Raw genomic sequence first — 57,671 nt, forward strand, 5'->3', positions numbered from 1 at the left:
CGGCGCCGCTCTACCGGACGCTGTCGTCGGGTGCGGAGGGCGCTGACGTATCGCTGCTGGAAAAGAACCTCTCCGCCCTCGGATACGACGGGTTCACAGTGGACGACGAGTACACGTCGGCCACCGCCAGCGCGGTGTCGGAGTGGCAGGAGGACCTCGGCGTACCGGAGACCGGCACCGTGTCGGTCGGGCAGGTCGTCGTGGCGGCCGGCGAGGTGCGGGTGGCCGAGCACCAGCTGACGCCCGGCGACGCCGCCAACGGGCCCGTGCTCACGTACACCGGTACCACCCGGGTCGTCACCGTCGACCTGGAGGTCGACAAGCAGGAGCTGGTCAAGAAGGGCGTCGCGGCGACCGTCGAGCTGCCCGCCGGCACCCGCGTGGCGGGCACGGTGTCGAGCGTCGGCACCGTCGCCACCACGAGCGGCAGCAACAACGATCAGGTCACCACCATCGACGTCACCGTCACCGTCAAGGACCAGAAGGCGCTCGGCACGCTCGACGAGGCACCGGTCGACGTGATCCTCCAGTCGGAGCAGCGCAAGGACGTCCTCGCCGTACCGGTCAACGCACTCGTCGCGCTGGCGGAGGGCGGGTACGGCGTGCAGGTCGTCGAGGGAGACGCCAGCCGGTACGTGGCGGTGGAGACCGGGATGTTCGCCGGCGGCAAGGTCGAGATCTCCGGTGCCGGCATCGCCGACGGTGCGGTGGTCGGGGTACCAAAATGATCGTCGCCCTGGAAGGTGTCTCCAAGGTGTACCCGGGCGGTGTTGCCGCGCTGAGCGGCGTCTCGATGCGGATCGCCCGCGGTGAGCTGGTCGGCATCGTCGGCCCGTCCGGGTCCGGGAAGTCCACGATGCTGCACCTGATCGGCACGCTCGACCGGCCATCGTCCGGGACGGTGCACATCGACGGGTACGACGTCGCCGAGCTGTCGGACCGGGAGCTGTCGGCGCTGCGGGCCCGCACGATCGGATTCGTCTTCCAGCAGTTCCATCTGGCCGCCGGCGTACCCGCGGTCGACAACGTGGCCGACGGCCTGCTGTACGCCGGCGTACCCCTCGGCGAGCGGCGCCGGCGGGCCCTCGCGGCCCTGGAACGGGTCGGGCTCGGGCACCGGGTCGACCACGAGCCGCACGAGCTGTCGGGTGGCGAGCGCCAACGCGTGGCCATCGCGCGTGCGGTCGTCGGCGATCCACCGCTGCTGCTCGCCGACGAACCCACCGGCAACCTCGACTCGGCCTCCGGCGGCGCCGTACTGGCACTGCTGCGCGAACTGCACGCCGCCGGTACGACGATCGTGGTGATCACCCACGACCGTGACATCGCCGCGTCGCTGCCGAGGCAGGTCGAGATGCGCGACGGACAGGTGGTGGTGCGACGGTGATCGACCTATCCCGCCCGCCGCTCTCGCCGGCGCGCCTGACCCCTCGCGACGTGGTACGCGTCGGCGGTGCGGGGCTGCGCAGCCGGCCCCTGCGGGTGTTCCTGTCCGCACTCGGTATCGCGATCGGCATCGCCGCGATGGTCGCCGTGGTGGGCATCTCCACCTCGTCCAGAGCCGAGCTTGACCGCACCCTCGAACGGCTCGGCACCAACCTGCTGACCGTCGGCCCCGGCCAGAGCTTCTTCGGCGAAGACAGCCACCTGCCCACCGAAGCGGTCGGCATGATCGGGCGCATCGGGCCGGTCGAGTCGGTCAGCGCGACCGGAAACCTGGACGCCAAGGTGTACCGCAACGAGCACATCCCGACCGGCCAGTCCGGCGGTATCGGGGTACGCGCCGCGCGCACCGACCTGCCCAGCACCGTCGGTGCCACCATCGCCAGCGGCGCGTGGCTCAACGAGGCAACCGCCGGGTACCCAGCTGTGGTACTCGGTTCGACCGCCGCCGACCGGCTCGGCGTCAGCCTGGCCGGCCCATCCGTGCAAGTCTGGCTCGGCGGCCACTGGTTCACGGTGGTGGGCGTCCTGCACCCAGTGCCACTGGCCGAGGAGCTCGACACCGCCGCGCTGATCGGCTGGCCGGTCGCCGAATCTCTCCTGGGTTTCGACGGTTACGCCACCACGGTCTACACCCGAGCCACCGAGACCTCCGTCGAGGCCGTCCAATCGGTACTCGCCGCCACCGCCAACCCCGAAAATCCCAACGAGGTACAGGTGTCCCGCCCCTCCGACGCGCTGGCCGCCAAGCAGGCGACCGACGAAACTCTGGGCGGGCTGCTGCTCGGCCTGGGCGCGGTCGCGTTGCTGGTGGGCGGCGTCGGCGTCGCCAACACGATGGTCATCTCGGTACTGGAGCGCCGGCCGGAGATCGGGTTGCGCCGCTCACTGGGCGCCACGCGCGGCCAGATCCGCGTGCAATTCTTGGCGGAGTCGCTGCTGTTGTCGGCGCTGGGCGGCTTGGGCGGCGTACTGCTGGGCATAGGCGTGACGGCTGTGTACGCGTCGACCCAGCAGTGGCCCACGGTCGTCCCGGTGTGGGCCATGGCGGGTGGGGTGGCGGCAACGTTGTTGATCGGCGCGCTGGCCGGCCTGTACCCCGCTCTCCGCGCCGCCCGCCTATCCCCAACCGAAGCCCTCTCCACCCCATAACCCCTCTTCGTGATCAGGGCGTCCCCCAAGTCGTTAGAGCAACTTGAGAGACGCCCTGATCACGGCGGACCTTGTGCACAGTGCTGTGGATAACGCGTACGGGTCTGTGGATAACTGTGTGGGGTTAGGCGATCACCGTGTCGAGGGCGATCTCGACCATCTGGCCGAAGGTCTGCTCCCGCTCCTGTGCCGTCGTGCGCTCGCCGGTCTTGATGTGGTCGCTGACCGTCAGCACGGTCAGTGCCCGCGCCTTGAACCGGGCCGCGATCGTGTACAGCGCCGCCGACTCCATCTCCACCGCCAGAACGCCGTAGTCCGCCAGCGTGTCGTAGAGATCGGGCCGGTCCGTGTAGAACGCGTCCGCCGCCAGGATCGGACCGACGTGCATCGGGATACCTCGTGCCTCGGCTACGTCGACCGACTTCCGCAGCAGCCCGAAGTCCGCCACCGGCGCGTAGTCGATCAGCCCGTCGAACCGCATCCGGTTCATGTTCGAATCGGTCGACGACCCGATAGCGGCGATCACGTCTCGCAGCTTGATCGACTCGCTGAGCGCCCCGCACGACCCGACCCGGATCAGCGTGTTCACCCCGTAGTCGTTGATCAGCTCGTGGCTGTAGATCGACGCTGACGGCATGCCCATGCCGGTGCCCTGCACCGAGACCCGCACCCCACGGTAGGTCCCGGTGAAGCCGAACATGTTGCGCACCGTCGAGTAGCACTTGGCGTCCTCGAGGTAGGTCTCCGCGATCCACTTCGCCCGAAGCGGGTCACCCGGCAGCAGGACCCGGTCGGCGATCTCGCCCGGCTGGGCGCCGATGTGCGTGCTCATGAGCTCGATCCTGCCAGGCGGCATACCGCCACGACCGCGCCCCCGGCCGTCGGGTACCCTACTCGGCGGTGGTGTGTCCGAGTGGCCTAAGGAGCACGCCTCGAAAGCGTGTGAGGGTTTACGCCCTCCGCGGGTTCAAATCCCGCCGCCACCGCTCCTAACCTCGGCTGAGCGCCTGGCTGGTCCCAGAGACCACCCGGGCGCTTGACCGTCTTACTGCTTGTGCGCCTGTCGGTGATAGGTCAGGTGCGTCCAGTCGATGGCGTGTCCAAGATCCATGCGTAGCTTGCCGATCTCTTGTCCTGAGATCGTGTCGCGGACTATGCCGTCCTCGTCCACCACGATCGCGCCAGTGTCGAACAGCACGTGGTGATTCGGACATAGGCAGAGGATGTTGCTCAGACGGTCCGGTCCGTCGTGGGGACGACCGAGTGCGCGAATGTGAGCGGCTTCGGCGTACGGTCCGGTGGGCGTCTCCAGCCGTAGACCACACACCTGGCAGCGGTAGTCGTTGAGCCTCTTGGCGGCGTTAGCTACTGGTGTGCTTCGGATAAGCCGCTGGATCACGGCCCTTTCTCGGCCGGCCGGGCCGGCGGCCTCGACGTCCGGTGGTGGCCGGTCGGTACTCTCCAGCTCAACCAGGCGGAACCGCCAGATGCGAAAGCCGTGAACGCCGACCTGCGACCAATGATCTGCTACGCGGTACAGCCCGTCGTACCGGAAGCCCTCGGCGGGACTGTGGGCGCGATCGCCTTGGGCGCCCCGGATCACGCGGACTGGATAACCCTCAAGCTGACTGCGGACGAGGCCCAGGTTGCCGAACTTCAGTTGCTGGTGCGCGACCTGGCGTTTGGTGTTGGGGTCGTTGCCACCCTGCCCGGTGTAGAGGATCTCGTCGCCGAAGTCCTCGTCGTCGATGTAACCGCCAGAGACGACGATGGACTCTGCTCCGTCCTGGCCGCCGCAGATGCCGCCTTGTAACGGCCGATGGACCTGGGACTTGGCGAGCTCCGTCCGGTTTTGGAAGGTCGAGCCGACCGGATAGCCGGGGATTTCGCCGTAGGTCCGAGGCGTGGGCATGGCAGGACCCTAGTGCGTCGCTCGCTCGGTTGGGTGACTTGGCCCAAGAGCTATCCACAGGTTGTGGATAGAACATGTGTACGAGAGGATGTGACGAGGAACGGCCCGGCTCCACGGGGGAGCCGGGCCGTTGCCTGGTCGAGCGGAGGATACGAGATTCGAACTCGTGAGGGGTCTCCCCCAACACGCTTTCCAAGCGTGCGCCCTAGGCCTCTAGGCGAATCCTCCGCCGGACACGATACATGTACGCCCCGAGGGGGTGCGCGACAGGACTACCGGTACAGTAGGTGGCGCCCCTCGTGCGGCGTACACCTCGTGAACCTCCCCAGGGCCGGAAGGCAGCAAGGATAAGCGGGCTCTGACGGGTGCACGGGGGGCCTCTTTGTGTCACACCCCGGTGGCAACGTGCCAGGCAGCCGAGGAGAATGGCGCGGTCGAGAGGAGGCGGCGAGAGTGGCACTGGCGCTCTACCGCAAGTACCGGCCGCGCACCTTTGCCGAGGTCATCGGCCAGGAGCACGTTACCGAGCCGCTGTCGCAGGCGCTGCGCAGTGGGAGGCTGCACCACGCCTACCTCTTCTCCGGGCCGCGTGGCTGTGGCAAGACGAGCAGCGCCCGCATCCTGGCCCGCTCGCTCAACTGTGAGCAGGGGCCGACGCCCGAGCCGTGTGGCAAGTGTGAGTCTTGCAAGGCGTTGGCGACCGACGGTGCTGGCTCGATCGACGTCATCGAGATCGACGCGGCCAGCCACGGTGGCGTCGATGACGCTCGTGAGCTGCGTGAGCGGGCGTTCTTCGCGCCGGCCACCAGTCGATACAAGATCTATGTCATCGACGAGGCGCACATGGTCTCGTCCGCGGGCTTCAACGCGCTGCTCAAGCTGGTTGAGGAGCCGCCCGACTACGTCAAGTTCATCTTCGCGACGACCGAGCCGGAAAAGGTGCTCGGCACGATCAAGTCGCGCACGCATCATTATCCCTTCCGGCTGATTCCGCCGGGGGTCCTCCGGCCCTACCTGGAGCAGCTCTGCGCGGCGGAGGGGGCCAAGGTCGAGTCGGCGGTGTTTCCGCTGGTGGTGCGCGCCGGTGGGGGCAGTGCCCGAGACACCCTGTCGGTGCTTGACCAGCTCATCGCTGGTGCTGGGCCGGAGGGGGTCACCTACGCACGTGCGGTGTCGCTGCTGGGCGTCACCGACGTGGCGCTGATCGACGAGATGTGCGACGCGTTGGCGGCCGGCGATGGTGCGGCGGCGTACGCGACGATCGACCGGGTGGCCGAGGCTGGCCACGATCCGCGGCGGTTCGCGTCTGACCTGCTTGAGCGGTTGCGCGATCTGATCGTGCTGCAGCAGGTGCCCGACGCGGTGTCCAAGGGGCTGATCGACGGGCCGTCCGACCAGATGGAGCGGATGGTGGCCCAGTCGCAGCGGCTCGGGCAGGCGACGCTCTCGCGATGCGCCGACATTGTCCACAATGGTCTGGTTGAGATGCGCGGCACGACGGCGCCGCGGCTCCTGCTGGAGCTGATCACCGCTCGCATGTTGCTGCCGGGTGCCGACCCGGGCGACAGCGGCGTGCTCCAGCGGCTGGAGCAGATGGAGCGCCGGCTTGCGGGCGGTGCCGGTGTGCCAGTACCAGTGCCGGCGCCGCCGCGACCAGCGGCGACCGAGCCCGCAAGGCCGGCCGACCCGCCGCCGGCCCCGAGGCCCACAGAGGCCGCGCCGGCCGCGAGCAGCCCAGCCACTAGCAGCCCAAGCCCGAGCGCGCCTCCGGCGGAAGCGCCGGCCGCGCAGGAAGCTCCGCGCCGCACCCCGCCGCCGGAAGCGGTCATGCCGGACCCGGCGACACCGGAGCCGGAGCGACCCGGCAGCAGCCCTCCTGGCCAGCTCGACGCCGCCGCCCTCCGGCGGTCGTGGAGCGAGGTCATCGACATGGTCAACCATCGAAACAAGCGGATCGCGGCGCTGCTTCGCAACGCGACCGTGCGCGATCTCGATGGCAACGCGGTGGTGCTGACCTTCCAGTACCCGGTACACGCGCAAATGGCGTCCAAGGAGGCCGCGGTCCTCGCCGACGCGGCCTACGAGGTCTTCGGGACGCGGTGGGAGTTCCGGTGTGAGGTGGCCGGCGACCAGCGCGCCGCCGCACCGACCTCGGCGCCGCCCGCAAGGTCTGCGCCGCCGCCGCGAAAGGCGGCACCTGTTCAGAAGCCTCAGGCGAGTCCCGCCATGGCGAAGGACGACGACTGGCCGGAGCCGGCGCGTCCGGGTGGGTCCGCGGCCGCCCAGCAGGCCCCGCCGTCCAAGGCACCGGCGGCCGCCGCGCCGCGATCGGTTCCCTCGAAGTCAGCCGCTGTCAAGACGGCCGACAGTGACTGGGCGGGTGAGCCGCCTTGGGATCCTGACTACGACGGACCCGCGGGACGGCAGGGCGGGCCCACGGGAAGGCAGAGCGGGCCAGCGGGGCAGGGCGGGCCCCCTGGAAGGCAGAGCGGGTCCGCGGGAAAGCCGGGCGGGGTCGCCGGAAATCACGGCGGGCCTGCGGGCACGCAAGCGACAGGTGCCGCGGGTTCGAGCACGACCGTCTACGAAGGATTCGATCCCGGCGACGAGCCGACCGACGAGGTGGTCGACGAGCGCACCGCTCGCCAGAGCAGCGAGCAGCAGGCGATGCAGTTGCTGCAGGAGACGTTCGGCGCCGAAAAGATCGGCGAGGTTTAGGGCCGCTAGGCTGGGCAGCGGTAACTGATACGGAGGAGACGGCGATGCGTCCCGGTGGACAGCCCAACCTGCAACAGCTCATGAAGCAGGCGCAGAAGATGCAGCAGCAGCTCGCCGAGGCACAGGCCGAGCTGGCCGACGCCGAGCTGACCGGCACGGCCGGCGGTGGCCTGGTCACCGTGACGATCTCCGGTTCGGGTGAGATCAGGTCCGTGAAGATCGACCCCAAGGCGGTCGACCCCGACGACGTCGAGACCCTCGAAGACCTGGTGCTCGCGGCGGTGCACAACGCGAACGACGCCGTGCGCAAGCTGACCGAGGAGAAGATGGGCCCGGTCACCGGTGGCATGGGCGGCCTCGGCCTGCCTGGTTTCTGAGCGACCCCCCGATGTACGAAGGTGCGATCCAGGATCTGATCGACGAGCTGGGTCGGCTGCCGGGCGTGGGCCCGAAGAGCGCTCAGCGGATCGCGTTCCACATCCTGTCGGCCGATCCGGCCGACGTGACCCGGTTGGCGACCGCGCTGCGCAAGGTCAAGGAGCTCGTGCGGTTCTGCGCGATCTGCCACAACGTGGCCGAGTCGGAGCAGTGCCGCATCTGCCGCGACCCGCGCCGCAGCGACGAGGTGCTATGCGTGGTCGAGGAGCCCAAGGACGTGGTGGCGATCGAGCGCACCGGCGAGTTCCGTGGGCGGTACCACGTGCTCGGCGGGGCGATCAATCCGTTGGAGGGCGTGGGGCCTGACAACCTGCGCATCCGCGAGCTGATGATTCGACTCGGTGAGGGCACGGTCAAGGAGCTGATTCTCGCCACCGACCCCAACACTGAGGGCGAGGCCACGGCGACGTACATCGCGTTGATGGTCAAGCCGATGGGCATCTCGGTGACGCGGTTGGCGAGCGGTCTGCCGGTGGGTGGCGACCTTGAGTACGCCGACGAGATAACCCTCGGCAGGGCCTTCGAGGGGCGCCGGGCGGTCTGACAGACGCGCCGAGAAACGTGCTTCTCATGTAACAACTTGGCATCGACTAAATCTGGACAAACGGCTCGTTTGACCTCGTCCGGACGCACCACTGATCGTGGACGGTGGCGACTAGGACACGATCCGGTACCAACCCCTTATCGGCCCGTTTCCGGCTGGTGAGACGGGCGGCTAAGGTCTCGCCACAGGTGACCTCTGTCACCGCGGATGTCCGCACCCATAGGACGAGGTGAAGCACCATGCGTGCATCAAGGCCGAAGGTCGCGATCGCGGCCGTTGCGGTCGCCACACTTGCGGTAGCCGGTTGCGCCGAAAGCGAGCGCGACGGGGGCTCTGGCCAGAGCACCAGAGACACCTTGGTCTTCGGTGTCGCCGGTGACCCAAAGGTGCTCGACCCCAGCCTCGCCAGCGATGGCGAGTCGCTGCGCGTGGCGCGGCAAGTCTTCGAAACCTTGGTGCGCCCCGAGGAGGGCGGCACGAAGGTCTCGCCGGGCCTCGCCGAGAGCTGGACGCCGGACTCCACCGGCACCGTCTGGACGTTCAAGCTGCGTTCGGGCGTGAAGTTCCACGATGGCGCGGAGTTCAACGCCGACGCCGTCTGCGTCAACTTCAACCGGTGGTACAACTCGACAGGGCTCATGCAGAGCCCCGACGTCACGGCCTACTGGCAGGACGTCATGGGTGGCTTCGCCAAGAACGAAGACCCCGAGCTGCCGCCGAGCCTCTTCAAGTCCTGCACGGCCAAGGACGCGACCACGGTCGACCTGGCCTTCACGCGGGTCTCCAGCAAGATCCCGGCCGCGCTGATGCTGCCTTCGTTCTCGATGCACAGCCCGAAGGCGCTCGAGCAGTACCAGGCCAGCAACGTCACGGGCAGCGCCGACGACATCAAGTACCCGTCGTACGCGATGGAGCACCCGACCGGCACCGGCCCGTTCAAGTTCAAGTCGTGGAACGTCGCTGACAAGACGCTCACCATCGAGCGCAACGACGACTACTGGGGCGACAAGGCCAAGCTGAAGTCGCTCGTGTTCCGCACGATCTCCGACGAGAACGCCCGCAAGCAGGCCCTCCGCTCCGGTGACATCCAGGGATACGACCTGGTTGGCCCGGCGGACGTCGAGCCGCTCAAGGGCGAGGGCTTCAACGTCCTGACCCGTCCGGCGTTCAACATCCTCTACCTGGCGATCAACCAGAAGGGGAACCCGAAGCTGGCCGACATCAAGGTCCGGCAGGCGATCGCGTACGCGTTGAACCGCAAGGCTCTGGTCGACTCCAAGCTCCCGCCGGGCGCCGAGGTGGCCACCCAGTTCATGCCGTCCACTGTGGAGGGCTGGAACGACTCGGTCACCAAGTACGACTACAACGTCGAGAAGGCCAAGCAGCTGCTCGCCGAGGCCGGCGCGACGAACCTGACCCTCCGGTTCTTCTACCCGACCGAGGTCACCCGGCCGTACATGCCGAGCCCGAAGGACCTCTTCGAGCTGCTGGCGGCCGACCTGCAGGCAGTTGGCATCAAGCTGGAGACCAAGGGTCTCAAGTGGAGCCCGGACTACCTGAACGCCGCCACCTCCGGCAGCGCGCACGACCTGCACATGCTCGGTTGGACCGGTGACTACGGCGACGGTTACAACTTCATCGGTACCTTCTTCGACCGGCCCAAGGACGAGTGGGGCTTCAACAACCCGGCCCTGTTCGAGAAGTTCAAGAAGGCGGACACGACGGCCGACCTGGCCGCTCGGACGGCGCTCTACAAGGAGCTCAACGCCGACATCATGAACTTCCTGCCCGGTGTGCCGATCTCGCACTCTCCTCCGGCTCTTGTCCTCGGTAAGGATGTGACCGGCGTGGTGGCCAGCCCGTTGACTGACGAGCGGTACTCCAAGGCCGAGTTCAAGTCCTGAAACATATAGATAGTTAGGAACGCGCGGGCGGGCGGCCACGATCTGGCGCCCGCCCACGCGGCCCTCCATACATCCACCGAGGCGCCCGTGTTCCGATTCATCGTCCGTCGCCTGTTACTGCTGATACCCACGCTGTTCGGGCTGTCGATCCTGCTGTTCATCTGGCTGCACCGCCTGCCGGGCGGCCCTGAGACAGCCATCCTCGGCGAGCGCGGCACGCCCGAGATGCGTGCCCAGATCCGGCGCAACCTTGGCCTCGACGAGCCGCTGCTCATCCAGTACGGGCGCTTCATGAAGCGGCTTCTCCAGTTCGACCTGGGAACGTCGATCTCCACGAAGCGCGAGGTGACGACCGAGTTTCTCCAGCGCTTCCCCGGCACTGTCGAGCTGACCATCACCGCGATGGTGATCGCGATCGGCATCGGTATCCCGCTCGGCTATCTGGCGGCCCGCCGCAATGGCTCGATCCTGGACTACGCCTCAGTGGGCGGATCGCTGCTCGGCACCTGCATCCCGATCTTCTTCCTGGCCTACGTGTTGAAGGCGATCTTCGCGGAGTCGCTCGGCTGGTTCCCGGCCATCGGCCGGCAGGACTCCAGCATCAACGCCACCCACCCCACGAACTTCTTCGTGCTCGACGGGCTGATGACCCGGGAGTGGGACGCCGCCGCCGACGCCATATGGCACCTGATCCTGCCGGGTCTCGCGCTGGCCAGCATCCCGCTCGCGATCATCGTGCGGATCACCCGGGCCAGCGTCCTGGAGGTGCTCGGCGAAGACTTCGTGCGCACCGCCGAGGCGAAAGGCCTGACCGAGCGGGTGGTACGCCGGCGGCACGTGCTGCGCAACGCGATGCTGCCGGTCGCGACGTCGATTGGCCTGCTCACCGGCCTGCTGCTGTCCGGTGCCGTGCTCACCGAGACCGTGTTCGGCTTCAGCGGGATCGGGCTGTTCCTCTACGAAGCAATCAGCAACCGGGACTATCCGGTGCTGCAGGGCTTTATCCTTCTCATTGCGGTGATCTTCACGCTGGTCAACCTGGCCGTCGACGTGTCATACAGCCTGATCGACCCGAGGGTGAGGGTGCGATGACGCTGGCATCGGGGCAGAAGAAGGAAAAGCTTGACCGGCTCGGCGAGCTGGCCGCGGTCCGCGACGACGAGCAGGGCGTCAGCCTGTGGCGCGACGCGTTCCGCCGGCTGCGGCGCAACCCCGCCGCCATCGTAGGCGCGATCATCCTGGCGCTGTTCGTCCTGGTCGCCATCGTCGGACCGTTCCTCGTCCCGTACGACCCGGCCGCACCGATCGGCGTTCAGGACGGCGTCGTCCGGTCCGGCCAGGGGATCATCCCCGGGCCGTCGAGCGACCATTGGCTCGGGTACGACCACCAGGGTCGAGACGAGTTCAGCCGGCTGATCGCGGGTTCGCGGCAGACGCTCATCGTCGGCGTGGTCTCCACCCTCATCGGGTTGACGGTCGGCGTACTGCTGGGCGGGCTCTCCGGCGCGGCCGCCGGACTCGGCGGCCGGTGGGGGCGCTGGGTCGACAACATCCTGATGCGGATCGTCGACATGCTCCTGTCGGTACCGGGCCTGCTGCTGGCGGTGAGCTTCGCGGCGATCCTGGGCCCGAGCCCCATCACGGTGATGATCGCCGTTGGTGCGGTGTCGGTGCCGATCTTCGCCCGCCTGCTGCGCGGCTCGATGATCGCGCAGTCGAACCGGGACTACGTGCTGGCGGCGACCTCGCTCGGGGTACGCCGCTGGAAGATCGCGATCAGCCACGTCATCCCGAACTCGCTGGCGCCGGTGATCGTCCAGGCCACTTTGACGCTGGCGACCGCGATCATCGAGGTCGCGGCCCTGTCCTTCCTCGGGCTGGGCACCCAGGTGCTCGGGCAGCCGGAGTGGGGCCTCATGCTGGCCGAGGCGCAGCAGTACCTCGGTATCCGGCCGGCGCTCGCGATCTACCCGGCGGTGGCGATCATCATCACCGCGTTCGGCTTCACGCTGCTGGGCGAGGCGATGCGCGAGGCCCTCGATCCCAAGTTGAGGAAATAAAGATGGCCCTGCTTGATGTCGAGGACCTGTCCGTCACCTTTCAGCGTCGCGGGCAGCGCACGGTTCACGCGGTCGACGGGGTGTCGTTCAGCGTGGACGCTGGCGAGGTCGTCGCCCTGGTCGGCGAGTCCGGCTGTGGAAAGAGCGTCACGTCGCTCGCCCTGATGGGACTGCTGCCCCGGCGCGGTGCGAAGGTCGGCGGCTCCGCGAACTTCGACGGCACCGACCTGCTCGCCCAGGACCAGCGATCCATGCGTGACATCCGCGGCAGAGACGTCGCGATGATCTTCCAGGACCCGCTCTCCTCGCTGAACCCGGTGATCCCGGTCGGCATACAGGTGACCGAGGTGCTGGTGCGGCACCGGGGGATGAGCGGCGACGCGGCGCGCAAGGAAGCCGCGGAGCTGCTCGACCGGGTCGGCATCCCGGATCCGCGGCGGCGCCTGAAGGAGTACCCACACCAGCTCTCCGGCGGGATGCGCCAGCGTGCGCTGATCGCCATCGCCGTGGCCTGCCGGCCACGGCTGCTGATCGCCGACGAGCCCACCACCGCGCTCGACGTGACCATCCAGGCCCAGATCCTCGAGCTCCTGAAGGAACTAGTACGGGACTCCAACACCGCCCTGATCATGATCACGCACGACCTCGGGGTGGTCGCCGGCATGTGCGACACGATCAACGTGCTCTACGCCGGTCGGGTGGTGGAGTCGGCGCAGCGGCGGGAGCTTTTCGCGGCGCCCCGGCACCCGTACACGGTGGGTCTGCTCCGGTCGATCCCGCGTCTCGACGCGGGGCGTGGCGAAAAGCTGACACCGATTCCCGGCTCGGTCCGCGACGTGCTGCCATGGGTGGAGGGCTGCGCCTTCGCACCCCGGTGCAATCGCCGGATCGACGCCTGTGTCGGCGCACCGCCCGCGATGGTGCCGACCCACACGGGTCACTCGTATCGCTGCGTCAACCCGGTGCCGGTGGAGGAGAAGCAGTGACTGAGCTAGCTGGGCCGCTGGTCGAGGTGCGAGACCTCAAGGTCCACTTTCCGATCACGACGGGCCTGATCTTCGACCGGGTGGTCGGGCACGTCATGGCCGTCGACGGCGTCGACCTGGCCGTACCGCGTGGCAAGACGTATGGGCTGGTGGGTGAGTCCGGGTGCGGCAAGTCGACGCTCGGCCGGGCCATTCTGCGGCTCACCGAGCCGACGGCGGGCACCGTCCACTTCGACGGCGTGGAGCTGACCAAGCTTCCAGCGGCCAAGATGCGCGGCATGCGGCGGCGCATGCAGATGATCTTCCAGGATCCGATGTCCAGCCTGGACCCTCGCCAGAACGTCGAGTCGATCCTGGTGGAGGGCCTGCAGGCGCACGGGATCGGCGCCGACCGCGCCGAGCGACGGAAGATCATCAGCAAGACGCTGGACGCGGTGGGGCTGCCGCAGTGGGCGCTCTCGCGGTACCCGCACGAGTTCTCCGGCGGGCAGCGGCAGCGCATCGGCATCGCGCGAGCGCTGGTGCTGGGGCCCGAGCTGATCGTGGCCGACGAGCCGGTCTCCGCGCTCGACGTGTCGATCCAGGCGCAGGTCATCAACCTGCTCGACGAGCTTCAAGACGAGCTGGGCCTGACGTACCTGGTGATCGCCCACGACCTCGCGGTGGTGCGGCACATCTCCGACGTCGTCGGCGTCATGTACCTCGGCGCGCTCGTCGAGGAGGCGCCCAGCGACCGGCTGTACCGGGAGCCGCTGCACCCGTACACGCGGGCGCTGATGTCGGCGGTGCCGGTGCCCGACCCGGAGGTGGAAGACCGTCGCGAGCGGATCCTGCTCGCCGGCGACCTGCCCTCACCAGCCAACCCGCCGGCGGGGTGCCGCTTTCACACGCGGTGCCCGTGGGCGCAGCCGACGCGCTGCGCCGACGAGCGGCCGGTTCTGCGCGACGTCGGCGGCACCCGCGTGGCGTGCCACTTCGCGGAGCAGATCCAGTCTGGCGAGCTGCGCCCGCACGAGGTGCGTGTCCAGCTGGTCCGGCCGGAAGGCGAGGGCGAGACGCCGGGCGTAGTGTCGGCACCGAGCGAGCCCGGATCGTACGTCTAGCGGGGTGCTTTAGCCCTCGGGACGGTTGAGGAGGCCGACCGCGATCGCGTGTACCGCGGCGAGGTCGGCCTCGTCTTTCAGCGTCGCGCGGCCACCGGTCACCGCGTACCACTCGTCAGCGTCCTTATATTGGACGCGGAGGGTGACCTGCCCCTCGGACAGCTCGGTGCGCAGCGTCAGCTCGCCGGTGACGACCCCGACCTCGTCGGTCATCACACCGCCGGGACCTGCGGTGATGTCGCTGGTCTGTTCGGCCATGACGCGAGTCTATGGCTTGGTGCCGGGGCATGTGCCCAACATGTCGGACAGCGCCGCCTTTTCCGCCGCCGTGACGGTGAGTCGCCAGAACGCCTTCACCGTGATCCAGTCCTGGGCGTACGTGCACCAGAAATCGCGGTTGGACGGCTTCCACTTTGACGGGTCCTGGTCGCCCTTGGCCCGGTTCGAACTGGCCGAGACCGCGATGAGCTGCGGCCGGGTCAGATCGTTGGCGAAGTCGGCGCGGCGCTCGTCGTCCCACTGGCTCGCGCCGGACCGCCACGCCTCGGCCAGCGGCACCATGTGGTCGATGTCCATATCGGACGGATCGTTGACGGTGCGCTTGTCGTACTCGCTGTACCACTTGCCGGCGATCACGTTGCAGCCGCTCAGCCGCACGTTGTCGCCGTCCCGTTCGAGCACCTTGTCGCGCACGTCGCAGTTCTTGCCGGTGCTCCGCCAGTGTGGAAAGCGGTCACGGCTGTAGCCGCGCATCGAACCGGCTTTGGCCTCGGTGAGCTGGCCGAGCAGGCGCGCGGAGTCGGTGGCGGCGGACGGCGCCGCCGTCGCTTCGCCGCTGATGTCGTCGGGCGGTACGCAGCCGGAGAGCACCAGCGCCAGGGCGCACAAAGTAAGGAGGGACCGCACACCACAAGCTTGCGGCCCAGGAGCAAGGCTGGCCAGCGCGCCACGCCGCTCCCATGATCAGGGCGTCCCTGAAGTTGCCCTAACGACTTGAGGGATGAATGGTCCGAGTCGCTGCGCGGCGCCTACGCACGACGAGGTAAGCGACTCGGACCGTTCACAGCCCTGATCAACGGAGAGAGGGTCAGCGGTTGACGGCGCTGGTAACGGCCTTGATGGAAGCGGTGACGATGTTGGGGTCGAGGCCGATGCCCCAGACGGTGCGACCGTCCACATCGCATTCGATGTAGGCCGCGGCCTGCGCGTCGCCGCCGGCGGACATGGCGTGCTCGTGGTAGTCCAACAGGCGTACCTGCACGCCAATCGACTGCAGAGCGTTGATGTACGCGTCGATGGGGCCGTTGCCGACCGCGGCGACCGAGCGGGCCGAGCCGTCGAACTCGATGTCGGCGGTGATCTCCACCTTGCCGTCGATGGTGGCCACCCGATAGTCGTTCATGGCGACCCGCCCGGCACCGAAGTACTCGGCCGCGAAGATGCCCCACATCCGGCCGGGCTCGACCTCGCCGCCCTCGTTGTCGGTGTACTGCTGCACGACGCCGGAGAACTCGATCTGCAGCCGCCGCGGCAGGTCGAGGTGGTGCTCCTCCTTCATGATGTACGCCACGCCGCCCTTGCCGGACTGCGAGTTGACCCGGATGACGGCCTCGTAGCTGCGGCCCAGGTCCTTCGGGTCGATCGGCAGGTAAGGCACCGCCCAGTCGTACTTGTCGATCTCCACGCCGGCGGTCGCCGAGTCAGCGGCCAGCGCGTCGAAGCCCTTCTTGATGGCGTCCTGGTGGGAGCCCGAGAAGGCGGTGTAGACCAGGTCACCGGCGTACGGGTGGCGCTCGTGAACTGGCAGCTGGTTGCAGTACTCGACGGTCCGCTTGATCTCGTCGATGTTGCTGAAGTCGATCTGTGGATCGATGCCCTGCGAGAACAGGTTCAGGCCCAGCGTCACCAGGTCGACGTTGCCGGTGCGCTCACCGTTGCCGAACAGGCAACCCTCGACCCGGTCGGCGCCGGCCAGCAGGCCCAGCTCGGCGGCGGCGACGCCGGTGCCGCGGTCGTTGTGCGGGTGCAGGGACAGCACGACGGAGTCACGGCGCGGCAGGTGCCGGTGCATCCACTCGATCGAGTCCGCGTACACGTTGGGCGTGGCCATCTCGACGGTGGCCGGCAGGTTGATGATCAGCGGACGGTCGGGCGTGGGGTCCACCACGTCGATGACCGCGCTGCAGATCTCCAGCGCGTAGTCCAGCTCGGTGCCGGTGTACGACTCCGGGGAGTACTCGTAGAAGATGTCGGTGTCCGGCGTGTGGATCTCGGCGTACTTCTTGCACAGCCGAGCCGCGGACGTGGCGATGTCGGTGATGCCGTCGCGGTCCAGGCCGAACACGACGCGGCGCTGTAACACCGAGGTCGAGTTGTAGAAGTGGACGATGGCCCGCTTGGCGCCGCGGATCGACTCGAAGGTGCGGTCGATCAGGTGCTCCCGGCACTGCACCAGGACCTGGATGGTGACGTCGTCGGGGATCAGATCCTGCTCGATGAGCTGGCGTACGAAGTCGTAGTCGGTCTGGCTCGCCGACGGGAAGCCGACCTCGATCTCCTTGTAGCCCATCTGCACCAGCAGGTTGAACATGCGGCGCTTGCGCTCGGGCGACATCGGGTCGATCAGGGCCTGGTTGCCGTCGCGCAGGTCGACGGCGCACCAGCGGGGCGCCACCTCCACCCGGCGGGTCGGCCACTGGCGGTCGGGCAGGTCGATGGCGAACTGCTGGTGGTACGGCTGGTAGCGCTGGAACGGCATGCGGCTCGGGCTCTGCCGAGCAATGGGGTCAGCGCCGGCTACTTCTGACACGGAAGGCTCCTTGAGGAAGTCATGTGACTGGGTCTCGAACGGGCAAGACCGGCGCGCACGCCAAGACTCCGCGACGAGGTGCCGGCCTAGAGGGCCTCGTCGCGGCGGCGAAGAAGGAGCGCCTGCCACATGACAAACGACACTCTAGGTGATCGCCGCGCCGATTGCCAGCTCGGAGCGTGGGCGGCGGCGACGCAGAGTGATCTCAAGGGTCCGCAGGTCGGGTGGGAGTGACCCCGGGTCACCGAGGCGGCCGATCGCTAGAACGACCTTGGGAAGCAGATCGTCGGGCAGGTCGAGGTCGGCGCGCAGGCCACCGCGATCGATGCCCGTGATCTGGTGGACGTGCAGGCGCAGCGCCGTCGCCTGTACTGAGAGATGCGCCACAGCCTGCCCCAGGTCGTACGCCGCGTGGGGCGTGCCGGGGTCGACGACGTATCCGGCGACGATCAGCGCGGACGCGCTGCCTGCCCACCGCTGGCTGGCGGCGGCGAGGTTGGTGAAGATCCGTTTATGCGTCTCGGTGTGGCGCCGGCCCACCAGGAAGCGCCACGGCTGGCTGTTTCCCACCGATGGCGCCCAACGGGCGGCCTCCAGGAGCGAGGCGATGTCATGGTCGGCCAGCTGGGCGGCCGGGTCGAACGCACGCGGACTCCACCGAGTCGCGAGCAAGGGGTGTAGCTCGGACATGGCGCCGAGTGTGCCCCAATGGGCGGTTGGTCACCACCCCGGGGTCACTTGGCGTGTCCATAACCCGACGACACGTGATCGCATTCACCCGTTCGGGGACGGACTCGACTCGCTCGGAGATGGCTCCGCGGTGGGCGTCGGCGGTGCCGCCATGCCGAGCGGTTCGCCGTTGACGATCGACCCGGCGAGGGTGATCGTGGCCGGTGCCGCCGCGGGCGGGTTCGTGAGCTTCAGCGTGCCGTACGCCAGCCGGGCGGCGGTCAGTGTGCCATCGCCGTCGTAGCAGTAGATGCCCACGTCGAGCGGCGCCTTCAACGAGGTGGTCGTCGACTCGACGGAAAAGCAGGTGCCCTGGGCGCCGGAGATCGGCTTGGTGACCGATACCGCCAGCGGCGCGTCCCGGTCGATCAGCACCTCCCGCGAGTCGGTGAACGGATGCCATACGCGCGGGTCGACCTTGGCGTCCACGCGACCGCCGGGCTTGGCCACCCGCACGCACGTGGGCTGCAGCGGCCGGGACGACGACGGCAGCGCGCACTGGTAGATGCCCTCGCCGTTCTGGGCCATCGACACGTCGGCGGTGCCACCGAGTGCCGCCTCCGGGATGTCGATCCGCCAACTCCCGTCCGTGGCGCTCGTCACCACGACGGTCCGGTCCGGCCGTCCGGAGACCGAGAGCGTGTAGGTCGCGGTGAGCTTGCGGTCCTTCGCCGCCGCGGCGAGTCCGGCCAGCTGCTGGCGCGCGTCACCGGCACCTGTCGCCGCAGGTGGCGCCGGGGCTGTCGCCGCAGGTGCCGGATCATCCGAACCGCAGGCCGTCAGCGCGATCAGACCAGCGATCACGCCGGCGCCGAGGGGTCCGCGGAAGATGGCGGAGCGCACACTCACGTTCACATTCTCGGGCCGGATTTCCGTGTGGGCCGTTGACACGCCGGAGGGCGGGCGCTGGTTGCGGGCCGGATGCTGGGATCGCGTGTTCGCGTGGTCACTGCGCGCCGGTACCCTGGGGGCGACTTACTCGGCGCCGCCGGTCCGCCCGGCGGCGCTTGGCACGAAGGGGCGAACTGCCGTGGCGCTGGTGGTGCAGAAGTACGGTGGCTCCTCGGTCGCCGACGCCGAACGCATCAAGCGGGTCGCCGAGCGCATCGTCGCCGCGCGCAAGGCCGGCGACGACGTGGTCGTCGTGGTCTCCGCGATGGGCGACACCACCGACGAGCTGCTCGACCTGGCGCACCAGGTGAGCCCGCTGCCCGCCGGGCGCGAGCTCGACATGCTGCTCACCGCGGGCGAGCGGATCTCCATGGCGCTGCTCGCGATGGCGATCCAGAACCTCGGGTACGAGGCGCGCTCTTACACCGGCTCGCAGGCGGGGGTCATCACCACGTCGGTGCACGGGCGGGCCCGGATCATCGACGTGACGCCGGGCCGGCTGCGCGGCGCGCTCGACGAGGGCGCGATCGCGATCGTCGCCGGCTTCCAGGGCGTCTCCCAGGACACCAAAGACATCACGACGCTGGGCCGCGGTGGGTCGGACACCACTGCGGTGGCACTCGCCGCAGCGCTGCACGCGGACGTCTGCGAGATCTATACGGACGTCGACGGCGTCTTCACCGCAGACCCGCGGATCGTGCCCAATGCACGCCATATCCGGCAGATCACGTACGAAGAGATGCTGGAGCTAGCGGCGTGCGGCACGAAGGTGCTGCACTTGCGCAGCGTGGAATATGCGCGCCGGGCGGGGCTGCCGATCCACGTCCGCTCGTCGTACTCGTACAACACCGGCACCATGGTCACCGGAGCGATGGAGGACCTTCCGTTGGAGCAGGCACTGATCACCGGGGTCGCCCACGAACGCAGCGAGGCGAAGATCACGATCGTCGCTGTACCGGACGAGCCGGGTGCGGCCGCGCGGATCTTCGAGACGGTCGCCAACGCGGAGATCAATCTCGACATGATCGTGCAGAACGTCTCCACCGAGGGGACCGGTCGCACGGATATCTCGTTCACGCTTCCCAAGGCCGACGGGCCGACGGCGATGGCCGCGCTCAGCAAGATCCAGGAACCCGTGAAGTTCAAGGGTCTCCTTTACGACGACCATGTCGGTAAGGTGTCGCTGATCGGAGCGGGCATGCGGTCGCACCCCGGCGTCGCGGCGAGTTTCTTCGCGGCGCTCGGCGAGGCAGGCGTCAACATCGAGATGATCTCCACATCGGAGATCCGGGTGTCGGTGGTCTGCCGCGACACCGACCTCGACGCGGCCGTGCGCGCTGTTCACGAAGCTTTCGACCTCGGCGGTACGGAGGAAGCGGTCGTATACGCCGGGACGGGGAGGTAAAGCTCCTATGGCCGGACCCACGCTGGCTGTCGTCGGGGCGACCGGAGCCGTCGGCACCGTCATGTGCGAGCTGCTCTCGTCGCGGCGAAACGTCTGGGGCGAGATCCGCATGGTGGCCTCGGCGCGTTCGGCCGGTAAGAAGATCATGTGTCGGGGCGAGGAGCTGACGGTTCAGGCGCTCGCTCCCGAGGTGTTCGACGGTGTCGACGTGGCCATGTTCGACGTGCCCGACGAGGTGTCCGCGGAGTGGGCGCCGGTCGCGACCGCCCGCGGCGCGGTGGTGGTCGACAACTCCGGCGCGTTCCGCATGGACAGGGACGTGCCGCTCGTCGTTCCCGAGATCAACCCGGAGCAGGTACGCAACCGGCCCAAGGGCATCATCGCCAACGCCAACTGCACCACGCTCGCCATGATCGTGGCGGTGGCGCCGCTGCACCGGGAGTACGGCCTGCGCGAGCTGGTGCTCGCCTCGTACCAGGCGGTTTCCGGCGCCGGCCAGGTCGGCGTCGACACGCTGCACGACCAGCTCGCGAAGATCGCCGGTGACCGGGTGCTCGGTTCGCGGCCCGGCAACGTCCGGCAAGCCGTGGGCGACGACCTCGGACCGTTCCCGGCTCCGCTCGCGCTCAACGTCGTGCCGTGGGCCGGGTCACTCAAGGACGCCGGCTGGTCGTCCGAGGAGCTGAAGCTCCGCAACGAGTCGCGCAAGATCCTTGGCCTGCCAGACCTGAAGGTCTCGGCCACGTGCGTGCGCGTACCGGTCGTGACCGGTCATTCCGTGGCTGTGCACGCTGTTTTCGGCACCGAGGTCGACGCCGAGGGAGCCCGCGAGGCGGTGCGCAACGCGCCCGGCGTGATCCTGGTCGACGACCCGGCCGCCGGGGAGTTCCCGATGCCGATCGACGCGGTCGGCACCGACCCGTCGTGGGTGGGCCGGCTGCGGCGCTCGATGGACGACCCGCGCGCGCTCGACCTCTTCGTCACCGGCGACAACCTGCGCAAGGGCGCGGCACTCAACACAGCCCAGATCGCGGAGCTGCTCGCGGTGGAGCTGGCGCGCTAAACCCCGCCGTGATCAGGGCGTCCCTGAAGCTGCTCTAACGACTTGAGGGACGCCCTGATCACGGCGAGTCGGCGAGGCGGACGCCGTCGCGGCCCTCGCGCTTGACGTCGTAGAGCGCGGCGTCGGCCCGTCGCAGGGTCAGCTCGGGCGCCTCACCGCGGCGACGCAGGGCGACGCCGACGCTGACGGTACGGCCGATCGTGCGGGCCGCCGACACGAGGCGCTCGCCGATCCCGGTCGCCTCGTCGGGGCGCGCCACGTCGACCACCGCGACGAACTCGTCGCCGCCGATCCGGTACAGCTCGTCGCCGTGGCGCAGTGCGCTCTGCAGCGCCCGGGCCATCTCAACTAGCACCTGGTCGCCCGCCTGGTGGCCGTACGTGTCGTTGATGGTCTTGAACTGGTCGACGTCGATCGCGAGCAGGGCGGTGCGGTCCGGGGTGGCCCGTGCGATCCGCTCGCCGAACGAGCCCTGGTGCCGCAGGCCGGTCAGCGGATCGGAGGTGGCGCGCTCGCGCAGGTGCTCCAGCGTCTTGAGGCGGTCGAGGCAGGTCCACGCCTGGGTGGCCAGCAGCTCGACGAGGTTGACGGTCGCGGGGTCGGGCGTCACCACGCCCTCGTCGACGATCAGCAGGACGGCACCGATGTCGACCGGGCCGACCGGTACCGCGATCATCGATCGGACGCCCGCGTCGACCAGCTCCTCGAACCCGTGCGCGTCCAACGACGCGGGATCGCCGATCGTGTACGAGGTGCCGTGCCGCCGCGCACGCGCCACCGTACGGGTGCCGAGCCGGGCCCGCAGGCGCTGGCCCAGCGGCCCATCCACGCCGTACAGCCGGGCGCCGACCCGGGTGGGTACGGCCAGTACGGGCGTCGACAGGCCAGACACGTCGCGAGCCGCCTCGACGACGGTCGACAGCAGCTCACGGTCGCTTCCCGCCGCGGTCAGCGCCACGGCGTGCCGCAGCAGGCGCTCACCACGGCTCTCCGCTGGCGGGCCGCCGAGCTGAGCGATGCGCTCGCCGAGCAGCTCCGCGATCTGCTCGGCGAGGTCGCGCCACAGGTCGGCGTCGACAGGTTCGGTCCACTCCAGATTGAGAGCGCCGATCGGCTGGCCGGAGGGGGCGAGGATCGGGGCGCAGACCTCCACGGCGACCTCTGGCCCGAGCGAGATGTAGTCGGGGTCGTTTCCGACTGCCAAGAGCACCTCGGACTTTCCCGACGTGAACGCGCGGCCAGCGACCCCTTCCGCGGGCCGGATCGACGAGTACACCTGCCACGAGCCGGCCGCCGCGACGCACCGGAGGCGGTCGTGGACGTGAAGCAGGGTGGCGATCATGGCGGGCGTGTGGCGGCTGGCGGCGTCTACCGCGAGCGCGCACGCCTCTGAGACGGTCGCCGCCGTTGCCAGGCGCGCCGCCACATCGGAAAGCAGCAGATCAGGAGGCACGAGGGCGTCAACGATACTCACCGTGCCTGCGTGAGAACTGTGGAGTGACCGAGTTCACCGCACAAAGGTGAACAGGCGTTTCCTGGATGCGAAAGGGTTCGGCGGGTCGATCAGCGTGTGGACGCCCATACCGTATGGCTCGGACGGATCGGACAGGAACCGGAGCGCGAAGCCGCTCGCCGCGAACCAGTCGCACACGGTCGGTACGAGGTCGGGCGCTTCTCGGGTGCGGGTCCAGATCACCGTGGCGCCCGGGGCGCACAGCCTCGGCAGGAAGTCGATCGTCTGCCGGATGTCGAGGTCGGTGATGTTGCCGAAGACGCCGCAGGCCAGTACCAGATCAGCTGGCGTCGCTCCCGCGTAGCTGTCGCTCTCGCCCGCGTCGGCTTCGCGCACCTCCAGGCCGGTCAGGCCGGCGGCGACGACGGACGCCCTGGCGTCCGCCGCCAGCCGCGGGTCGAGCTCGACCAGCCGGCCGCTCACATCGTGCCGGCGGGGGTGGTCGGTCAGGACGCCGAGCAGGTCACGCCCCTGGCCGGCGCACATGCTGAGCAGGCGCACCGGCCCGGGCGGCCGTTCGTCGAGATAGGCGCGGATCTGTCGCTGTACCGCGGCGAGGCGCTGGGACAGGGCGGAAGAGGGGTCGGCGTAGTCCTCGTGCCACTGAACCCAGTCGCGCCCGCGCACGTCAGGACCGGTCGGATCGGTTACCCGGGATGCCAGCGGGGCCGCCCGGTGCCGGGGTGACCGGTGCCGGCAGCTCGTCGGTCAGCACGCCGCCGTCCTTGCGGGCCGGGGCGGGGTTGTGCGCCGGGGCAGGGCTGGCGGGGCCGCCGCCGGAGCGGTGCGCGCCACCGCTGGCGGCCCGGCGGCCGAGCACGAAGGCGTAGATCACCAGGAGCAGGCCGATGATCGCGAGGCCGAGCGGCGCCCAGATGCTGATCAGGTTGAGCTGTGCCCGGTTGGAGCCGGCGCGGTCAGCGGCCTTGGTGATCGTCTCTTGGTTGTACTCGAAGTCGGCGTCCAGCAGGACGGTCGACGCCCCGGTCGCCGGCACGAGCTCCTTGTGCTGCTCCTCGCGCACCTTGATGTACATGCCGGTGGTCGGCTCGACCCACAGGGTGCGGGTGTTGCTGTACATGACCTGCCCGCTGGTCGCCTCCGGGGCGAAGCGGCCCAGCAGCACGGACATGCTCTCGGTGCTGACGTTCTTGGCCGGCTGCTCCGCGACGACCTGCTCGAAGCGGTAGACCTCGACACCCTCGATCGTCTCGGTGCCCTTGAACTCCGCCGGGAGCGACGTGCGCAGGTCACGGTCCCAGACCTGGTAGGTCCGCTTCTCCGTGCCGAAGGGGAACTTGTAGATCTGCCCGACGAACTTCACGTTGCCCGGGTCGTCCGCCGCGACCGCCTCGGCCAGCCACTGGCCGTCCCAGTCGGCCGGAGCGCCGGAGCGCCGGTTGAGGGCCAGCTCTGCCGAGTACTTGCTGATCTCGTACTGGTCGTCGGTGCGGATCACGTTCTGGTACGCGTCCCAGACCACCACGTTGCCCTTGAGGTCTTCGGGCAGCTTCTCGGTCTCCATCGGGTCCGGGATGATCTCGATGGTCGACCGGAGGGTGGCCTGCTTGACCTCGACCTGGCCGGGCTTGATCTCCAGGAAGGTCGCGTTGGGCGCCTCGGCGACCGAGGTCGACGGGTCGAGGTCGTAGGGCAGCTGCTTGAGTGAGGGAGCGATGACGAAAGCCAAGGCGGCGGCTGCCACCAGCAGAAACACGCCAGCGCCGAAGATCACGGCACCTATGACGCGGATCTTCATAAGTCCACTCCACTCGTATGTTCTCGTCTGTCGCACACAGCGTCGACTCCGTAGTATGGCCGGGAGGTTACTACCCAGTCACATTCCGCGCGACCCCTGGGAAGTCATAAATGTCGCCCGACCTTCAGACGACCGCCCCGAGCCGCCTGCCAGCGCTCGATGCCCTGCGCGCGGTGGGTGCCGCGGCCGTGGTGGGCACGCACGTCGGGTTCGCGACCGGGGGTATCGGAGATCCTACGTGGGGCGGTTGGCTCGCCCGCCTCGACGTCGGAGTGGCCCTCTTCTTCGTCCTATCTGGATTCCTTCTGTTCCGGCCGTACGTCCACGCGCTCGCCACCGGCGGTGACCGCCCCGGCGCCGGGCGGTACCTGTGGCGGCGGGCGGTGCGCATCCTGCCCGCGTACTGGCTCACCGTCGCCGTCAGCCTGCTTGTACTGCCGGGCAACGCGAAGGCCACCGACGCCGACTGGCTCCGGCACGCCGCGTTCGCCCAGATCTACCAGCCCGGGTGGTTGCGCGACGGGCTCGGCCACACCTGGAGCCTCGCGACCGAGGTGGTCTTCTACGCGGTCCTTCCGCTGATCGCCATCACCCCGCTGGTGGGTCGCAAGTGGCGTCCGGTGTGGACGGTCAGCGCGATGTGCGGGCTCGGCGTGGTGGTCACCGGAGGCTGGCTGACCGCGATGGGGTTCGGCCTGCTCGACCTGGGACTGCACACCATGTGGCTGCCGTCGCAGATGGCCTGGTTCGCGGCCGGCATGGCGCTCGCGACCATCCACGTCGCGCTCGCCACCGGCACAGGGCCGGCCCGCTGGCGGTTCCTCGAAGAGCTCGGCCAGGCGCCGCTGGCGTGCTGGGGCATCGCGGTCGGGCTCTTCGCGGTGGCGGCCACCCCGCTCACCGGGCCGCGCGACCTGACCGAGCCGACCGCGTGGCAGTTCGGCGCGAGGCAGGCACTGTTTCTGGGCGTCGCGGTGATGGTGCTGCTGCCGCTGGCTTTCGGCCCGCGTACGCGCAGCCGCGTCCTTCTGGAGAGCCGGCCGGCCCGCTGGCTCGGCACCGTCTCGTATGGACTGTTCCTCTGGCACCCGTTCGTGCTGGAGCTGATCTACTGGCTTGGCGGCCGCGACGCCTTCTCCGGCGACCTGCTGACGGTGTACCTGCTGACGCTCGGCGGCGGCCTGCTCCTCGCCTCGATCAGCTGGTACCTCGTCGAACGCCCGATTCAGTGGCTGGGCTCGCGGTGGCCGCGACGGAAGGTACGCACCGCGAACGAGAGCCACAAGGCGCTCGCCGCGGCCAACGCCACCACCTGAGGCGCCGCCGACCAGTGCGGGTCCTCCGCCGCCAGCGACAGCACACCCGCGATCGCGAAGAGGGCCACCGGCAGCCAGCGCCAGAAGAGCTGCACCCCGCGGTGCAGGGCCTTCTGGTCGTAGCGGGACAGGTTCGGCATCAGGGCGCGGTAGATCAGCAGACCGGCGCCGCCGAGGGCGGCAAGGGCGGCGAGCTGCAGACCACCCACCGACACCAGCGCCAGGCCGCCAACGACGGTCACGAGCATGGGCCGCCGGTACCGGTGACGCGTGACCCGCTCCGTCTGGAGTGGACCGCGGCGGGACAGCAGCGCGACCACGAGCACGATCAGCGCCAGCGTCGCGCCACCCGCCAGGCCCCACTGGTACTGCCGGTCGGGTCCAAAGCGGAGCGTCACGTCACCGGCGACCCCGGCGGGCAGGACCCAGCCCTGCTGCCAACCGTCGATCGTGATGGGGCGCAACGTCTCTCCGGCCGCCGTGGCGATCCAGCCCGGGTTGGCGTTTTCGCGCAACACCAGTACCCGGTGCTTCGACGACGCGGCGACCGTGACGTGGCGCTCGCTGGCCGACCAGTCGCTGACGCTGACGTGTGAACCCTCCGCCTCCGGAGTCTCCGATGTGGTCAGTGCGAGTCGGGTCGGTGTCGCCAGTGTCGTGCCGGCCGCCACCACGCGCGACTCGCCGGCCGGCAGCTCCACCTCTTCCGACTTGCAGACGGTCGCCCACACCTCGCGCAGTTCCAGGAGCTGCTTGCGGGTGGCGCGGATCGACGTGGCGAATGTCGTGCCGGCGATGTTGAGTATCGGTCCGCTGCCGCACGGCAGCCGCACGATGGCGTCTTCGTCGACCGCCAGCTTTCCCTTGTCGGGTAGGGCCGTCAGCTCTGCCACCGCGACCGGCAGCGGGTCGAACTTGTTGCCGTACGGGTCATACGAGCGGGCCGGTGTGGTGTCGGAGAGCAGCACGGTGATTTCGTTCGTCGTCATTGGACGGTCGAACGCGATCGTGCCGTCGGCGGAGAGCACGCCTCCGCGTACGCCACCGTCGCCCAGCACGGTGACCGACCACGGGTGCGACGCGGCGATCTCCTCGTGCAGCGCCACCTTGAGGCCGGTGATCTCGCGGGACTTGGGCCAGGTCAGCCGGAGCCACGGCTGCTTGTCGTCGTCGGCCGCGTACCAGACGGTGGTCGGGTTGCCGTCGGCCACGACGCCGGGCCGGGCGGCAGGGTCGGGCATCCCGCTCGACGAGGCCGCCACGGACGGTATGTCGTACTCGGAGTCGAGCAGCGCCGACAGCTCCGGTCCCGCCTTCGGCACCGCCCAGACGGCTGGCCGGTACGAGTCGGCGGCGCCGAGCCGCACCGTCCGGTCGATCACCCTGTTGTCCTCGGAGGCGCGAGCGGCGGCTGGGGAGCAGTAGGTGCGGTTGTCGAGGAAGTAGCACGACGGCACCGACGGCGCTGCGCTCAGGACGATGGACGAGGCGGCGTCGCCGACCGGAACCTCCGGCGTGACCAGGGTCCGGCCGGTGCGCAGGTCCGGGATCGTCAGCTCGGTGATGCCGACTCCGCCGAACCCGGTGCGCATGCCGAAGACGTCGTTGACGGTGACGCGCAGCCGTTCGGTGAGGAACCGCCCCGGCAGGCGTACGACCGCGGTGGTGCCGGAGACCTCGGTGGTGACCCGGTCGGGTCCGGCGGCGACGGTGATGCGGGTCGGTATCGAGTCGGCGCCGGTGTCGAAGGTGATCCGGACCTCGGTGACGACCCGGGGAGCGGTCAGCTCCACCTCCAGCCACTGTCCGATCGACAGGGTGCCCGGCGCGGACCGCCACGAGGTGGTCGTGTCACCGTCGAGCGCCGCGTACGGCTGGTTGGCTGGCCGGCCACCGGACAGCGAAAGCGCCTGCGACATCGAACTGGACGCGCTGACCCCGCTGAACCCGAGGTACCGGACGGTCGTCTGAGCCTTCGTGGTGACCCAGGAAGGCAGGTAGTCGTGCTGGGGCGTGTCCAGCCGCCACGGTTCGAGGCTGGTGAGCGTGTTGGACGCGTTGTCCTGCGCCCGCCCGAACGCGACCTCGCGCCGGCGCAGGCCATCGGTCACCGTGGTCGATCCGGTGTCCACCCCGTCGGGCAGGTCACCGGCGAGCACCGTCGGCGCTTGCGGCAGCAACCCGGATTCACCCAGTTCCAGCAGCGACTCCGGCCCGCCGACGAGCCTTGTCACCGAGTCAAGGTCGTACGCCACCACCTGGTCGACAGGCCGCTGTACCCGGAACACCTCCAGCGCGCGGACCGGCACGTCGAGCCCGCGGTCGGAGTAGTTGCTCGGCAGGTGCCCGCCACCCACCATCGGACCGAAACCGGCGGCCAGCGTCAGTCCCGGCGACCGCGTGAGCGCCTGCCGTACCAATAGCGGGCGGGCGGCGTCGCTGTCGCCGTAGTTCAGATCGGACCGGATCAGCACGTAGCGCACGCCCGACCGGGCCAGAACATCCGCCAACGCGGTCGAGCCGGCGCCGGTGGCCATTGTGGACTCGATGGCGTCGAGCAGCCGGATGGTCGCCGGTGGGGCGAGCGGGATCGAGCTTCGCACCGCCCACGCGCTGTCGAGCAACGGCTGGAGGATCTCGTCGCTCGGGCTTCCCCAGAGGTACCGGGGGAAGCGGGCCGCGGGCGCGACCAGTACCCGTTCCCTGCCCAGGTTGGCGTCGAGCCAGGTGGATGCCTGCTTCCAGTACCCGGGTACCTCGTTGAAGCTGCCCTTCGCCGGCAGGCCGCCGACCAGAGCGGGTGCCGCGACCGCGGCGACCGCGACGAGGCTCGCGCCGGTGACCGCGGCGGCGCGCAGGCTACGCAGATGCCAGCGCGGGGCGCCGGCTGCCGCGCGGCTCAGCACGCCCAGCACGTGCGCGAGCCCGAGTATGAGCGGCAACCGGAGCACGACGTCGAACTTGTGCACGTTGCGCAGCGGCGCGCCGGACCCGTCCAGGAACGCCCGCTGGAGCTCGGCGAGGCCGCCGCTCGCGGATGCCACGTGCCCGAAACCGACCAGGGCGACGCCGACGAGTAGCCCGGTGACGAGGAACCGGCGGTGTGGCATGCCCCGGCGAGCCAGCCCCGCGAGGCCGATGCCGGCCACCACCAGGGTCGCCGCGATGAGCAGCGGCTCGGTGCCCAGCTGCCAACCGGCCGTCCATGTTGGACCGTGCGGCCCGCCCAGGTACGCCAGCCAGTGCGAGGCGCCACGCATGGTGGTGACGAGGTCAGTGGTGCGTGTGGTGACTTCGGAGGTCTCGATGTAGTCCAGGAACGGTGGGCTGTACCGGCCGAGCAGCAGGAGCGGGACCACCCACCACGCGGTCGCGAACGCCACGGCCACGCACCAACCGGCGAGCGCGGCCACGCGGCGCTTCAACGGCCGCACCGTCGCCAGCCACAGCACCGCCAGCGGCACGACAGCGAGCACCGCGGTGGCGTTCACCCCGCCCGCGCACGCGACGGCGAGCGCCGACCAGGCCACCGACCGGCGGATCGAGGCTCCCTTGGCGATGCCGACGAGCGGTACGAGCACCCACGGCGCGACGGCCGTGGGCCACGCCTCGACGGATACCGGTCCCAGTTCGGTGACGATTCGGGGGCAGAGGGCGAACGCGATACCGGCGATGAGGCGGCTCGCCGGCGTGCCGATGCCGAGCCGGTCAGCCAGTTTCACGACGCCCGTGAAGGCGACGCACATCAGCAGCGCCCACCACAGCCGCTGTATCGCCCAAGCGGGAATCGCGAGCAGCCAGCCGCCCGCGAAGAACGGGCCCATCGGCCAGAGGTATCCGTACGCCTGGTTCTGGAGCTGCCCGAACGTGCCCGCCGGCTCCCACACGTGCAACGCGCGTTCGAGCCAGGCGATCGGGGTGACGGCCAGGTCCACCTTTGTGTCGATGACCGTCATGCCGGGCGCTTGAAAAAACGCTAACGCGGTGAGAAAGACACATACCGCCACGGTCCGGAGCCGCCAAACGATACCGGTGGCCGGTGGCGGCGGATCATCCGGTGCCGAGCCGTTGCCAGCCGGCCCGGATTGCCCATATGGTGGCCCGATCGCGAAAACTACTCGTGAGTAGGAGCTGCCGTGGGCACCCGGCACGTCCTCATCCTCAACTGGCGGGACACCCTCAACCCTGAAGGCGGCGGCTCCGAGGTCTACCTTGAGCGCGTCGCCGGCGAGCTCGCGGCTCGCGGGCACCGCGTGACCCTCCACTGCGCCGCTCACGGGAACGCTCCCGCCGACGAGACCACCGCCGCTGGCGTCCGCGTCATCCGGCGCGGCGGGCGGCACACCGTTTACCTTCGGGCCGCGCTGACCTACCTCGCCGGGCTTATCGGGTTCGGACCGCTGTCGCGGAACGCCCTCGGCCGGCCGGACGTCATCGTGGACGTCTGTAACGGCCTGCCGTTCCTGTCGCCGCTCTACGCCCGCCGTCCCGTGATCGCCCTCGTGCACCACGTGCACCGGGAGCAGTGGCCGGTCGTGCTCGGTCCTCGGCTGGCGCGGCTGGGCTGGTGGATCGAGTCCCGGCTCGCGCCGTGGGTTTACCGGCATTGCCGGTACGTCACGGTGTCCGAGGCCACGCGGGCCGAACTGGCCGTGCTCGGCGTCGATGCCGCGCGCGTCGTCGTCGTCCACAATGGCACTCCTGAGGTGGCGTCGGAGCCGGTGCCCCGTACCGCGCACCCGTCACTGATCGTCCTGGGTCGCCTGGTTCCCCACAAGCGGGTGGAGATCGCCCTCCAGGCCGTCGCCGCGCTCGCCGACGAGATGCCGGGGCTGGAACTGGTCGTCGCCGGCCAGGGCTGGTGGGAGCAGCCCCTGCGGGAGTACGCCGAATCGCTCCACATCGAGGACCGCGTGCGGTTCACCGGGTTCGTCACCGAACAGCAGAAGCACGAACTGCTGTGCTCCGCCTGGGTCGCGCTCACCCCGTCGCTCAAGGAGGGCTGGGGGCTCACGATCGTCGAGGCGGCCTCGCGCGGGACACCGACCATCGCGTTCCACGGCGCGGGCGGTGTCGCCGAAGCACTCGTCGACGGCGAGAGCGGAATGCTGGCGGACGACATCGACGACTTCGTCGCGAAGACCGGGACGCTCCTGCGGGACGGGGTCCAGCGGGCCGCGATGGGTGAGGCGGCCCGGAAGCACGCCGCCTCGTTCACCTGGGAGGCGTCCGGAGAGCGCTTCGCCGAACTAGTCATGCGCCGTCAGCGGGACCACTACCTGGTGCCGTAAGACGCCGGCTGCCGCTCGTCGGCCGACGGGTTGTCGCTCTTGGCGATCTCGCTGGACACCTTGTCGGCCGCCTCCTGCGGGGTGACGACCAGCGCGGATGCGAGCGCGTACGCACCCGTCACCGCCAGCACAGCGGCGATCACTCCGGCCAGCAGCAGGCTGCTCAGGGTCTTCATGCCTTTATCTCCCTCATGGCATCCAAGTGCGGGCACGTTACCACGCGGTAGCTAGTCATGGGAGGGGCGCTTCCGGCGGCTTTCCTGTACGACCGCGGCGACCGTCACCGCCAGCGCCAGCACGTGGCCGGCCAGAGGCAGTGGCCAGCGCGGTTCGGGCGCCGTCGTGGGCGCGCTCGGGTTCTCGTACAGGGAGAGGGTGGGGCCGGCGTAGACCAAATCGAGACCCGCGAGGGCGCTCGCCGGCACCTCACCGCCCGCGCCGTGCTGCACCAGTACCCACCGCACATCGGTCACCGGCTCACCGGACGCGAGCCGACGGCGGATCTCGGCGGCCCGCGCGCTCTCGCCGCTGACGCTCAGGTCACCGACGAGCAGGACATCGTCGACGATCACCGGCGCTTTCAGATAGCGCGGGGCCGGGTCCAGGACCACGGTGTCGCGGTTCCAGGGATACGCGCGGTACGCCGTGAACGGCAGCGACAGCACCTCACCGCCCTCGACCCGCTTCGCCACGACCGCCCAGTCGCGCGGGTAGTCCACCGGCCGCAGGCGGCCCGCCCCGCCGAACGCCAGATCCGGCATCACGACCACCGGCAGCAGGGCCGCCCCGACGAGCACCGGGGTGCGGCCGAGCCGCTCCGCGCCGAGGGCCGCGCAGATGATGAGGAGGAGGGCGTACGGCATCAGGAACTTCTGGCCGTCCCGGAACAGCCCGGCACCAGGCACGTGCGCGACGAGCCATTCGAGGGCGGGGGCGGCTGGGCCAGTACCAAGAAGGGCAAGGACGAAACCGACGACAGCGACCACCGACAGTCGCGTCGCCGCGCTCCAGCGGCGGCGCAGCACCGGATATCCCGCGGCCGCCAGCGCGAGCAGCACGACCGTCGCCAGCGGCGCCAGGAGCGAGCCGCGGCTGTCGGGCGTCGTCTGCGCGTTCCAGATGCCGCCCGTGCCGAGCAGCGCGCCCACCGGCCCGCTCCAGTTTTCGCCGCGGGCCGCGAAAGCCGCCACTCCTTCCGCGTCGGAACGCCCACCCGCCGCCGTCACGAGCGCGGCCAGCACCCACGGCGCGTTCAGAGCCGCGGCGGCCAGCCTTGCCTTCCACGGAACGGAAAGCACACACACCAAAACGAACGCGATGATGCCGCCGGTCGGCGTCAGAGACGCGACAGCGGCCGCGATGACGATTTTGCCGGTACGCCTCGCGAGTGCCGCCTCGACCAACCAGGGCAGAGCGGCGTAGCAGAGCAGCAGTCCCCACTGTCCAATGAGGAGTCTCTCGGCGAGGAAAGGCGTCCACGCGTACCCGATCGCCGCCACGATCCTGCTGAGTGTGCGCTCAGTCGGCACGAGGCGGCCCGCGCCGAGAGCGGCGGCATAGACAATGGCGGCCAGCGCGATCCGCTGCACCAGCCACCCGGGGACTACTTGTGTGACCACCGAGACGGCGGCGTCCAGCGGCACCGCCCTCGGCAGCGCGTCGACCGGGGCGAGAAAATCCCAGCGCAGCGGCTGCCGCGGCACAAAGACCATGTCGTAGGCGAGCACGTATCCGGGCGCGGCGAGCGGGGCCAGGATGGCTACGGTGACAAGGGCGGCGGTGGCGTGGAGCATCAACCGTTCGCGCACGGTTGACCTCCTCACTACGCTGACCGGGTCACTCTACGGTGACGATCTTCCGGAGGTGTCGTGGCTTCTTCGACTCGCGCGGCTTCGCTCGGCCGTGCCGGCGCTGTCGTCACGGCGGCAAACGTCGTGGTCAACCTAGCCGCGTACCTCGTGCCGCTCCTCGGCGCCCGCTATCTGACCTCCGACGATCTCGGCGCGCTCGCCACCGCGATGGCCCTCTTCGCCATCGCCACCGTGCCCGGCGTCGGTCTCCAGACCGCGATCGCGGTATCGGTCGCCCGAGGCGAGAATCCCGCCAACCTCGGCCGGATGTCATGGACGACCGCCACGTTCTGCGGCGTCCCGCTCCTGCTCGCCACCCCGATCCTGGTGCCCGTGCTCGACCTGCCGGTGGCGGTGCCGCCGCTGCTCGCCGCGATGACCGTACCGGTCGTGCTGGCCTGCCGGTCCCTCGGCGAGATGCAGGGACGGTCGCAGTTCTCCAAGCTGGCGGTGGGCTTGGCCCTGGTCGCCTTCGGCCGGTACGCCGGCGTCGTGATCGGACTGGCGGCCGGCCTCGGTCTGGTCGGCTCACTCGTCGTGGGCCTCGCGGTGGCGTGGCTCGCGCTCCCCGTGGTGGCCCGCCTGAGCCACGCTCCTCACGTGACCACCTCGGGCCGCCTGGGCGGCGGAGCGGTCTTCACCGCCGCCAGCGCGACACTCGCGATGCTGGTCGCCTCGTATGCCGACCTGATCCTCGCTCGCACCGTCCTCCCTGCGGCCGCCTCAGGCGCGTACGCCGTCGGCGCGGTGCTCACCCGCGGCGCCATCTGGGCCCCGCAGGTGATCACGATGCTGGCCCTACCTCGGCTCGCCCAGGGCCACCGGCGCACGCTGATGACCGGGCTCGGGTTGGTGGCGGGTGCCGGATTGGCACTGGTCGGGCTGACGGCGGTGGCGTCCGAGCTGGCGGTGCGCGTGGTGGGCGGCGCCGACTACCTGTACTTGACAGCGGACGCGCCCTGGTTCGCGGCACTGGGCGCCGTGTACGCGATCATCTTCTTCCTGCTGAACGCCCAGATCGCGGCATCCGCCCGCTGGCCGTCAGCTCCGCTGTGGATAGCGGTGGCCGCGTTGCCCCCAGCCATCCTGGTACTAGGCCGCCCATCAATCGGCTCAGTCCTGGCCTGCGCCTTGACAGTGGCGGTCGCCGCCGGCACGGCCATGCTTGTGCGCGTCCTCCACACCGCGCCCGCGCCGCCGGCGCCCTCTTCCGTGCCGTCGCCGCCCTCTTCCGCCGATCAAGGGCAAACGCACGTGATTTGATCGCATTTCCGCGTGCATTCGCCCTTGATCGATGCGAATGCCCTTGATCGGCGCGGACGCGCTACGGGGGCGGTGCCGGTAGGGAACCACGCACGCGCCGCCGAACCATCATCACGCCCATGACGACGGCTGCCGCGAGTATCGGCAGGGTCAGCGCGACCATGACCGTGTGCCCGGTGCTGCGGCGTTCGAACAATGCGGTTCCGACCAAGCCGGTGGCCACGCCCAAGCCAATGAACAGGTGCATCGCGGCCTGTAACCGCGGAGCGTGCAGCGGGCTGCGACGCCAGAGGATCGTGTGAGGGTTATGCCGGCTCTTGGCGAAAATCGCGGTGGCGACAGCCACATTCGAGGCGGCGGCTCCGCTGCCCAGAACAACACGGACGACATCGATCGAACCCATGGCGGCAGGGTATGCGAAAGGGGCCACCCTTCTGATGGAGGATGGCCCCTGACCTGGTCGGGGTGGCCGGATTCGAACCGACGACCTCTTCGTCCCGAACGAAGCGCGCTACCAAGCTGCGCCACACCCCGATCGTGCCCGCGTAATACTAGCCGACCGGTCCGGTGGGACAAACTCGGTATCCCGGCTACCGGGGGATCAAGGTCAAGACGCTGGCTTCGGGCGGGCAGGCGAAGCGGACCGGTGCGGTCGGGTGGGTGCCGATGCCGGCGGTGACGTGGAGCCAGGAGTCGGAGCCGGGCCACCGGAACAGGCCACGTGCCATCGAGCGGGGCAGATCGCAGTTTGTCACGAGGGCGCCGACGAACGGTACGCAGACCTGGCCGCCGTGGGTGTGGCCGGCGAGGAGCAGGTCGAAGCCGTCGCCGGACATGGCGTCGAGGATGTAAGGCTCGGGGGAGTGGGTGAGGCCGACGCGCAGGTCGGCTTCGGGTGACGCGGGGCCGGCCACGAGTTCGTACTCGTCGCGGCCGACGTGCGGGTCGTCGACGCCGATGAGCTCGATGAGGCGGCCGCCGGCCTTGAGGGAGGTGCGGGCGTTGTTGAGGTCTGCCCAGCCGGCGCCGACCAGGACGTCGCGCAGTTCCTCGGTGGGCAGGTCGGCGCCTTGGCGGTACTCGCGGTCGGGGAAGAAGTAGCTGAACGGATTTTTCCAGACCGGGCCCTTGTAGTCATTGGAGCCGAAGACGAAGGCGCCCGGGTAGTCGAGCAGCGGTTCGAGCGCGCGCAGGGCACCGGAGACCGCGGCCGGGTGGGCGAGGTTGTCGCCGGTCACCACGACCAGGTCGGGGTCGGTGGCGGCGAGGGAGGCCACCCAGTCTTGCTTGCGGCGCTGGTTGGGCATCATGTGCATGTCGGAGAGGTGCAGGATGCGCAGCGGTTCGGCGTCGGGGGCGAGCACGGGTACGTCGTACCGCCGGAGCGTGAACATGTTTCGCTCGATCAGAGACGCGTACGCCAGTGTGGCGGCGCCCGCGGCGGCGGTGCCGGCGGCGATCGAAAAGAGAGTGCGCTTCCGCATGGGCCCCAGAGTAGTTTGACCCACCATGAGCACGCTCAAGGACACCATCACCACCGACATGCGCGCCGCGTTGAAGGCGCGCGACGAGCTCACCACGTCGACGCTGCGAATGGCGTTGGCGGCGATCGGCGCGGCCGAGGTCGCGGGCGACGCCAAGCGGGCGCTCTCGGACGACGAGGTGCTCGCCGTGCTCACCAAGGAGGCGAAGAAGCGCCGCGAGGCGGCCACCGCGTTCGCGCAGGCGGGGCGCGAAGAGCAGGCGGCGCGGGAAAACGCCGAGGGGGACGTGCTCGGACGGTACCTGCCGAAGCAGCTCGACGACGCCGAACTGGCCGACATCGTCGCGGAGGCACTGGCTGGTGCTGCGGCCACGGGTAAGGCGCAGATGGGTCCGGCGATGAAGGCGGCGCAAGCCGCTGTCGCCGGTCGTGCCGAGGGTGGCCGGGTGGCAGCGGAGGTCCGCCGCCAACTGGCCGTCTGAAAAGGCGAGCCGTCCGGGCTGGCGAGCCGTCTAGAAAGGCGAGCCGAAACGCCGCTGGCGACCCTCAAAGGGGCCGCCAGCGGCGGAGCTAGTTCCTAGGCGGGGGGAATATGTTTCCGCCGCCTCGTCGGCCCGGTGGAGTGCTGGTACCCGGTTGTGGGGCGCCCTTGCCGTTGCTGACCTGGATGATGACGATGCCGCCCTTGATGGTGCGGCCGTCGGGGCTGGTGCCGGCCGCGGTGTTGGCGGGGCACGACGAGTTGACCGGGATCCGGTCGACCTCGACCTCGAAGCCGGCGCTGCGCAACCGGGACCGGGCGTCGTCGATGGACTTGCACTTCACGTCCGGGATGCTCCGCTGGTCACCGTCGACGATTTTGCCGGACGGTGGCGTGAAGTTTTGCGACGGTTTGCCCTTCATGGCGTCGCGCACGGTCTCCCATACCGCCGGGTTGACCTGGTCGTGCGAGAACCGGACCGAGGTCTGTGCCCAGTCCGGGTCGGCGATGATGCCGGCCACCGCGAGCTGCTTGGTGCTGACGATCAGCGACGCGGTCTTTTCGCCGTCGGTGGTGCCGCTCTTGCCCAGCACCGGCTTGCCCACGATGTCGCGAACGCCCGGCGAGGTGCCGCCCGCGCACTTGGATGTCGACGACCGGTCGCCGAGCGGGCAGCGGGCGGCGTCGGCGGCGGCCCGAGCGACCTCGGTCTTGATCCGTTGCTCGCACCGGGGGTTGGCGACGTCGAGCTTGTTGCCGTCCTGGTCGCGGATCTCCTGTACGGGGATCGGCTCGCAGTACTTGCCCTCGGCGGCGAGCGTGGCGTAGGCGTTCGCCAGGTCGAGCGGCAGGGCGGAGGAGACGCCGAGGGTGAAGGCGCCCCACTGGTCGACGCCGCCTTCCTCGGTGGTCCGGCGGGCGTCGTCGGCGCTGAGGAAGCGGATGCCCATCTTCTGGGCGACCTTGACGACGTTGCCGGCGCCGGCGCGCTCCTCAAGCGGCACGAAGTACGTGTTGACCGAGCGGCCGAACGCGCTCCACATGTTGTGGACGCCGGCCATCGACTTCACCGCGTTCGACGGGCAGTACTTGTTGGTGCCGGGGCACGCCGCGGGTGAGCCGGCCTCGATGATGTACTTCGACTGGTAGGTGTCCTTGGCGTTGATGGTGTATTCGAGCGGGTAGCCCTTTTCGAGCGCCGCCACCATCGTGAACATCTTGAACGTAGAGCCGAACTGGTAGCCGTGGATGTCGCCGCCGCCGGTCATCAGCGGGTTGGTCGTGTTCGGGTACGTGCCGCGGATCTTCTTCTTGGCCTTCGCCGGGTTGGTCGAGATCTTGTTCTGGGGGCGCTCGGGGTCGTCGAGCTTGAAGGTGCGGTTGACGGCGAGCGCGCGTACCCGGCCGCTGCCCGGCTCGATACCCGCGAGCATCAGGGCGTGCTTGTTGCCCGTCTTGAGGTGCTTCTCGACGTTTTTCTTGGCCGCGTCCTGCGTCTTCGCGTCGAGTGACGTGACGATCTGGTAGCCGCCGGCCTTCAGGCGTCGCTCGCGGTCGTAGGTGGTGGCGCCGAACGTCTCCTGCTCCATCCACCAGCGGTAGAAGTAGTCGCAGAAGAAGCCCCAGTGGTTCTTGCTGGCGGCGACGCAGCCGTTCGGGGTGCGCTTGTCCTTGACCTTCAGCTCGACCGCCTTGGCGGCCGTTGCCTGCTCAACGGTGATGGCCTTGGTCTCGACCATGTTGTCGATGACGTAGTTGCGGCGGTCGAGCGCCTGCGGGTGCCCGGCCGGCGTGGTGGGGTCGTACGCTGAGGGCGCCTTGACCATGCCGGCGAGCATCGCGGCCTCTTCGATCTTCAGGTCCTTCGGGTGCTTGCCGAAGTAGACCTGGCTGGCGGCGAAGATCCCGTACGCGCCGTTACCGAAGGGTGCGGTGTTGAGGTAGCGCTCCAGGATCTCTTCCTTCGACATCTCCTTGTCGAGCTGGAGCGCGTACTTCATCTCGCGGAACTTGCGAGCGTTGGTGTCTTCCGTGGCGGCCACGACGTCTTGCGGGTGCGTCGCCGAGTACGCGATGAGCATGCGGACGAGCTGCATGGTGAGCGTCGACGCGCCCTGCGTGGTCGTACCCGCCTGGTTGTTGGCGACGAAGGCGCGCGCGATGCCCTTGGCGTCGACGCCGTTGTGGGTGCGGAAGTTGTGGTCCTCGGCCGCGATGATCGCTTCTTGCATGATCGGCGCGACGTCCTTGAGCGGCACGTCCCGCCGGTTCTCGTCGTACATCGTGGCGATGAGGGTCTTGCCGTCGGACGCGTAGACATACGAGATCTGCGGGGGGCGCTTGACCGTCAACTCGCTGGGCAGGTTGTCGAACGTTTCGGCGCCCGCTTTAGCGGCCAAACCCGACATCGCAACCGCCGGAAAAGCGGCCGCGGCGACCACGACGCCCGCCAGCAAACCGCAGATCAGCAGCGACGCGGCGTTCGTCAGCAGGTTGTGGTCACGCTTCCGCATCCAGGTCACCCCGTCAGGGTACGTGAGAGGTCCACGAGGGGCAGTCCCCAGGAAAGTCCTACGACTTTCGGGCATGTCCTGCGGGCGCTGGCCTCGTTGTGCTAGACGCACGACCCCCTGCGTGCGGATGCGTTCTCCTGATGTTGAGTTTGACCCCCTCGCGGGACACTTGACTTGAGTTTTCGCAGATGGGTGCGGGGTACCCATGATCCGGGCGCTCGGGAACCGTCCGCGATGTCCGGTTCGATGGATTTGCCAGACAACGTTGCGTAATCGTACGACTACAGAGCATGATGGTCCGGCGAGTATTGCACGTGCACTTGCTGGACTCGGGGGATGGACAGCAAGTGTCCGGGGGGAGTCCCGACCGGGCATTGGTGTGGACAGTCGGGAAGCGGAACTGCAAGGGGGGACGGGATGATCACAGACTGGCCGAGCATGGCAGCGTGCCAGAACGGCGACCCTGATGCACTCTTCGTGCAGGGGGCCGAGCAGAACGTCGCGAAGCGGATCTGTCGCAGTTGTCCAGTGCGCTATGAGTGCCTGGCGGATGCGCTGGACAACCGCATCGAGTTCGGTGTGTGGGGTGGCATGACCGAACGCGAGCGGCGTGCGCTGTTGCGCCGGCACCCGCACGTGGGCAGCTGGCGAAAAATGTTCGAGGCAGCCATGCGTGACAAGGAGAAGGTCCTGGTCACCGCCGGCTGAGGGCGTCACCTACCGTACGCAGCCCGTCGACGTCATGGATGTCGGCGGGCTGCGCCGTCACCTCGACCGTCGGTACACCTGGGAAGGCGTCCGTGAAGACGGCGGCCACGCTCTGCTCGCGGGCCGTCTGCTGGGCCAGCGCCGCGTGCACCCGCAGCGCTTCGGCGGTGGCCTCATGGCCACCGAGCTCGTCGAGCTCGGCCGCCGCGGCCAGGGTCCGCTCCGCGGACAGATCCACCGCCGTGTGGTGTACCCGGTTGAGCACCAGCCCAGCGAGTGGCATGCGCTCCTCGCTCAGGCGGCGCGCGAAGAACGCGGCCTCCCGGACCGCGTCGGGCTCGGGCGCCGCGACCAGCAGAAACGCCGTCTCCCGAGCCTGGAGTATCCGGTACGTCTGCTCGGCGCGCTGCCGGAAGCCCCCGAACATGGAGTCGAGCGCGGCCACGAACCCGGACAGGTCGGTCAGCAGCTGCGCGCCGATGATCTTCTGGACGACCTTGGTGAACACGTTGAAGGAGGCCGTGACCAGCGTGAACATGCTGCGGCCACCGGCGCGGGCGGGCGCCAGCAGGAGGCGCAGCATCCGTCCATCGAGGAACCGCGCGAGCCGGGCGGGTGCGTCGAGGAAGTCGAGCGCGGAGCGTGACGGTGGGGTGTCCACCACGATCAGGTCCCACTCGCCGCGCGCGTGGAGCTGGCCCAGTTTCTCCATGGCCATGTACTCCTGCGTGCCGGAGAAGGTGGAGCTCATCGCCTGGTAGAAGGGGTTGGCGAAGATCTCGGCGGCGCGGACCGGGTCGGTGTGGGTGAGCACGACCTCGTCGAAGGTCCGCTTCATGTCGAGCATCATGGCGTGCAGCTCGCCGCCCGCCTCGCCGGCGTCGATCTCCTTGACCTGCCGGGGCGTGTTGTCCAGCTCGGTCAGGCCCAGCGACTGGGCGAGCCGGCGCGCCGGATCGATCGTCAGGACGACCGTGCGACGCCCATGGCGCTCGGCGGCGCGCAGGGCGAGCGCGGCGGCAGTAGTGGTCTTGCCGACCCCACCCGAGCCGCAGCAGACCACGATCCGCACGTTGGGGTCCGCGAGAATGCGGTCCACGTCGAGCGAGGGCACCGGTCGAGCGTATCCGGATCTCACCGGCTCGGTCACAGGGCGCTCACTGTGGTGTGAGCAGCGCCGCTGTCAGCTTGTCGAGGCTGGCGCGGTCGACGCCCTCCGGGAGCAGCGGCAACTCCACCATCGGGCGACCCAGTTCGGCCAGGTCCAGCCGCAGGGACTCTTCGAGCGCACGGCGAGTCTGGTGGGCCTTCGCCTCGGCGTGCAGCCCGGCGACGACGCCTCGTTCGGTCGGCAGGCCGGCGGCGGCCAGCCCGCGGCGCAGCTCGGCCTGGGTGACCCGGGCGTCGGCGAGCAGCGGTGGCCGGGTGGCGTTGACGATCAACTTGCCGATCGGGATACCCAGCGCGGTCAGCTCGTTGATCGCGTCGACCGTCTCCTGTACCGGCATCTCCTCCAGCAGGGTCACCACGTGTACCGAGGTCATGGGCGAGCGGAGGAGCGCGGCCACGCCTTCGCTCTGCGTCTTGATCGGACCCATCTTGGCGAGCCGGGCGGTCTCGGCCGTCACGTTGAGGAAGCGCCCGATGCGGCCGGTGGGCGGCGCGTCGAGTACCACCGCGTGGTACACCCGCCGGCCCTCCGCGGTGCGGGTGGTGGCCTCCTTGACCTTGCCGGTGAGCAGGACGTCGCGCATGCCCGGGGCGATCGTCGTGGCGAAGTCGATGGCGCCGACCTTGCGCAGGGCCCGGCCGGCGGCGCCCAGCTTGTAGAAGAGGTCCAGGTACTCCAGCAGCGCAAGCTCGGCGTCGACAGCGAGCGCACGCACCTCGCCGCCGCCAGCGGCGGTGGCTATGCGGCGCTCCTCGTACGGCAGCGGCTCGGTCTCGAACAGCTCGGCGATGCCCTGACGGCCCTCGACCTCGACCAGCAGGGTGCGCCGGCCGCCCGCCGCGAGCCCGAGGGCCAGCGCGGCGGCCACGCTGGTCTTGCCGGTGCCGCCCTTACCCGTGACGACGTGCAGCCGCGCGGGCCACGCCGCTCTCGGGTCCTGTTCGCTACCGGGCACGTTTTGAGCGTAGTCCGATCACTTACGAAGAGATCTCGCAGACGAACCAGCCGGTCTTCTGCACCACGGTGAAGGTGAGCTGCTGTTCGGCGATCTTCTCGTCGGACGTGGTCATCGTGACCTTCACGGAGACCTTCGCGCTCTCCGAGTCCTGGTTGTCGACCTTCGGCTCGTCCCACTTGTATCGCGGGCTCTGGTACTTCGTGGCCAGGTTCTTGACCTCGTCGACCTTCTTCTTGATCTCGGACTCGTCGCGCGACTCGGCGCAGACCAGGTCGTTTGCCTTGGCCGGATCCTGGTCGGTGTAGACGGCCTTCAGGAACTCTCGCACAGCGGCGACCGGCTCGGCCTGGCCGGGGTTGGGCTCGGTGTTGCGCAGCAGCAGGACCGCGCCCGTGATGCCGCCTCCGCAGAGCACGACGGCGACCGCCGCCACCACCGCGGCGATGACCAGGCCGGTGCGCTTCTTCGGCGGGCCGGGCACCGGACCGCCCGGATACGCCGGGTATCCCGAGACCGGCTGCGGCGGATACGGCTGGCCGGAGGTGGGCTGCGGCGGGTAGGGCTGGGCGGACACCGGCTGCGGCGGGTAAGGCTGGCCGGAGGTGGGCTGCGGTGGATACGGCTGCCCGGAGACCGGCTGCGGCGAGTACGGCGAGCCGGACGTCGGCGCGTACGGCTGGCCCGAGGTGGGCTGGGCCGGGTACGGCGGGCTCGACGTCGGCTGCCCGTACTGCGGCTGCTGGTAGGGGCCGTAGTTGGGCGGGGGCGGTGGCGGCGACGTGGGCGGCGGCGACTGCGCGGGCGGCGCGGCGTACGGGTCGACCGGCGGCGGGTAGCCAGGCTGGCCCTCCGGCTGCTGGTTGGCGCCGCCGTACGGCGGTTGCGTCATGGTCTCCCCCACAGGCCCGCGATCGTGTGCCCGTCAGGGTAACGCTCCGGGGCACGCGGTGGGCGACCCCGGTCGTCCCGCGCGCTAGGGTGCCGGCATGCAGAAGTGGGAGTACGCCACCGTGCCGCTGTTGGTACACGCGACCAAGCAGATCCTCGACAACTGGGGTGAGGACGGCTGGGAGCTGGTGGCCGTGGTGCCAGGCCCGAACGCCGAGCAGCTCGTGGCCTACCTCAAGCGTCCCAGGTCGGCGTGATGGCCGACCCGTACGCGAAACTCGCCGAACTCGGGCTGTCGCTGCCGGAAGTCACCCCGCCCGTGGCGGCGTATGTGCCAGCCGTGCAGTCCGGCAAGTGGGTGTATGTGTCGGGGCAGGTGCCCATCGCCGACGGCAAGGTACTGGCCACCGGCAAGGTCGGGTCCGGGGTCTCTCCCGAGCAGGCCAAGGATCTGGCCGAGCGGTGCGCGCTGAACGCGCTCGCCGCCATCGACTCGCTCGTCGGCCTGGAAAACGTGGTCAAGATCGTCAAGGTGACCGGTTTCGTGGCGTCGGCCGAGGGGTTCACCGGTCAGCCGGGCGTGATCAACGGCGCGTCCGAGCTGTTCGGCGCGGTCTTCGGCGAGGCCGGCCAGCACGCGCGCAGCGCGGTGGGCGTCGCGGAGCTGCCGCTGGGCGTGCCCGTCGAGGTCGAGGTCATCGTCGAGGTCGCCTGATCGCTGAGCGGCCGGACGAGCGGAGCAAGCGCCAAACCAGCGTTGTCATACAACCGCCGTACCATCGCTGGCATGGTGGGGCATGTCACGGCGCCGGCGGGGGCGCTCGCTGACCAGGTGCCGGGCTGGGTGACGCTGATCCGCGCGCCCAACCCGGGCGTGATGACGCTGGACGGGACAAATACCTGGGTCCTGCGCGTGCCCGGCGAGGAGCACGCGGTGGTGATCGATCCGGGGCCGCTCGACGGCGGGCACCTCGACGCGATCGCCGCGCACGCGCCGGTCGGGTTTGTCCTGATTACGCACGGTCATCCCGATCACGTGGAGGGCGCCCGCGCCTTGTCGGAGCGCTTGGGCGGCTGTGGTGTGATCGCGGCCAGCCAGGAGCACTGTGTCGGGGTCGATCCGCTCGATCCCGACGAGAGCCTGGGCGGTTTCGGCCTGGAGATCCGGGCGGTGTCGACGCCGGGGCACACCCGTGACTCGGTCTGCTTCGAGATCGAGGCCGGTGGCGAGCGGGCGATCTTCACCGGCGACACGATCCTGGGCCGGGGCACCACCGTGGTCGCCTGGCCCGACGGCGACCTGGGTGACTATCTGGCGAGCCTTTCGCGGCTGTCGGCGTATGAGGGGGTGCCGGCGCTGCCGGGGCACGGTCCCGCGCTGGCCGACTGCGCCGCGGCGGCCCGGTTCTACCTGGCGCACAGGCAGGCCCGGCTCGAGCAGGTGCGACAGGTCGTAGCCGAAGGGGCACGCAGCGTGCCGGATGTCGTAGCGAAGGTCTACGCCGACGTCGACCGCTCGCTGTGGCCGGCGGCCGAATGGTCGGTACGGGCCCAACTGGCGTATCTCGGTGTCGCCAACGGGGAATCGGATTCCGGCCAAGTGTGGTTGGACTCACCGTGACCTGCCCGGTGTGCGGCACCGTAGCGGTGCCCAACGCGCGCTTCTGCCACAACTGTGGTGCAGCGCTGCCCGCCGCCGCCACGCTGCCCGCGGCAGAGCGGCGGGTCGTGACCGTGCTGTTCGGCGACCTTTCCGACTTCACGTCGTGGTCCGAAGACCTCGACCCGGAGCGGGTGGGCGCGGTCACCGACCGGGTGCTGGCGGCGCTGGCCGGTGCCGTCAAGACGTTCGGCGGTCACGTCGACAAGCTCACCGGTGACGGGATCATGGCGGTCTTCGGCGCGCCCGTGGCCCACGAAGACGACGCCGAGCGGGCGGTGCGCGCGGCGCTCAGCATGCAGCGCGCGGTCCGCCGGGTGCTCGACGACGAGCGCGGCGGCGGTGCCCCGCTCGGGCTGCGGGTCGGGCTCAACACCGGCGACGTGGTCGCCGGCATCCAGGCCTCGATCGAGTACACGGTCATCGGCGACACGGTCAACACGGCGGCCCGGCTCGCGGACGCGGCCGCCGTCGGTGCGGTCTACGCGGGTGCCAGTACCTCCAGCGCGACCCGGCATGTGGCCTCCTGGCGCGAGCTGCGCCCGTTACGCCTCAAGGGCAAGCGCGAGCCCGTCCGGGCATACGAGTTGCTCGGGCTCCACGACGCACCTGGCACGCGGTCCGGCCTGGGCGACGAGGCGCCGTTCGTCGGGCGTGACGCCGAGATCGGGCGGCTCGCGGGCCGGCTGGCCGAGGTCATCGAGAGCGAGCAGCCGAGGGTTCTCGTGCTGACCGCCGAGGCGGGCATCGGCAAGACCCGGTTCGCGGGCGAGGCCGAGCGGTTCGCCGCCGGATACGACGTCGGCGCCGGGCGGTACGCCGCGCGCACGGGGGCTCGGGTGCTGTCGGTGCGCTGCGCCGCGTTCGGTGAGCGCCGCCGGCTGGCTCCCCTCGCCGACCTGGTGCGCACCGCGATCGGCCTGCCCCGCGACGCGGCCACGGCGGTCACCCGCGCGGTCGTCGAGGAGCGGCTCAAGCGGCTCGCACAGCGGCTCGCGCGGTCGCAGCCAGACGCCGAGGCGCCGCCGATCGCCATCGAGCTGCTGCTGACGCTCATGGGATACGGGGAGATGCCGGCCGCCCACGGCGTGCCTGCCGGCGTGGCGGAGTGGAGCCCAGACGGGCCGGGGCCTGACGCGCAGGCGATGCCGGCGGCGGTGGCGCAGCTGCTCAGCGCGCTGGCCGTCGAGACGCCACTGTTGGTGATCGTCGACGACCTGCACGACGCCACGCCCGAGACGGTCGACGCGCTGGGCGTGACCTTGGCCCGCCTGAGCGGCCCGGTCCTGGTGCTGCTGCTGGGGCGGCCCGAGCTGGTCCGCACCGCGGGTGCGCTGACCCGGCTCTCCGAGGCCGAGGCGCACACCCTGCCGCCGTTGCGCGGCTCCGACGCGGCCCGGCTGCTCACGTCGTACCTGGGCGGGGGCAAGCTGCCGCAGGCCGACACCGACCGGCTGCTCGCCACCGCGCAGGGCAACCCGTTCTACCTGGCCGAGCTCGTCACGCTGCTGATGGAGCGCGGCGCGCTGACACCGGCCGGCCGCGCCACCGGCCTATGGCGGCTGGCACCCGGCTCGCTGGGCACCCGGCTGCTCTCCCGCGACCTCGCCGCCGTGCTGGCCGCGCGCATCGACGCGCTTCCGGCCGACGCGCGGGGGGTGCTGCGTGACGCCGCGGTCATCGGTGACACGGTGCCCGGCGGCACCCTGGAGGCGCTGCGCGAGCGGGGGACCGGCCGGTCCGGCCGCCCGACCGCCGTGGCTGCCGTCGAGCTCGAGCGCGCCGTCGACGAGCTGCTCCAGCGCCGGATGTTGCGGCGCACCCGTGACGGATACGCGTTCCCGACCCCGCTGATGCGTGAGGCGGCCTACGCCGGCATCGGCAAGGCCGACCTGGCCGAGCGCCACGCCGCCCTGGCGCAGTGGGCCGCGCCGGCCAACGGCGCCGTCCACGCCCACCGCATCGGCGGGTTCGGGGGGATGTCGCCGGCCGACCGCGACGCGTTCATCGCCGACCACGTCGAGGCGGCCGCCGCGCTCGCCGACGCGGTCAGCCTGCGTCCCGACGCGGCCGCACGCACCGTCATTCCGCTCGGTGTCGCAGCCCTGGGGCGGGCCGCCCGGCGGTCGCTCGCTCAGGGCGAGCCGACCCTCGCCGTCGAGCGTGCCGAGCGCGCCGCCCGGCTGGCCCGCGACGGGCTGCCCGGCGCCGATCGGTTGGTGCTCGCCCGCGCCCTACTGCAGACCGGCCGCTCGGGCGACGCCCTGGCGTACGCCGAGAAGATCGCCGCGAACTCCGCCGACGACGCCGCGTGCCGGGCCGGCGCGCTGCTCGTCATCGGCCGCGCCCACCGGGTGCTCGGCGAGCCGGCGCGAGCCCGGCAGGCATGGCACGAGGCGCTGCAGGTGGCCACGGAGGCGGGTCTGCCCGGCCCGCGGGCCGAGGCCATGCGGCGGCTCGGCATGGCCGACTACCTGCGCGGGCGGCTGGCCCAGGCCAGCAGCAGGTTCGCGGGGGCGTATCAGGTCGACCTGGCCGCCGGCGACCGGCTCGGCCAGGCGTGGTCACTGCAGGACCTCGCGTGGGTGACCACCACGCGCGGCGACTTCGCCGGCACCGACGCGGTGCTCGGGCGCGCCGCCCGGCTCTTCGCCGAGCTGGGCGACCCGACCGGGCGGGCATGGTTGCGCGGCACGACGGCGTTCGCGCGGCTGCTCGCGGGCCGGCTGGCCGAGGCGCGCCGGCTGGCTCGCGTGTTCCTGCCGTTCGGCGAGCGCGTTGGCGAGGCGTGGGCGGTTGGCACGCTCCGCGCGGTCGAGGCGTTCGCCGCCGCCGAGATGGGCGACCTGACCGAGGCCGACCGCGAGGCCCGCCAGGCATACCGCGAGTTCGACGCCGCACGCGACGACTGGGGTTGCGGGTTCGCCCTCGTGGTGCGGGGCGCGATCGCGCGCGGGCTGGGCGAGCCGGAGCACGCCACCGACCTGCTCACCGACGCTCTCGAATACGCCGGTCGGATCGGCCATCCGCTGCTCACGGGCATCGCCGGCACGATGCGCGGGTTCGTGGCGCTGGAGCGTGGCGACGCGGCCAGCGCGGAGTGTGACGCGCAGTCCGTGATCACCAGCGTCGAGCCGCACAATCCGCTCGCGCCCGCCCAGGTTGGGCCGCGGGTGCTGCTGGCACGGGCACGGCTGCTGTCCGGCGACTCGGCCACTGCGGTGGGGCTGCTCGCCCCGATCGCCACCGCGGCCAAGGGGCCGGCGCTGCTCTTCTCGCGGCGGCAGGCGCTGGCCAGCTACGCGGCCGCGCTGCTCGCCGATGGGCGTCCGGAGCAGGCGCTCGACTGGGCGAGGCGGGCGATCGCGGTGCCGGCGGAAGATGTACGCAGTTGTGTGACGGCCGCCGAGGTACTCGCCGAGGCGCTGGCCGCCACAGGTCAGCACGACGAGGCGGTGGCGGCGGCCGACGAGGCGGTCCGGCTGGCGTACTCGACGCAGCGGCTGGGCGAGCGGGCCGGCGCCGATGCCGTCCGTGAGCGCCTGGCCGGAGTACAGGCGGCGCCGTGAGTGGTCGCGCGCTGTCTTCGGTACCTTCTTACGCGTGACCGACACCCGTCCTGGCGCGCTTCCGCTACCGGTCGTGCCGGGCCTGTCTGAATTGTCGGTTTTGGCCCGCGGGGGATACGCGACCGTCTATCGCGCGACGCAGGTCTCGGTGGCCCGCGAGGTCGCCGTCAAGGTGGAGAATCGCACCCTCGACAACGAGCGCGACCAGCGCCGCTTCCTGCGCGAGGCGCGTGCGGCCGGCCGGATGTCGTCCCACCCGCACGTCGTCGACCTCTTCGACGCCGGTGTGACCGCCGACCAGCACCCCTACCTGATCATGGAGCTGTGCGACGGCTCGTACGCCGAGCGCATGCGCAAGTCGCCGCTCACTCCGGCTGAGGCGCGCGACATCGGCGTGAAAATCGCTGACGCGCTGGCCGACGCCCACCAGCTCGGCGTGCTGCACCGCGACGTGAAACCGGCCAACATCCTATGCAGCCGGTTCGGCGAGCCAGCGCTGGCCGACTTCGGGCTCGCGATCCTCGCCGAGACCCGCGACTCGTCGGTGACCCTCGAGGTGCTCACGCCGGCGTACGCGCCGCCGGAGATGTTCCGGCACAGCGCGCCCTCGCCAGCCGTCGACGTGTACGCCCTCTGCGCCACCCTGTACGCGGTGATGCGCGGTAAGCCGCCCCGCTGGCACGAAGACCGCAACCCGAGCCTGATCACCCTGGTCGAGCTCTTCAACCAGCCGGTCCCCGACCTGCCCGGGACGCCGCCGGCCCTGATGGAGCTCCTGCGGCGGGGGATGTCCAACGATCCCACCGCGCGCCCCTCGGCGGCGGCGTTGCGCGACTCGCTGGGCGAGGTGTCCCTGGCGCACGTTCCCGCGCCACCGGCGTCGCAGAAGCCCACCGGGCAGGGCGTATACGTCTCGCGCAACTACTCGCCGCCCGCGCCCACCCACGGTGACGACAGCACGCCGACCGTGCCGTCCAAGCGGGGGCGGGGCCGCCTGCGCTGGTGGCTGGCGGGCCTGGCCACCCTGGTGGTGGCGCTCATGGTCAGCGCGGGCACGTGGTACGCGGTGGGTGCGCCCGGGCCCGATCCGACCCCGACGGCGGTCTCGACGACTGAGCCGATCATCGGGGCCACCTCACTGTCGGCCGGTGGAGCGCTCCCGGGTTGCCTGGTGCCGATCAACGGCGGGCGCTGTCCGGAGGCCGAGGAGTGTTACGGACCGGTCAGCACCACCGGCGGCAAGGTCCGCGCCGAGCAGGTGCCCTGCGCCGGCCGGCACACCTGGGAGTCGTACGCGATCGGCGACCTGCCGTCGGGTCTGGCCGGCGCCGGCCTGGCCAAGGTCAAGGCCGATCCGGCCGTGAAGGCCCTCTGCAGCCGCTTCACGTTCTCGCAGACGACCCTGATCTTCAGCCCCGAGGGCTGGCAGTTCGAGGTGCTGCCCGGCGAGGGTGATTTCCGGTGCCTCGCGGGCAAGGGGACCAACGCGCTGACCGGTCACACACTTGGTCGCTGAGCTGTTGATCCAAATCCGCAGCTCATGCGTATGTCACCCTGCGGGGAACGTCTGCATGGGGAGCCGCCGTGCCCGGGTTACGTCGTCTGTTCGCGGTACGCAAGCCGACCGCGTCCGAAGTGCTGCCCTGGATACCGACGCTCTTCGGCGTCGCGCTGATGATCGGGCTGATGGTCACCTCGATCGTGCTGTCGCTCCGGCCCGACACTCCCGCCGGTTCGGCGGCCGAGCCGGGTGCCCTGCCGCCCCCGATCGAGTTCCCAGTCCCGGCCGATCCTGAGCCGACCACGCCGCCACCCTCGACACCCGCGCCGACGCCGTCCGCCTCCGTGGTGCCCACGCGCCCGGCGGCACCGGTACGCACCACTCCGGGCCGCGAGACGCCTCCCGATCCGGAGCAGGAGTCGCCGCCGGTTGTCCCGCAGCCACCACCGCAGACCACCGTCACCGGCCGGTACCAGGTGCTCGACTCGTTCGGCGACTCGTTCATCGGCGAGGTGCTGGTGTCGAACAGGGGGAACAGTCCGCAGAACTGGACGGTGCGGCTGCAATTTCCGTCGAACGTGGGCAACCTGCGCACGTTCTGGATCGAGGGCGCACCGCAGGGCACGATGCGCCGCTCCGGCGACGCGTACATCTTCACCAGCGGCGTACCGGTGGACGGGGGAAGGTCCGTGCCGTTGCGGTTCCACTACGACCGGGTCGGCAGCGGCGACAAACCATCGTCGTGCACAGCGAACGGCGCGGCCTGCTTAATATGAACGCGGCTGGTCCAGGACGTGCTGGGCCACGAAGTTCAGGATCATCTCGCGGCTGACCGGTGCGATCCGGCCGGCCCGCACGGCACCGAGCAGCGTCGCGACGCCGTACTCCGTGGTCATGCCGTTGCCGCCGTGCACCTGTATGGCTGTGTCCACGGCGAGCGCCGCCGCCTCCGCCGACGCGTACTTCGCCATGTTCGCCGCGACTCCGGCTTCCAGGTCGCGTCCCGCGTCGTACAGGGTGGCCGCCTTGGCGATCATCAGCCTGGCCAGGTCGACCTGCACGGTCGCGTGTGCCAGCGGGTGCGCGACCGCCTGGTGCGCCCCGATCGGCCGGCCCCAGACCTGCCGCGTGGACGCATAGCCGCTGGCCCGCCCCAGGGCGTACCGGGCGGTGCCGGCTCCCATGGCGGCGACCGTGATCCGCTCGGGGTTGAGCCCGGAGAACAGCGCGGGCAGGCCCGCCTCTACGTCACCGATCAGGGCGTCGGCCGGTACCCGCACGCCGTCCAGGTACAGCAGCCACTGGTTCTCCGGCGACACGATCTCCATGTCCAGTTTGGACATCGTGAGGCCGGGCGCGTCGACAGGCACCATGAAGAGCGCCGGCTGGAGCCGGTCACCGCTGGCCACCCGGGCCACCACCAGCACGTACGCCGACTCGTCGACGCCCGAGATGAAGCACTTGCGGCCGGAGATCAGCCAGTCGTCCCCGTCCCGCCGCGCGGTCGTGCCGAGCTTGTGGAAGTTCGAACCCGCCTCCGGTTCGGTGATCGCGAACGCCACCTTCAACGACCCGTCGGCGAACCCGGGAAGGTAGCGGGCTCGCTGCTCGCCGGTGCCGTGCCGGGCGATCACGGTGGCGGCGATGGCCGGCGAGACCACGAGCAGCAGCAGCGGGCAGCCCGCGGCGGCCAGCTCCTCGCAGACGATGGCCAGCTCGGTGATGCCGCCGCCACCCCCGCCGTACTCCTCGGGCACGCTCACGCCGAGGTAGCCGAGCTTGCCGGCCTCGTCCCACAGCTCGGTGGTGTGCTCGCCCGCCTTCGCCTTGGCCACGAAGTAGTCGTGGCCGTAGCGGCGACCGAGGGCCGCCACGGCGTCGCGGAGGTCGGACTGTTGAGGGGTGAGATCGAAGTCCACAGTAGACCTACTCGGGGGTGAGGACCGCCAGTACCGTTCCGGTGTCGACCTGCGCGCCGGCGCTCACGGGGATCGAGGTGACGACCCCTGCGGCCGGCGCGTGTACGGGGTGTTCCAACTTCATCGCTTCCAGCGTCATGAGCAGCTCGCCGGCGTCGACCCGCTGGCCGGACACCACCAGTACCCGGCTGACGGCTCCGGGCAGCGGTGCGAGGAGTGAGCCGTCGGTCAGCTCCGCCGCCGGCTCGGGGAAGCGCGGCAACTCGGCGAGGGTGACCGACCCTTCTGGACTGTCCACGTAGGAGGCGTCACCGACGCGGTGCACCCGGAAGGTGAGCCGGATGCCGGCCAGATCGAGCACCACGCGGTGCGGTTCCGCCTCGACGATCGCCACCGCCGGGTGGTCGTCGGTCACCGGCGGGTGGCCGAGCCCGGCCAGATCCAGCTCCTCCGGGTCGACCGCGCGGACCCACCAGCCCGCCAGATCGCCGGCGCGGTGCAGCCGGTACCCGACCTCGACCGGGCCGGCGGGCCCGTCGTACACGGTGATCTGCGCGCCGGACGGCACGTTGCGCCACCCGGACGGCAGCGAGCGCAGCACCGTGGCGTCCGCCCGGCGAGCCGCCGCGCCGGCCAGCGCCGCGGCGAGGCACGAGACCCGGACAGCGTCCACAGAGGACAGCAGTGGCGCGAACACCTCGGTGTACCGGTCGAGGAAGCCGGTGTCGATCTCGCCGGACCGATACGCCTGGTGGCGCAGGACGCGCACCAGCAGGTCGCGGTTGGTGGCCACGCCGTGGATCTCGGTGCGCGTCAGCGCCGAGGCGAGCAGGCGCGCCGCCTCATGCCGGGTCGGCGCCCACGCGATCAGCTTGGCGAGCATCGAGTCGTAGTGCACGCCGATGACCGAGCCGTCCCGCACTCCTGAGTCGAGACGCAGGCCGGGCTGTGGCAGCGCCCGGAACTCGGCGACCACCTCCGGCACCCGGAACCGGTGCAGCGTGCCGGTCGCCGGCAGCCAGGCGTACGCCGGGTCCTCCGCGCACAGCCGTACCTCGATGGCGTGGCCCCGGATCTGCGGCGCGCTGCCCGCCATCGGCAGCGGCAAGCCTTCCGCCACAAGGAGTTGAAGCTGCACCAGGTCCACACCGGACACGCACTCGGTGACGCCGTGCTCGACCTGGAGGCGGGTGTTCATCTCCAGGAAGTAGAACTCGCCGGTCGGGGTGAGCAGGAACTCCACGGTGCCGGCGCCGACGTACCCGACCGCGCGGGTGGCCGCCACCGCGGCGTTGCACAGGTCCTCGCGCATCTGCGGGGTGACCGCCGGCGACGGCGTCTCCTCGATGAGCTTCTGGTGCCGGCGCTGGATCGAGCACTCCCGCTCACCGAACGGCACGATGTTGCCGTGCGTGTCCGCGAAGATCTGTACTTCGATGTGGCGGGCACGCTCGACGTACGTCTCGCAGAAGACCGTGCCGTCGCCGAACGCGCCGGCCGCCTCGCGCCGGGCGGACGCCACCGCCTCGGCGAGCGACTCCGCCTCGCGGACGATGCGCATGCCGCGCCCGCCACCGCCAGCGGACGCCTTCACCATCACCGGAAAGTCGGTTACCTGCTCCGGATCGAGGTACGTGGGCAGCATCGGCACGCCCGCGTCGGCCAGCCGCGCCTTGGCCTCGATCTTGGAACCCATCAGCTGGATCACCTTCGCCGGCGGACCGACCCAGGTGAGCCCGGCGTCGGCCACCGCAGCAGCGAAGTCCGCGTTTTCGGCCAGGAAGCCATACCCGGGGTGCACGGCGTCCGCGCCCGTCTTGCGGGCCGCGGCCACGATCAGGTCGCCGCGCAGGTACGTCGCGGTGGGCGCGTTGCCGGGCAGGTGTACCGCGTAGTCCGCCTCGGCGACGTGCGGTGCGTCGGCGTCCGCGTCCGAGTAGACGGCGACCGTCTCGATGCCGATCAGCCGGCACGTGGCGAAGATCCGGCGGGCGATCTCACCGCGGTTGGCCACCAGGAGTCGTCGGATCATTGTGGCCACCCCTCACATCCGGAAGACGCCGTACCCGGCGGCGCCCTCGATTGGTCCACTGTGGATCGCGGACAGGCAGAGCCCGAGCACCGTCCGGGTGTCGCGCGGGTCGATGACGCCGTCGTCGTACAGCCGGCCGGAGAGGAACAGCGCCACCGACTCGGTCTCGATCTGCCGCTCGACCATGGCGCGCATCGCCTTGTCGGAGTCCTCGTCGTACGGCTGGCCCTTGGCCTCGGCCGCCTGCCGGGCCACGATCGACAGCACGCCGGCCAGCTGGGCGGGGCCCATCACGGCCGACTTCGCGTTCGGCCAGCTGAACAGGAAGCGCGGGTCGTACGCCCGGCCGCACATGCCGTAGTTGCCGGCGCCGTACGACGCGCCAAGGTTGACGGTCAGGTGCGGCACCTTCGAGTTGGCGACCGCGTTGATCATCAGGGCGCCGTGCTTGATGATGCCGCGCTGCTCGTACTCGGCGCCGACCATGTACCCGGTCGTGTTCTGCAGGAACAGCAGCGGTGTGGCGGCGGCGTTGGCGAGCTGGATGAACTGTGCCGCCTTCTGCGACTCCTCGGAGAAGAGCACGCCGCGCGCGTTGGCGAGCACGCCGACCGGGTACCCGTGCAGCTCGCCCCAGCCGGTCACCAGGGCGGTGCCGTACCCCGGCTTGAACTCGTCGAATTCGCTGCCATCCAGTACCCGGGCAAGGACCTCACGCGGGTCGAACGGCACCTTGAGGTCGGCGCTCGCGATGGCGATCAGGTCTTCCGGATCGTGCTTGGGCGGCGCGGGCAGTGCGTTGCGCGCGCTCGACGCCTTGCGCCAGTTGAGGCGGCGCACGCACTGGCGTGCGAGCCGGATGCCGTCGCGCTCGTCCTCGGCGATGTAGTCGGCGAGCCCGGACCGGGTCGCGTGCATCGCCGCGCCGCCCAGCGACTCGTCGTCGGTGACCTCGCCGGTGGCCATGCGCACCAGCGGCGGCCCGGCCAGGAAGACCTTGGCCTGGTTGCGCACCATGACCGTGTAGTCCGACATGCCCGGCACGTACGCGCCGCCAGCGGTCGCGTTGCCGAAGACCACGCTGACCGTGGGGACGCCCGCTGCGGACAGCCGGGTCAGGTCGCGGAAGACCCGGCCGCCGGGAATGAAGATCTCGGCCTGGCTTGGCAGGTCGGCGCCGCCGGACTCGACCAGGTTGACCAGGGGCAGGCGGTTCGCCAGCGCGATCTCACCGGCCCGTTGGGTCTTGCGGAGGGCGTACGGGTTGACGGCGCCGCCCCGCACGGTCGGATCGTTGGCGACGATCACGCACTCGACACCCTCGACCACGCCGATGCCGGTCACCACGCTCCCACCGACCGGATAGTCGGTGCCCCACGCGGCGACGCTCGACAGCTCGAGGAACGGCGCGTCCCGGTCGAGCAGCAGCTCTATCCGTTCGCGCGGCAGGAGCTTGCCCCGCGCGTGATGGCGGGTCACGTACTTCTCGCCGCCACCACCGCGAGCACTGTCCAGCGCGGCTTCCAGCTCCGCGATCCGCTCCAGCATCACGCCGCGGTTTTCCAGGTACGACGGGGTACGCGGGTCGATGGTGGTGTCCAGGACGGCCATGGCTCAGACCCCCATCTGGTTCACATTGATCTCGGACGCGCGCGCCGGCCCAGTCGCACGCCGCGCCACCTCCGTAACGAGCGGCTCGCCTGCGGCGACACGGGACAGATCCGCTATCCGGAAACGCAGTCGCTCACCCAACCCCTTGGCCTGCGGATCCACCTGGGCGGGCGATGCCAGCAGCCCGCGTACGACGAAGTTGACCGCCCGCAGGTTGGGCAGCTCGTACCGTTCAACGGGCCGGCCAGCGGTTTCAGGGAGAAGCTCGGCGAACCGGTCGACGGTCAACCAGGCCCGCAGCCGGGCGTACTCCTCGCCGGAACGCGCCCAGACACCGACGTTGGCGTCCGGACCCTTGTCACCCGACCGGGTGCCTACGCCTCGGGGTGGCGGTCCTTCCGACTCCCTTTCAAGGGCGGGCGGCGGGTCGTCCGAAAGCGCGGTCGTCGGCGGCGGCGCGATCGCCACGCGGGTGCCGTCGGGGTGGACCGCCACGTGCTCGCGCTGCGGCACCGCCCCGGCCGTGAAGACCCCGTACGGCGAGGCGTCGGCCGGGGGCGTGGTGAGGAAGCAGCCCGGGTACGAGGCGAGGGCCAGCTCGACCGCCGCCGCCGAGAACGCCCGGCCCGCGCGCTTCGCGTCCGCGTCGTGGATCTGGGCTCGCAGCAGGGCGCCTTCGCCGGTACTCGTCAGCGTGAAGGCCAGCCCATCGGTGCCGACCGCGGCTTCGAGCTGGGTTCGCACGAGTGCCGCCTTGGCCTCGATGTCGAGCCCGACCAGTACGAACGTCATCGCGTTGCGGAAGCCGCCGAGCGTGTTGACGCCGACCTTGAGGGTGGGAGGCGGGGGCGTGCCACGGACCCCGGTGACGCGCACCCGGTCCGGACCATCGGGCGCCAGCGTGATCGAGTCGAGATAGGTCACCACGTCCGGCCCGAGGTACGCCGGCCCGCCCACCTCGTACACGAGCTGCGCGGTCACGGTGTCGACGGTGACGGCACCGCCGGTACCCGGATGCTTGGTGATCACGGTGGACCCGTCGGCGTGCACCTCGGCGATCGGAAAGCCGGGCCGCCGCCCACCGTCGGGCAGCTCGGTGAAGAAGCTGAAGTTGCCGCCGGTGGCCTGGGCCCCGCACTCCAGCACGTGCCCGGCGACGGTGGCGCCCGCGAGCGCGTCGAAGTCGGTGCGCCCCCAGCCGAAGTGGGCGATCGCCGGCCCCACCACCAGGGACGCGTCCGTGACCCGGCCGGTCACCACGACGTCCGCGCCGGCGTCGAGGCACGAGGCGATGCCGAACGCGCCAAGGTAGGCGTTGGCCGTGAGGGCACCGTCGCGTTCGGCGGCGTCGCCGGCGACGTACCCGACGCGCGCGCGGAGGCCGAGCCGCGCGGCGAGCGAGTCGAGCGCGGCGGCCAGCCCTTCGGGGTTGAGCCCGCCAGCGTTGGTCACGATGCGTACGCCGCGGTCGAGCGCGGTGCCGAGGCACTGCTCCATCTGCCGGAGGAAGGTGCGGGCGTACCCGAGCGACGGGTCTCTCAGGCGGTCTCGCCCGAGGATGAGCATGGTCAGCTCGGCCAGGTAGTCGCCGGTGAGCACGTCGAGCGGGCCGCCGTCGAGCATCTCCTGCCAGGCGGCGAAGCGGTCGCCGTAGAAGCCGGACGCGTTGCCGATGCGGATCATGGAAGGCTGCTGGCTGGTCTGCGGCCGGCGCCCGGCGGGCCGGCGAAGGCCTGTGCGATGTCGAGCCACTCGTCGGCGACCGGGCCGGTGGCCACCAGTGCCAGGTCGGCACGGTGCCGGCGCTGCGTGACGAGCAGGCAGAAGTCGAGCGCCGGGCCGGTCACCCGATTCGCGGCACCGGCCGGACCGTACACCCAGACGTCATCGGGTCCGACCAACTCGACCCGGACGGGCTCCGTGGGTGCAGGCCGGTCATGGGTCAGGAAGCTGTGCGCGAGGGTGCGGAAGCCGAGGTGCGCCACGTGCCGCAGGCGCGTGGTCGGCACCCTGCGGTGTCCCAGCGTGTCCGCGATGTCCTGCCCGTGCGCGAACGTCTCCATGATCCGTGCGGTCGCCATCGAGGGCGCCGACATCTCCGTGCCGTACCAGGGCAGGCGCGCGCCCGGCGGCACGGCCTTGAGGGCGTCCGCGAGGGCCGCCCGGCCGGTGCGCCAGCGGGCCAGCAGCTCGGCGGGCGGCGCCAGGCATTCCTCCGTGCCCCGGTCGATGAAGTGCTCGGGATCGGTGGCGGCGTAGGCCATCGAGGCGTGGAACGCGTCCGGGTCGGTCGCCGCCAGCATCGCCATGTGGTCGGTCCAGACGAGGTGCGCGATCTGGTGCGCGATGGTCCAGCCGTCGGCGGGCGTCAGCCGGGTCCAGTGCGCGTCCGGCAGCGGGCCGACCCGGGCATCCAGGTCGGCCGACTCGTCGGCGAGGTCGGCGAGCAGTCCGTCGAGGTCGACCATGGGCGTCGTCTCCTGTCAGAGGTTGGCGAGCGCGCCGCCGGCGAGGCCAGGAAGCGCGGCGAGTTGCTTCTTCCACGCCGCTAGCAGGGCCTGGCGGCGATGGGTGTCGTCGGAGAGCAGGTTGGCCACGCCGAGCCCGCGCAGCAGGTCGAGGGTGGCCTGCACGGCCTCCCGCACCCCGGGCGCGCGCTCGTCGGCTCCGAGCAGGTCGACCGCGAGCCGGTGCATCTCCCGGCCCACCCGGGCTTCGAGCGGGACGAGGGCGGCACGCAGGTCGGGATCGGTGCGGGCAGCCACCCACACCTCCAGGGCGGCCACGAAGAGCGGGCCGGTGAACGCCGCGGCCAGCATGTCGACGACCCGGTCGAGCCGCTGCGGACCGGCGGGCAGGACGGCCGCCTCCTGCCGGATCTCGGCAGCGCGGCGCTCGGCCAGGTGCTCGACCGCGGCCATCACCAGCTCGGACTTGGTGGGGTAGTGGTGCAGCTGGGCGCCGCGCGAGACGCCGGCCCGGGCAGCGACCACGGTCGTGGTGGTGCCCGACCAGCCGTGCTCGACGA

The 57,671-nt window shown here is 70.4% G+C and carries 48 protein-coding genes, 3 tRNA genes, 1 other RNA gene and 1 pseudogene (2 of these 53 running past the window's edge); 26 read left to right on the forward strand and 27 right to left on the reverse strand.

Going from position 1 to position 57,671, the window contains the following annotated elements:
- The 3 genes in view from QMG73_RS15060 to QMG73_RS15070 are tightly spaced (each overlapping or abutting the next) and all read left to right on the forward strand, a layout consistent with a single transcriptional unit that may run on beyond the window.
- Window positions 1–728, forward strand: partial view of a peptidoglycan-binding domain-containing protein gene (locus tag QMG73_RS15060; RefSeq protein ID WP_281895882.1) — the 3' portion only. 355 nt of this gene lie to the left of the window's left edge; 728 of the gene's 1,083 nt are visible here — the last part of the coding sequence; its start codon lies off the left edge, out of view; its stop codon occupies window positions 726–728.
- Window positions 725–1,387, forward strand: coding sequence for an ABC transporter ATP-binding protein (locus QMG73_RS15065; RefSeq protein ID WP_407676803.1), 663 nt, complete (start codon window positions 725–727; stop codon window positions 1,385–1,387). Before QMG73_RS15060 ends, QMG73_RS15065 begins: the two co-directional genes overlap by 4 nt.
- Window positions 1,384–2,595, forward strand: coding sequence for an ABC transporter permease (locus tag QMG73_RS15070; protein ID WP_281895884.1), 1,212 nt, complete (start codon window positions 1,384–1,386; stop codon window positions 2,593–2,595). The genes QMG73_RS15065 and QMG73_RS15070 overlap by 4 nt, the downstream gene beginning before the upstream one ends.
- Before the next feature lie 124 nt (window positions 2,596–2,719).
- On the opposite strand, the gene deoD is transcribed toward QMG73_RS15070, so the two are convergent.
- A complete protein-coding gene (deoD, locus tag QMG73_RS15075; RefSeq protein WP_281895885.1) occupies window positions 2,720–3,427 on the reverse strand; it encodes a purine-nucleoside phosphorylase in 708 nt (235 codons plus the stop codon).
- A gap of 67 nt (window positions 3,428–3,494) precedes the next feature.
- Between deoD and QMG73_RS15080 the strand changes: the two genes are divergently transcribed.
- A tRNA-Ser gene (locus QMG73_RS15080) sits at window positions 3,495–3,581 on the forward strand.
- Window positions 3,582–3,640: 59 nt separating this feature from the next.
- Here QMG73_RS15080 and QMG73_RS15085 read toward each other — a convergent pair.
- Both QMG73_RS15085 and QMG73_RS15090 read right to left on the reverse strand, forming a co-directional pair.
- Window positions 3,641–4,507 (reverse strand): YDG/SRA domain-containing protein, encoded by an 867-nt coding sequence (locus QMG73_RS15085; RefSeq protein ID WP_281895887.1) that lies wholly within the window; start codon window positions 4,505–4,507, stop codon window positions 3,641–3,643.
- Window positions 4,508–4,650: 143 nt separating this feature from the next.
- Window positions 4,651–4,735: transfer RNA gene (locus QMG73_RS15090), tRNA-Ser, on the reverse strand.
- 61 nt (window positions 4,736–4,796) lie between these two features.
- Between QMG73_RS15090 and ffs the strand changes: the two genes are divergently transcribed.
- From ffs to QMG73_RS15135, 9 genes are all read left to right on the forward strand, one after another.
- Window positions 4,797–4,891: signal recognition particle sRNA small type (gene ffs / locus QMG73_RS15095), an RNA gene on the forward strand.
- Between the two features lie 69 nt (window positions 4,892–4,960).
- Entirely contained in the window at window positions 4,961–7,225 is a 2,265-nt protein-coding gene (locus tag QMG73_RS15100; protein ID WP_281895889.1) for a DNA polymerase III subunit gamma and tau, read from the forward strand.
- A gap of 44 nt (window positions 7,226–7,269) precedes the next feature.
- Window positions 7,270–7,602, forward strand: a complete 333-nt coding sequence (locus QMG73_RS15105; RefSeq protein ID WP_281895891.1) for a YbaB/EbfC family nucleoid-associated protein — start codon at window positions 7,270–7,272, stop codon at window positions 7,600–7,602.
- An 11-nt stretch (window positions 7,603–7,613) separates the two neighbouring features.
- On the forward strand, window positions 7,614–8,207 hold the full coding sequence (gene recR, locus QMG73_RS15110) for a recombination mediator RecR (RefSeq protein WP_281895892.1): 594 nt from the start codon (window positions 7,614–7,616) through the stop codon (window positions 8,205–8,207).
- A 239-nt stretch (window positions 8,208–8,446) separates the two neighbouring features.
- The gene (locus QMG73_RS15115) at window positions 8,447–10,111 is read left to right on the forward strand and encodes an ABC transporter substrate-binding protein (protein ID WP_281895893.1); all 1,665 of its coding nucleotides are present in this window, start codon (window positions 8,447–8,449) and stop codon (window positions 10,109–10,111) included.
- A gap of 87 nt (window positions 10,112–10,198) precedes the next feature.
- A complete protein-coding gene (locus QMG73_RS15120; protein WP_281895895.1) occupies window positions 10,199–11,203 on the forward strand; it encodes an ABC transporter permease in 1,005 nt (334 codons plus the stop codon).
- Window positions 11,200–12,171, forward strand: a complete 972-nt coding sequence (locus QMG73_RS15125; RefSeq protein ID WP_281895896.1) for an ABC transporter permease — start codon at window positions 11,200–11,202, stop codon at window positions 12,169–12,171. Before QMG73_RS15120 ends, QMG73_RS15125 begins: the two co-directional genes overlap by 4 nt.
- Window positions 12,172–12,173: 2 nt before the next feature.
- Window positions 12,174–13,157: an ABC transporter ATP-binding protein gene (locus tag QMG73_RS15130; protein WP_281895898.1), complete on the forward strand. Its 984-nt coding sequence runs from the start codon at window positions 12,174–12,176 to the stop codon at window positions 13,155–13,157.
- On the forward strand, window positions 13,154–14,260 hold the full coding sequence (locus tag QMG73_RS15135) for an ABC transporter ATP-binding protein (protein WP_281895900.1): 1,107 nt from the start codon (window positions 13,154–13,156) through the stop codon (window positions 14,258–14,260). Before QMG73_RS15130 ends, QMG73_RS15135 begins: the two co-directional genes overlap by 4 nt.
- A 9-nt stretch (window positions 14,261–14,269) precedes the next feature.
- On the opposite strand, the pseudogene QMG73_RS15140 reads toward QMG73_RS15135, so the two are convergent.
- The 5 genes and pseudogenes from QMG73_RS15140 to QMG73_RS15160 form a co-directional block, all read right to left on the reverse strand.
- Window positions 14,270–14,497: pseudogene (locus QMG73_RS15140) on the reverse strand (hypothetical protein); the annotation flags it as partial.
- A gap of 30 nt (window positions 14,498–14,527) precedes the next feature.
- Window positions 14,528–15,166, reverse strand: coding sequence for a GmrSD restriction endonuclease domain-containing protein (locus QMG73_RS15145; RefSeq protein WP_407676804.1), 639 nt, complete (start codon window positions 15,164–15,166; stop codon window positions 14,528–14,530).
- Window positions 15,167–15,347: 181 nt separating this feature from the next.
- Window positions 15,348–17,018, reverse strand: a complete 1,671-nt coding sequence (gene leuA, locus QMG73_RS15150) for a 2-isopropylmalate synthase (RefSeq protein WP_281895995.1) — start codon at window positions 17,016–17,018, stop codon at window positions 15,348–15,350.
- A 195-nt stretch (window positions 17,019–17,213) separates the two neighbouring features.
- Complete coding sequence (locus QMG73_RS15155) at window positions 17,214–17,759, reverse strand: nitroreductase family protein (RefSeq protein WP_281895902.1); 546 nt, start codon at window positions 17,757–17,759, stop codon at window positions 17,214–17,216.
- Window positions 17,760–17,843: 84 nt separating this feature from the next.
- The gene (locus QMG73_RS15160; protein WP_281895904.1) at window positions 17,844–18,647 is read right to left on the reverse strand and encodes a hypothetical protein; all 804 of its coding nucleotides are present in this window, start codon (window positions 18,645–18,647) and stop codon (window positions 17,844–17,846) included.
- 181 nt (window positions 18,648–18,828) lie between these two features.
- Here QMG73_RS15160 and QMG73_RS15165 point away from each other — a divergent pair, with 181 nt between their 5' ends.
- Window positions 18,829–20,094: an aspartate kinase gene (locus QMG73_RS15165; protein WP_281895906.1), complete on the forward strand. Its 1,266-nt coding sequence runs from the start codon at window positions 18,829–18,831 to the stop codon at window positions 20,092–20,094.
- Between the two features lie 7 nt (window positions 20,095–20,101).
- Window positions 20,102–21,157, forward strand: a complete 1,056-nt coding sequence (locus QMG73_RS15170; RefSeq protein WP_281895907.1) for an aspartate-semialdehyde dehydrogenase — start codon at window positions 20,102–20,104, stop codon at window positions 21,155–21,157.
- Window positions 21,158–21,215: 58 nt separating this feature from the next.
- On the opposite strand, the gene QMG73_RS15175 is transcribed toward QMG73_RS15170, so the two are convergent.
- From QMG73_RS15175 to QMG73_RS15185, 3 genes are read right to left on the reverse strand one after another with little or no spacing between them, the layout of a single operon-like run.
- Window positions 21,216–22,610: a GGDEF domain-containing protein gene (locus tag QMG73_RS15175; protein WP_281895997.1), complete on the reverse strand. Its 1,395-nt coding sequence runs from the start codon at window positions 22,608–22,610 to the stop codon at window positions 21,216–21,218.
- Window positions 22,611–22,664: 54 nt separating this feature from the next.
- Window positions 22,665–23,297, reverse strand: a complete 633-nt coding sequence (locus QMG73_RS15180; RefSeq protein ID WP_281895909.1) for a class I SAM-dependent methyltransferase — start codon at window positions 23,295–23,297, stop codon at window positions 22,665–22,667.
- A 1-nt stretch (window position 23,298) separates the two neighbouring features.
- Window positions 23,299–24,429 (reverse strand): DUF3068 domain-containing protein, encoded by a 1,131-nt coding sequence (locus tag QMG73_RS15185; protein ID WP_281895911.1) that lies wholly within the window; start codon window positions 24,427–24,429, stop codon window positions 23,299–23,301.
- A gap of 110 nt (window positions 24,430–24,539) precedes the next feature.
- On the opposite strand from QMG73_RS15185, the gene QMG73_RS15190 reads away from it, so the two are divergent.
- Window positions 24,540–25,745, forward strand: coding sequence for an acyltransferase family protein (locus tag QMG73_RS15190; RefSeq protein ID WP_281895912.1), 1,206 nt, complete (start codon window positions 24,540–24,542; stop codon window positions 25,743–25,745).
- Here the strand turns inward: QMG73_RS15190 and QMG73_RS15195 are convergent.
- Complete coding sequence (locus QMG73_RS15195; RefSeq protein WP_281895914.1) at window positions 25,655–29,995, reverse strand: alpha-(1->3)-arabinofuranosyltransferase; 4,341 nt, start codon at window positions 29,993–29,995, stop codon at window positions 25,655–25,657. The two genes, QMG73_RS15190 and QMG73_RS15195, sit on opposite strands and share 91 nt — an antisense overlap.
- Here QMG73_RS15195 and QMG73_RS15200 point away from each other — a divergent pair.
- The gene (locus tag QMG73_RS15200; protein ID WP_281895916.1) at window positions 29,882–31,036 is read left to right on the forward strand and encodes a glycosyltransferase family 4 protein; all 1,155 of its coding nucleotides are present in this window, start codon (window positions 29,882–29,884) and stop codon (window positions 31,034–31,036) included. The genes QMG73_RS15195 and QMG73_RS15200 overlap by 114 nt on opposite strands.
- On the opposite strand, the gene QMG73_RS15205 is transcribed toward QMG73_RS15200, so the two are convergent.
- Window positions 31,021–31,212, reverse strand: coding sequence for a hypothetical protein (locus tag QMG73_RS15205; RefSeq protein ID WP_281895917.1), 192 nt, complete (start codon window positions 31,210–31,212; stop codon window positions 31,021–31,023). The genes QMG73_RS15200 and QMG73_RS15205 overlap by 16 nt on opposite strands.
- Before the next feature lie 51 nt (window positions 31,213–31,263).
- Window positions 31,264–32,829 carry a hypothetical protein gene (locus QMG73_RS15210; RefSeq protein WP_281896000.1) on the reverse strand — a complete coding sequence of 522 codons (1,566 nt, stop codon included), beginning with the start codon at window positions 32,827–32,829 and terminating at the stop codon, window positions 31,264–31,266.
- 75 nt (window positions 32,830–32,904) lie between these two features.
- Between QMG73_RS15210 and QMG73_RS15215 the strand changes: the two genes are divergently transcribed.
- The gene (locus QMG73_RS15215; RefSeq protein WP_281895920.1) at window positions 32,905–34,149 is read left to right on the forward strand and encodes an MATE family efflux transporter; all 1,245 of its coding nucleotides are present in this window, start codon (window positions 32,905–32,907) and stop codon (window positions 34,147–34,149) included.
- Window positions 34,150–34,210: 61 nt separating this feature from the next.
- Here the strand turns inward: QMG73_RS15215 and QMG73_RS15220 are convergent, their stop codons facing one another.
- The 3 genes from QMG73_RS15220 to QMG73_RS15230 form a co-directional block, all read right to left on the reverse strand.
- Window positions 34,211–34,579 carry an effector-associated constant component EACC1 gene (locus QMG73_RS15220; RefSeq protein WP_407676805.1) on the reverse strand — a complete coding sequence of 123 codons (369 nt, stop codon included), beginning with the start codon at window positions 34,577–34,579 and terminating at the stop codon, window positions 34,211–34,213.
- A 27-nt stretch (window positions 34,580–34,606) separates the two neighbouring features.
- Window positions 34,607–34,683 (reverse strand) — tRNA-Pro (locus tag QMG73_RS15225).
- A 56-nt stretch (window positions 34,684–34,739) separates the two neighbouring features.
- On the reverse strand, window positions 34,740–35,633 hold the full coding sequence (locus QMG73_RS15230) for a metallophosphoesterase (RefSeq protein ID WP_281895922.1): 894 nt from the start codon (window positions 35,631–35,633) through the stop codon (window positions 34,740–34,742).
- 25 nt (window positions 35,634–35,658) lie between these two features.
- Between QMG73_RS15230 and QMG73_RS15235 the strand changes: the two genes are divergently transcribed.
- Window positions 35,659–36,114: a GatB/YqeY domain-containing protein gene (locus QMG73_RS15235; RefSeq protein ID WP_281895924.1), complete on the forward strand. Its 456-nt coding sequence runs from the start codon at window positions 35,659–35,661 to the stop codon at window positions 36,112–36,114.
- 88 nt (window positions 36,115–36,202) lie between these two features.
- Here the strand turns inward: QMG73_RS15235 and QMG73_RS15240 are convergent, their stop codons facing one another.
- Entirely contained in the window at window positions 36,203–38,626 is a 2,424-nt protein-coding gene (locus QMG73_RS15240) for a penicillin-binding protein (protein ID WP_281896005.1), read from the reverse strand.
- Window positions 38,627–39,043: 417 nt separating this feature from the next.
- Here QMG73_RS15240 and QMG73_RS15245 point away from each other — a divergent pair, with 417 nt between their 5' ends.
- Window positions 39,044–39,334, forward strand: a complete 291-nt coding sequence (locus QMG73_RS15245; RefSeq protein WP_265247998.1) for a WhiB family transcriptional regulator — start codon at window positions 39,044–39,046, stop codon at window positions 39,332–39,334.
- Here the strand turns inward: QMG73_RS15245 and QMG73_RS15250 are convergent.
- Genes QMG73_RS15250 through QMG73_RS15260 form a run of 3 tightly spaced genes read right to left on the reverse strand, consistent with a single transcriptional unit; the run spans window position 39,321 to window position 42,352 of the window.
- A complete protein-coding gene (locus QMG73_RS15250; RefSeq protein WP_281895926.1) occupies window positions 39,321–40,448 on the reverse strand; it encodes an ArsA family ATPase in 1,128 nt (375 codons plus the stop codon). The two genes, QMG73_RS15245 and QMG73_RS15250, sit on opposite strands and share 14 nt — an antisense overlap.
- 43 nt (window positions 40,449–40,491) lie before the next feature.
- Window positions 40,492–41,460, reverse strand: coding sequence for an ArsA-related P-loop ATPase (locus QMG73_RS15255; RefSeq protein ID WP_281895928.1), 969 nt, complete (start codon window positions 41,458–41,460; stop codon window positions 40,492–40,494).
- Window positions 41,461–41,482: 22 nt separating this feature from the next.
- Window positions 41,483–42,352: an Rv0361 family membrane protein gene (locus tag QMG73_RS15260; RefSeq protein ID WP_281895929.1), complete on the reverse strand. Its 870-nt coding sequence runs from the start codon at window positions 42,350–42,352 to the stop codon at window positions 41,483–41,485.
- A gap of 97 nt (window positions 42,353–42,449) precedes the next feature.
- Here QMG73_RS15260 and QMG73_RS15265 point away from each other — a divergent pair, with 97 nt between their 5' ends.
- From QMG73_RS15265 to QMG73_RS15290, 6 genes are all read left to right on the forward strand, one after another.
- The gene (locus tag QMG73_RS15265) at window positions 42,450–42,608 is read left to right on the forward strand and encodes a DUF4177 domain-containing protein (RefSeq protein WP_281895932.1); all 159 of its coding nucleotides are present in this window, start codon (window positions 42,450–42,452) and stop codon (window positions 42,606–42,608) included.
- Window positions 42,608–43,066, forward strand: coding sequence for a RidA family protein (locus QMG73_RS15270; protein WP_281895935.1), 459 nt, complete (start codon window positions 42,608–42,610; stop codon window positions 43,064–43,066). The genes QMG73_RS15265 and QMG73_RS15270 overlap by 1 nt, the downstream gene beginning before the upstream one ends.
- A gap of 72 nt (window positions 43,067–43,138) precedes the next feature.
- Window positions 43,139–43,972 carry an MBL fold metallo-hydrolase gene (locus QMG73_RS15275; protein WP_281895938.1) on the forward strand — a complete coding sequence of 278 codons (834 nt, stop codon included), beginning with the start codon at window positions 43,139–43,141 and terminating at the stop codon, window positions 43,970–43,972.
- Window positions 43,969–47,580, forward strand: coding sequence for an adenylate/guanylate cyclase domain-containing protein (locus QMG73_RS15280; protein WP_281896008.1), 3,612 nt, complete (start codon window positions 43,969–43,971; stop codon window positions 47,578–47,580). The genes QMG73_RS15275 and QMG73_RS15280 overlap by 4 nt, the downstream gene beginning before the upstream one ends.
- A 34-nt stretch (window positions 47,581–47,614) precedes the next feature.
- The gene (locus QMG73_RS15285) at window positions 47,615–49,096 is read left to right on the forward strand and encodes a serine/threonine-protein kinase (protein WP_281895942.1); all 1,482 of its coding nucleotides are present in this window, start codon (window positions 47,615–47,617) and stop codon (window positions 49,094–49,096) included.
- 68 nt (window positions 49,097–49,164) lie between these two features.
- Window positions 49,165–49,857, forward strand: coding sequence for a cellulose binding domain-containing protein (locus QMG73_RS15290; RefSeq protein ID WP_281895945.1), 693 nt, complete (start codon window positions 49,165–49,167; stop codon window positions 49,855–49,857).
- Here the strand turns inward: QMG73_RS15290 and QMG73_RS15295 are convergent.
- The 6 genes in view from QMG73_RS15295 to QMG73_RS15320 are tightly spaced (at most 15 nt apart) and all read right to left on the reverse strand, a layout consistent with a single transcriptional unit that may run on beyond the window.
- Complete coding sequence (locus tag QMG73_RS15295) at window positions 49,849–51,000, reverse strand: acyl-CoA dehydrogenase family protein (protein ID WP_281895948.1); 1,152 nt, start codon at window positions 50,998–51,000, stop codon at window positions 49,849–49,851. The genes QMG73_RS15290 and QMG73_RS15295 overlap by 9 nt on opposite strands.
- Before the next feature lie 7 nt (window positions 51,001–51,007).
- Window positions 51,008–53,032: an ATP-binding protein gene (locus QMG73_RS15300; protein WP_281895949.1), complete on the reverse strand. Its 2,025-nt coding sequence runs from the start codon at window positions 53,030–53,032 to the stop codon at window positions 51,008–51,010.
- Window positions 53,033–53,044: 12 nt separating this feature from the next.
- The gene (locus tag QMG73_RS15305) at window positions 53,045–54,643 is read right to left on the reverse strand and encodes an acyl-CoA carboxylase subunit beta (protein WP_281895950.1); all 1,599 of its coding nucleotides are present in this window, start codon (window positions 54,641–54,643) and stop codon (window positions 53,045–53,047) included.
- Between the two features lie 3 nt (window positions 54,644–54,646).
- A complete protein-coding gene (locus QMG73_RS15310; protein WP_281895951.1) occupies window positions 54,647–56,326 on the reverse strand; it encodes an acyclic terpene utilization AtuA family protein in 1,680 nt (559 codons plus the stop codon).
- Window positions 56,323–57,111: a TIGR03084 family metal-binding protein gene (locus tag QMG73_RS15315; RefSeq protein WP_281895953.1), complete on the reverse strand. Its 789-nt coding sequence runs from the start codon at window positions 57,109–57,111 to the stop codon at window positions 56,323–56,325. Before QMG73_RS15315 ends, QMG73_RS15310 begins: the two co-directional genes overlap by 4 nt.
- 15 nt (window positions 57,112–57,126) lie before the next feature.
- Window positions 57,127–57,671 carry the 3' portion of a TetR/AcrR family transcriptional regulator gene (locus QMG73_RS15320; protein ID WP_281895955.1) on the reverse strand. 76 nt of this gene lie beyond the right edge of the window, so the window shows 545 of its 621 coding nt (coding positions 77–621); the start codon falls outside the window, past its right edge; the stop codon is at window positions 57,127–57,129.

Origin of the sequence: Phytohabitans aurantiacus, from assembly GCF_027923225.1 — a bacterium.
GTDB classification, from domain to species: domain Bacteria; phylum Actinomycetota; class Actinomycetes; order Mycobacteriales; family Micromonosporaceae; genus Phytohabitans; species Phytohabitans aurantiacus.

Bases quoted from the DNA above. Each gene is read 5' to 3' on its own strand.
- recR (WP_281895892.1), top strand. From the start codon at position 7,614: ATGTACGAAGGTGCGATCCAGGATCTGATCGACGAGCTGGGTCGGCTG.
- QMG73_RS15170 (WP_281895907.1), top strand. From the start codon at position 20,102: ATGGCCGGACCCACGCTGGCTGTCGTCGGGGCGACCGGAGCCGTCGGC.
- QMG73_RS15210 (WP_281896000.1), bottom strand. From the start codon at position 32,829: ATGCTCCACGCCACCGCCGCCCTTGTCACCGTAGCCATCCTGGCCCCG.
- QMG73_RS15260 (WP_281895929.1), bottom strand. From the start codon at position 42,352: ATGACGCAACCGCCGTACGGCGGCGCCAACCAGCAGCCGGAGGGCCAG.
- QMG73_RS15115 (WP_281895893.1), top strand. From the start codon at position 8,447: ATGCGTGCATCAAGGCCGAAGGTCGCGATCGCGGCCGTTGCGGTCGCC.
- leuA (WP_281895995.1), bottom strand. From the start codon at position 17,018: ATGCCGTTCCAGCGCTACCAGCCGTACCACCAGCAGTTCGCCATCGAC.
- QMG73_RS15190 (WP_281895912.1), top strand. From the start codon at position 24,540: ATGTCGCCCGACCTTCAGACGACCGCCCCGAGCCGCCTGCCAGCGCTC.
- QMG73_RS15155 (WP_281895902.1), bottom strand. From the start codon at position 17,759: ATGTCCGAGCTACACCCCTTGCTCGCGACTCGGTGGAGTCCGCGTGCG.
- QMG73_RS15130 (WP_281895898.1), top strand. From the start codon at position 12,174: ATGGCCCTGCTTGATGTCGAGGACCTGTCCGTCACCTTTCAGCGTCGC.
- QMG73_RS15185 (WP_281895911.1), bottom strand. From the start codon at position 24,429: ATGAAGATCCGCGTCATAGGTGCCGTGATCTTCGGCGCTGGCGTGTTT.
- QMG73_RS15065 (WP_407676803.1), top strand. From the start codon at position 725: ATGATCGTCGCCCTGGAAGGTGTCTCCAAGGTGTACCCGGGCGGTGTT.
- QMG73_RS15315 (WP_281895953.1), bottom strand. From the start codon at position 57,111: ATGGTCGACCTCGACGGACTGCTCGCCGACCTCGCCGACGAGTCGGCC.
- QMG73_RS15085 (WP_281895887.1), bottom strand. From the start codon at position 4,507: ATGCCCACGCCTCGGACCTACGGCGAAATCCCCGGCTATCCGGTCGGC.
- QMG73_RS15270 (WP_281895935.1), top strand. From the start codon at position 42,608: ATGGCCGACCCGTACGCGAAACTCGCCGAACTCGGGCTGTCGCTGCCG.
- QMG73_RS15265 (WP_281895932.1), top strand. From the start codon at position 42,450: ATGCAGAAGTGGGAGTACGCCACCGTGCCGCTGTTGGTACACGCGACC.
- QMG73_RS15245 (WP_265247998.1), top strand. From the start codon at position 39,044: ATGATCACAGACTGGCCGAGCATGGCAGCGTGCCAGAACGGCGACCCT.
- QMG73_RS15125 (WP_281895896.1), top strand. From the start codon at position 11,200: ATGACGCTGGCATCGGGGCAGAAGAAGGAAAAGCTTGACCGGCTCGGC.
- QMG73_RS15230 (WP_281895922.1), bottom strand. From the start codon at position 35,633: ATGCGGAAGCGCACTCTCTTTTCGATCGCCGCCGGCACCGCCGCCGCG.
- QMG73_RS15240 (WP_281896005.1), bottom strand. From the start codon at position 38,626: ATGCGGAAGCGTGACCACAACCTGCTGACGAACGCCGCGTCGCTGCTG.
- QMG73_RS15205 (WP_281895917.1), bottom strand. From the start codon at position 31,212: ATGAAGACCCTGAGCAGCCTGCTGCTGGCCGGAGTGATCGCCGCTGTG.
- QMG73_RS15305 (WP_281895950.1), bottom strand. From the start codon at position 54,643: ATGGCCGTCCTGGACACCACCATCGACCCGCGTACCCCGTCGTACCTG.
- QMG73_RS15105 (WP_281895891.1), top strand. From the start codon at position 7,270: ATGCGTCCCGGTGGACAGCCCAACCTGCAACAGCTCATGAAGCAGGCG.
- QMG73_RS15300 (WP_281895949.1), bottom strand. From the start codon at position 53,032: ATGATCCGACGACTCCTGGTGGCCAACCGCGGTGAGATCGCCCGCCGG.
- deoD (WP_281895885.1), bottom strand. From the start codon at position 3,427: ATGAGCACGCACATCGGCGCCCAGCCGGGCGAGATCGCCGACCGGGTC.
- QMG73_RS15275 (WP_281895938.1), top strand. From the start codon at position 43,139: ATGGTGGGGCATGTCACGGCGCCGGCGGGGGCGCTCGCTGACCAGGTG.
- QMG73_RS15235 (WP_281895924.1), top strand. From the start codon at position 35,659: ATGAGCACGCTCAAGGACACCATCACCACCGACATGCGCGCCGCGTTG.
- QMG73_RS15310 (WP_281895951.1), bottom strand. From the start codon at position 56,326: ATGATCCGCATCGGCAACGCGTCCGGCTTCTACGGCGACCGCTTCGCC.